General features: G+C 59.8%; 56 protein-coding genes (2 of these 56 running past the window's edge). 28 read left to right on the forward strand and 28 right to left on the reverse strand.

Translation table 11 applies throughout. From position 1 onward, the window contains the following. The 7 genes from cyoA to Q0Y02_RS15055 form a co-directional block, all read left to right on the forward strand. On the forward strand, positions 1-953 hold the 3' portion of the coding sequence (gene cyoA, locus Q0Y02_RS15025; RefSeq protein ID WP_297770215.1) for a ubiquinol oxidase subunit II. It extends 34 nt beyond the left edge of the window; the window shows 953 of its 987 coding nt (coding positions 35-987); the start codon falls outside the window, past its left edge; the stop codon is at positions 951-953. A gap of 140 nt (positions 954-1,093) precedes the next feature. Next, a complete protein-coding gene (cyoB, locus tag Q0Y02_RS15030) occupies positions 1,094-3,094 on the forward strand; it encodes a cytochrome o ubiquinol oxidase subunit I (RefSeq protein ID WP_297770218.1) in 2,001 nt (666 codons plus the stop codon). Continuing rightward, positions 3,087-3,722, forward strand: coding sequence for a cytochrome o ubiquinol oxidase subunit III (cyoC, locus tag Q0Y02_RS15035; RefSeq protein WP_297770221.1), 636 nt, complete (start codon positions 3,087-3,089; stop codon positions 3,720-3,722). Before cyoB ends, cyoC begins: the two co-directional genes overlap by 8 nt. Continuing rightward, entirely contained in the window at positions 3,719-4,075 is a 357-nt protein-coding gene (gene cyoD / locus Q0Y02_RS15040) for a cytochrome o ubiquinol oxidase subunit IV (RefSeq protein WP_297770224.1), read from the forward strand. The genes cyoC and cyoD overlap by 4 nt, the downstream gene beginning before the upstream one ends. A gap of 111 nt (positions 4,076-4,186) precedes the next feature. Further along, a complete protein-coding gene (locus Q0Y02_RS15045; RefSeq protein WP_297770226.1) occupies positions 4,187-4,897 on the forward strand; it encodes an SURF1 family protein in 711 nt (236 codons plus the stop codon). A gap of 117 nt (positions 4,898-5,014) precedes the next feature. Continuing rightward, complete coding sequence (locus tag Q0Y02_RS15050; protein ID WP_297770228.1) at positions 5,015-6,343, forward strand: ATP-binding protein; 1,329 nt, start codon at positions 5,015-5,017, stop codon at positions 6,341-6,343. Between the two features lie 3 nt (positions 6,344-6,346). Then, positions 6,347-6,898, forward strand: coding sequence for a response regulator transcription factor (locus Q0Y02_RS15055; RefSeq protein ID WP_297770230.1), 552 nt, complete (start codon positions 6,347-6,349; stop codon positions 6,896-6,898). Positions 6,899-6,982: 84 nt separating this feature from the next. Here the strand turns inward: Q0Y02_RS15055 and Q0Y02_RS15060 are convergent, their stop codons facing one another. From Q0Y02_RS15060 to Q0Y02_RS15070, 3 genes are read right to left on the reverse strand one after another with little or no spacing between them, the layout of a single operon-like run. Continuing rightward, positions 6,983-7,324: a DUF3301 domain-containing protein gene (locus Q0Y02_RS15060; RefSeq protein ID WP_297770232.1), complete on the reverse strand. Its 342-nt coding sequence runs from the start codon at positions 7,322-7,324 to the stop codon at positions 6,983-6,985. After that, the gene (locus Q0Y02_RS15065; RefSeq protein ID WP_297770235.1) at positions 7,321-7,887 is read right to left on the reverse strand and encodes a DUF1415 domain-containing protein; all 567 of its coding nucleotides are present in this window, start codon (positions 7,885-7,887) and stop codon (positions 7,321-7,323) included. The genes Q0Y02_RS15060 and Q0Y02_RS15065 overlap by 4 nt, the downstream gene beginning before the upstream one ends. Further along, positions 7,884-8,342 carry an MOSC domain-containing protein gene (locus Q0Y02_RS15070; RefSeq protein WP_297770239.1) on the reverse strand — a complete coding sequence of 153 codons (459 nt, stop codon included), beginning with the start codon at positions 8,340-8,342 and terminating at the stop codon, positions 7,884-7,886. The genes Q0Y02_RS15065 and Q0Y02_RS15070 overlap by 4 nt, the downstream gene beginning before the upstream one ends. A 354-nt stretch (positions 8,343-8,696) precedes the next feature. Between Q0Y02_RS15070 and trpE the strand changes: the two genes are divergently transcribed. The 5 genes from trpE to Q0Y02_RS15095 all read left to right on the forward strand — a co-directional run bounded on the left by trpE (position 8,697) and on the right by Q0Y02_RS15095 (position 13,068). Further along, positions 8,697-10,190 carry an anthranilate synthase component I gene (trpE, locus tag Q0Y02_RS15075; RefSeq protein WP_297770243.1) on the forward strand — a complete coding sequence of 498 codons (1,494 nt, stop codon included), beginning with the start codon at positions 8,697-8,699 and terminating at the stop codon, positions 10,188-10,190. Further along, entirely contained in the window at positions 10,190-10,792 is a 603-nt protein-coding gene (locus Q0Y02_RS15080; RefSeq protein WP_035250222.1) for an aminodeoxychorismate/anthranilate synthase component II, read from the forward strand. Before trpE ends, Q0Y02_RS15080 begins: the two co-directional genes overlap by 1 nt. Next, positions 10,789-11,832, forward strand: coding sequence for an anthranilate phosphoribosyltransferase (gene trpD, locus Q0Y02_RS15085; protein WP_297770248.1), 1,044 nt, complete (start codon positions 10,789-10,791; stop codon positions 11,830-11,832). Before Q0Y02_RS15080 ends, trpD begins: the two co-directional genes overlap by 4 nt. A 14-nt stretch (positions 11,833-11,846) precedes the next feature. Continuing rightward, on the forward strand, positions 11,847-12,641 hold the full coding sequence (trpC, locus tag Q0Y02_RS15090) for an indole-3-glycerol phosphate synthase TrpC (RefSeq protein ID WP_297770251.1): 795 nt from the start codon (positions 11,847-11,849) through the stop codon (positions 12,639-12,641). A 127-nt stretch (positions 12,642-12,768) separates the two neighbouring features. Continuing rightward, positions 12,769-13,068 carry an isochorismate lyase gene (locus tag Q0Y02_RS15095; RefSeq protein WP_297770253.1) on the forward strand — a complete coding sequence of 100 codons (300 nt, stop codon included), beginning with the start codon at positions 12,769-12,771 and terminating at the stop codon, positions 13,066-13,068. A 166-nt stretch (positions 13,069-13,234) separates the two neighbouring features. Here Q0Y02_RS15095 and crp read toward each other — a convergent pair whose 3' ends face one another. Next, the gene (gene crp / locus Q0Y02_RS15100) at positions 13,235-13,864 is read right to left on the reverse strand and encodes a cAMP-activated global transcriptional regulator CRP (RefSeq protein WP_035250214.1); all 630 of its coding nucleotides are present in this window, start codon (positions 13,862-13,864) and stop codon (positions 13,235-13,237) included. 300 nt (positions 13,865-14,164) lie between these two features. Between crp and Q0Y02_RS15105 the strand changes: the two genes are divergently transcribed. Together Q0Y02_RS15105 and speD are read left to right on the forward strand one after the other, a co-directional pair. Further along, positions 14,165-14,590, forward strand: a complete 426-nt coding sequence (locus Q0Y02_RS15105; protein WP_290539253.1) for an OsmC family protein — start codon at positions 14,165-14,167, stop codon at positions 14,588-14,590. A gap of 155 nt (positions 14,591-14,745) precedes the next feature. After that, positions 14,746-15,528, forward strand: coding sequence for an adenosylmethionine decarboxylase (gene speD / locus Q0Y02_RS15110; protein WP_198030678.1), 783 nt, complete (start codon positions 14,746-14,748; stop codon positions 15,526-15,528). A 166-nt stretch (positions 15,529-15,694) separates the two neighbouring features. On the opposite strand, the gene coq7 is transcribed toward speD, so the two are convergent. Continuing rightward, positions 15,695-16,354 carry a 2-polyprenyl-3-methyl-6-methoxy-1,4-benzoquinone monooxygenase gene (gene coq7, locus Q0Y02_RS15115; protein ID WP_297770263.1) on the reverse strand — a complete coding sequence of 220 codons (660 nt, stop codon included), beginning with the start codon at positions 16,352-16,354 and terminating at the stop codon, positions 15,695-15,697. Positions 16,355-16,506: 152 nt separating this feature from the next. Between coq7 and Q0Y02_RS15120 the strand changes: the two genes are divergently transcribed. Continuing rightward, positions 16,507-17,982 (forward strand): AAA family ATPase, encoded by a 1,476-nt coding sequence (locus Q0Y02_RS15120; protein WP_297770267.1) that lies wholly within the window; start codon positions 16,507-16,509, stop codon positions 17,980-17,982. Further along, positions 17,969-19,000, forward strand: a complete 1,032-nt coding sequence (locus Q0Y02_RS15125; protein WP_297770270.1) for an AraC family transcriptional regulator — start codon at positions 17,969-17,971, stop codon at positions 18,998-19,000. The genes Q0Y02_RS15120 and Q0Y02_RS15125 overlap by 14 nt, the downstream gene beginning before the upstream one ends. On the opposite strand, the gene Q0Y02_RS15130 is transcribed toward Q0Y02_RS15125, so the two are convergent. The 12 genes from Q0Y02_RS15130 to dsbD form a co-directional block, all read right to left on the reverse strand. After that, the gene (locus tag Q0Y02_RS15130; RefSeq protein ID WP_297770273.1) at positions 18,939-21,734 is read right to left on the reverse strand and encodes a hybrid sensor histidine kinase/response regulator; all 2,796 of its coding nucleotides are present in this window, start codon (positions 21,732-21,734) and stop codon (positions 18,939-18,941) included. The genes Q0Y02_RS15125 and Q0Y02_RS15130 overlap by 62 nt on opposite strands. Beyond that, positions 21,706-22,761: a cyclic nucleotide-binding domain-containing protein gene (locus Q0Y02_RS15135; RefSeq protein ID WP_297770276.1), complete on the reverse strand. Its 1,056-nt coding sequence runs from the start codon at positions 22,759-22,761 to the stop codon at positions 21,706-21,708. Before Q0Y02_RS15135 ends, Q0Y02_RS15130 begins: the two co-directional genes overlap by 29 nt. An 84-nt stretch (positions 22,762-22,845) precedes the next feature. Continuing rightward, entirely contained in the window at positions 22,846-24,132 is a 1,287-nt protein-coding gene (gene purD / locus Q0Y02_RS15140) for a phosphoribosylamine--glycine ligase (RefSeq protein WP_297770278.1), read from the reverse strand. 106 nt (positions 24,133-24,238) lie between these two features. Then, positions 24,239-25,807 carry a bifunctional phosphoribosylaminoimidazolecarboxamide formyltransferase/IMP cyclohydrolase gene (gene purH, locus Q0Y02_RS15145; RefSeq protein ID WP_297770281.1) on the reverse strand — a complete coding sequence of 523 codons (1,569 nt, stop codon included), beginning with the start codon at positions 25,805-25,807 and terminating at the stop codon, positions 24,239-24,241. A gap of 91 nt (positions 25,808-25,898) precedes the next feature. Beyond that, complete coding sequence (fis, locus tag Q0Y02_RS15150; RefSeq protein WP_035250194.1) at positions 25,899-26,180, reverse strand: DNA-binding transcriptional regulator Fis; 282 nt, start codon at positions 26,178-26,180, stop codon at positions 25,899-25,901. A gap of 44 nt (positions 26,181-26,224) precedes the next feature. Then, positions 26,225-27,265 carry a tRNA dihydrouridine synthase DusB gene (gene dusB, locus Q0Y02_RS15155; RefSeq protein WP_297770285.1) on the reverse strand — a complete coding sequence of 347 codons (1,041 nt, stop codon included), beginning with the start codon at positions 27,263-27,265 and terminating at the stop codon, positions 26,225-26,227. Between the two features lie 230 nt (positions 27,266-27,495). Further along, positions 27,496-28,698: a DUF3426 domain-containing protein gene (locus tag Q0Y02_RS15160; RefSeq protein WP_297770287.1), complete on the reverse strand. Its 1,203-nt coding sequence runs from the start codon at positions 28,696-28,698 to the stop codon at positions 27,496-27,498. A 179-nt stretch (positions 28,699-28,877) separates the two neighbouring features. Beyond that, positions 28,878-29,759, reverse strand: coding sequence for a 50S ribosomal protein L11 methyltransferase (gene prmA / locus Q0Y02_RS15165; protein WP_297770290.1), 882 nt, complete (start codon positions 29,757-29,759; stop codon positions 28,878-28,880). Between the two features lie 167 nt (positions 29,760-29,926). Next, entirely contained in the window at positions 29,927-31,276 is a 1,350-nt protein-coding gene (gene accC, locus Q0Y02_RS15170) for an acetyl-CoA carboxylase biotin carboxylase subunit (protein WP_297770293.1), read from the reverse strand. 12 nt (positions 31,277-31,288) lie between these two features. Next, positions 31,289-31,747, reverse strand: coding sequence for an acetyl-CoA carboxylase biotin carboxyl carrier protein (gene accB, locus Q0Y02_RS15175; protein WP_297770296.1), 459 nt, complete (start codon positions 31,745-31,747; stop codon positions 31,289-31,291). 3 nt (positions 31,748-31,750) lie between these two features. After that, positions 31,751-32,191: a type II 3-dehydroquinate dehydratase gene (gene aroQ / locus Q0Y02_RS15180; RefSeq protein ID WP_297770299.1), complete on the reverse strand. Its 441-nt coding sequence runs from the start codon at positions 32,189-32,191 to the stop codon at positions 31,751-31,753. 233 nt (positions 32,192-32,424) lie between these two features. Then, positions 32,425-34,290 carry a protein-disulfide reductase DsbD gene (dsbD, locus tag Q0Y02_RS15185; RefSeq protein WP_297770302.1) on the reverse strand — a complete coding sequence of 622 codons (1,866 nt, stop codon included), beginning with the start codon at positions 34,288-34,290 and terminating at the stop codon, positions 32,425-32,427. A 258-nt stretch (positions 34,291-34,548) separates the two neighbouring features. Between dsbD and Q0Y02_RS15190 the strand changes: the two genes are divergently transcribed. After that, complete coding sequence (locus Q0Y02_RS15190; RefSeq protein ID WP_297770305.1) at positions 34,549-35,556, forward strand: DUF2333 family protein; 1,008 nt, start codon at positions 34,549-34,551, stop codon at positions 35,554-35,556. Between the two features lie 172 nt (positions 35,557-35,728). On the opposite strand, the gene Q0Y02_RS15195 is transcribed toward Q0Y02_RS15190, so the two are convergent. Continuing rightward, a complete protein-coding gene (locus tag Q0Y02_RS15195; RefSeq protein ID WP_297770309.1) occupies positions 35,729-36,592 on the reverse strand; it encodes a metal-dependent hydrolase in 864 nt (287 codons plus the stop codon). Positions 36,593-36,688: 96 nt separating this feature from the next. Between Q0Y02_RS15195 and Q0Y02_RS15200 the strand changes: the two genes are divergently transcribed. Continuing rightward, the gene (locus Q0Y02_RS15200; protein WP_297770312.1) at positions 36,689-37,717 is read left to right on the forward strand and encodes an AraC family transcriptional regulator; all 1,029 of its coding nucleotides are present in this window, start codon (positions 36,689-36,691) and stop codon (positions 37,715-37,717) included. A 202-nt stretch (positions 37,718-37,919) separates the two neighbouring features. Here Q0Y02_RS15200 and ppa read toward each other — a convergent pair whose 3' ends face one another. The 3 genes from ppa to Q0Y02_RS15215 all read right to left on the reverse strand — a co-directional run bounded on the left by ppa (position 37,920) and on the right by Q0Y02_RS15215 (position 39,147). Beyond that, positions 37,920-38,450 carry an inorganic diphosphatase gene (gene ppa / locus Q0Y02_RS15205; RefSeq protein WP_297770315.1) on the reverse strand — a complete coding sequence of 177 codons (531 nt, stop codon included), beginning with the start codon at positions 38,448-38,450 and terminating at the stop codon, positions 37,920-37,922. A 152-nt stretch (positions 38,451-38,602) separates the two neighbouring features. Next, complete coding sequence (locus Q0Y02_RS15210) at positions 38,603-38,968, reverse strand: rhodanese-like domain-containing protein (RefSeq protein WP_297770318.1); 366 nt, start codon at positions 38,966-38,968, stop codon at positions 38,603-38,605. Next, entirely contained in the window at positions 38,965-39,147 is a 183-nt protein-coding gene (locus Q0Y02_RS15215) for a hypothetical protein (RefSeq protein WP_290509341.1), read from the reverse strand. The genes Q0Y02_RS15210 and Q0Y02_RS15215 overlap by 4 nt, the downstream gene beginning before the upstream one ends. 140 nt (positions 39,148-39,287) lie before the next feature. Between Q0Y02_RS15215 and upp the strand changes: the two genes are divergently transcribed. From upp to Q0Y02_RS15230, 3 genes are all read left to right on the forward strand, one after another. Beyond that, on the forward strand, positions 39,288-39,914 hold the full coding sequence (gene upp, locus Q0Y02_RS15220; protein ID WP_297770324.1) for a uracil phosphoribosyltransferase: 627 nt from the start codon (positions 39,288-39,290) through the stop codon (positions 39,912-39,914). Positions 39,915-39,945: 31 nt separating this feature from the next. After that, positions 39,946-41,244 carry a uracil-xanthine permease family protein gene (locus Q0Y02_RS15225; RefSeq protein WP_297770327.1) on the forward strand — a complete coding sequence of 433 codons (1,299 nt, stop codon included), beginning with the start codon at positions 39,946-39,948 and terminating at the stop codon, positions 41,242-41,244. Between the two features lie 224 nt (positions 41,245-41,468). Then, the gene (locus tag Q0Y02_RS15230; protein ID WP_297770330.1) at positions 41,469-42,539 is read left to right on the forward strand and encodes a peptidoglycan-binding domain-containing protein; all 1,071 of its coding nucleotides are present in this window, start codon (positions 41,469-41,471) and stop codon (positions 42,537-42,539) included. A 270-nt stretch (positions 42,540-42,809) separates the two neighbouring features. Here Q0Y02_RS15230 and Q0Y02_RS15235 read toward each other — a convergent pair whose 3' ends face one another. Genes Q0Y02_RS15235 through Q0Y02_RS15250 form a run of 4 tightly spaced genes read right to left on the reverse strand, consistent with a single transcriptional unit; the run spans position 42,810 to position 44,809 of the window. Continuing rightward, entirely contained in the window at positions 42,810-43,211 is a 402-nt protein-coding gene (locus Q0Y02_RS15235) for a VOC family protein (RefSeq protein ID WP_297770333.1), read from the reverse strand. Between the two features lie 38 nt (positions 43,212-43,249). Beyond that, complete coding sequence (locus Q0Y02_RS15240; RefSeq protein ID WP_297770336.1) at positions 43,250-43,780, reverse strand: SRPBCC family protein; 531 nt, start codon at positions 43,778-43,780, stop codon at positions 43,250-43,252. A gap of 25 nt (positions 43,781-43,805) precedes the next feature. Continuing rightward, on the reverse strand, positions 43,806-44,135 hold the full coding sequence (locus Q0Y02_RS15245; RefSeq protein ID WP_297770339.1) for a metalloregulator ArsR/SmtB family transcription factor: 330 nt from the start codon (positions 44,133-44,135) through the stop codon (positions 43,806-43,808). A gap of 50 nt (positions 44,136-44,185) precedes the next feature. Then, positions 44,186-44,809 (reverse strand): DUF2459 domain-containing protein, encoded by a 624-nt coding sequence (locus Q0Y02_RS15250; RefSeq protein ID WP_297770342.1) that lies wholly within the window; start codon positions 44,807-44,809, stop codon positions 44,186-44,188. A gap of 320 nt (positions 44,810-45,129) precedes the next feature. Here Q0Y02_RS15250 and Q0Y02_RS15255 point away from each other — a divergent pair, with 320 nt between their 5' ends. The 3 genes from Q0Y02_RS15255 (at position 45,130) to Q0Y02_RS15265 (ending at position 47,215) form a co-directional block, all read left to right on the forward strand. Next, complete coding sequence (locus tag Q0Y02_RS15255) at positions 45,130-45,768, forward strand: glutathione S-transferase family protein (RefSeq protein WP_297770345.1); 639 nt, start codon at positions 45,130-45,132, stop codon at positions 45,766-45,768. Between the two features lie 138 nt (positions 45,769-45,906). Beyond that, complete coding sequence (gene murI / locus Q0Y02_RS15260; RefSeq protein WP_297770348.1) at positions 45,907-46,695, forward strand: glutamate racemase; 789 nt, start codon at positions 45,907-45,909, stop codon at positions 46,693-46,695. A 115-nt stretch (positions 46,696-46,810) separates the two neighbouring features. Next, entirely contained in the window at positions 46,811-47,215 is a 405-nt protein-coding gene (locus tag Q0Y02_RS15265) for a VOC family protein (protein WP_297770351.1), read from the forward strand. 109 nt (positions 47,216-47,324) lie between these two features. On the opposite strand, the gene Q0Y02_RS15270 is transcribed toward Q0Y02_RS15265, so the two are convergent. Then, entirely contained in the window at positions 47,325-48,587 is a 1,263-nt protein-coding gene (locus Q0Y02_RS15270) for a 6-phosphofructokinase (protein ID WP_297770352.1), read from the reverse strand. A gap of 302 nt (positions 48,588-48,889) precedes the next feature. On the opposite strand from Q0Y02_RS15270, the gene Q0Y02_RS15275 reads away from it, so the two are divergent. Beyond that, on the forward strand, positions 48,890-49,414 hold the full coding sequence (locus Q0Y02_RS15275; RefSeq protein ID WP_272962911.1) for a hypothetical protein: 525 nt from the start codon (positions 48,890-48,892) through the stop codon (positions 49,412-49,414). Between the two features lie 93 nt (positions 49,415-49,507). Here Q0Y02_RS15275 and Q0Y02_RS15280 read toward each other — a convergent pair whose 3' ends face one another. Together Q0Y02_RS15280 and Q0Y02_RS15285 are read right to left on the reverse strand one after the other, a co-directional pair. Further along, positions 49,508-50,506, reverse strand: coding sequence for a lipase secretion chaperone (locus Q0Y02_RS15280; protein ID WP_297770355.1), 999 nt, complete (start codon positions 50,504-50,506; stop codon positions 49,508-49,510). Between the two features lie 54 nt (positions 50,507-50,560). Beyond that, entirely contained in the window at positions 50,561-51,517 is a 957-nt protein-coding gene (locus tag Q0Y02_RS15285; RefSeq protein WP_297770357.1) for a triacylglycerol lipase, read from the reverse strand. 209 nt (positions 51,518-51,726) lie between these two features. On the opposite strand from Q0Y02_RS15285, the gene Q0Y02_RS15290 reads away from it, so the two are divergent. The 3 genes from Q0Y02_RS15290 to Q0Y02_RS15300 form a co-directional block, all read left to right on the forward strand. Further along, positions 51,727-52,530, forward strand: a complete 804-nt coding sequence (locus tag Q0Y02_RS15290) for an AraC family transcriptional regulator (RefSeq protein WP_297770360.1) — start codon at positions 51,727-51,729, stop codon at positions 52,528-52,530. 62 nt (positions 52,531-52,592) lie between these two features. Next, on the forward strand, positions 52,593-53,945 hold the full coding sequence (mpl, locus tag Q0Y02_RS15295) for a UDP-N-acetylmuramate:L-alanyl-gamma-D-glutamyl-meso-diaminopimelate ligase (RefSeq protein WP_297770364.1): 1,353 nt from the start codon (positions 52,593-52,595) through the stop codon (positions 53,943-53,945). Between the two features lie 35 nt (positions 53,946-53,980). Beyond that, positions 53,981-54,401, forward strand: the 5' portion of a protein-coding gene (locus tag Q0Y02_RS15300) for a DUF2214 family protein (protein ID WP_297770366.1). 38 nt of this gene lie beyond the right edge of the window; the window shows 421 of its 459 coding nt (coding positions 1-421); its start codon is at positions 53,981-53,983; the stop codon falls past the right edge of the window.

The raw sequence follows: 54,401 nt of genomic DNA on the forward strand, positions 1-54,401 counted from the left end.
TGACGTTGCTTGTCGCTGCCCTGCTGTCGGGTTGCGATGCAGTCGTGATGTCCCCCTCTGGTGATGTGGCAGTGCAACAGCGGGACCTGCTTGTCTGGTCCACCATCCTGATGCTGCTGGTCATCGTTCCTGTCATCGTGCTGACCTTGTGGTTTGCCTGGCGTTACCGCGCGTCAAACACCGAGGCCACCTACAAACCGGACTGGACCCATTCCACCGTGCTGGAACTGGTGATCTGGGCGGTGCCGCTGCTGATCATCATTGCCCTGGGGGCGATGACCTGGGTGTATACCCACAAGCTGGATCCCTACCGGCCGCTGGATCGCATCGACGCCAACACCCCGATCCCGGCGGATCTGGAGCCGCTCACCGTGGAAGTGGTGGCGCTGGACTGGAAGTGGCTGTTCATTTACCCGGAGCAGGGCATCGCCACGGTGAATGAGCTGGCGGCGCCGGTGGATCAGCCGATCCGCTTCAAGATCACCGCCTCCACCATGATGAATTCCTTCTTCATCCCCGCCATGGCCGGGCAGATCTACGCCATGGCCGGCATGGAGACCAAGCTGCACGGCGTGATCAACGAGCCGGGCGTCTACCAGGGCTTCTCCGCCAACTACAGTGGCGCCGGCTACTCGCACATGAAGTTCCAGTTCCATGGCCTCAGCGAGGCGGACTTCCAGGCCTGGGTGGACAAGAACAAGGCCAGCGGCAACACCCTCAGCCGTGAGGTCTACAAGGCGCTGGAAGTGCCCAGCATCAAGGACCCGGTGAAGCGCTATGCCAGCGTCGACCCGACCCTGTACCACGCCATTCTCAACCGCTGCGTGGACCCGGGCACCGTGTGCATGGAAGACATGATGTATCACAGCGGCCATGGCAAGCAGGAGGCGGATGCCGCTGAAGGGCACGACGCCCACGCCGGCCATGACGCGCATGGAGGCCACCATGAATAAATCCTTGCGGATTTTCCCTCTCCCCCGGCCCCTTTATTCGCTTCGCTCACCCTTCGGGCCAGCCTGCGGCTGTTCTGCGCTGCGCTGGTCCCCCAAAGGGAGAGGGGAGCAAACAAAAATTGTCGTAGCAGGTGTCGCCCATGTTTGAAAACCTGGACCTGACCAAACTCATTTTCGGACGTCTCACCTGGGACGCGATTCCGTTCCATGATCCGATCATTCTGGCTACCTTCGCCGTGGTGGCAGTGGGTGGCGTGGCCATGCTGGTGGCGCTGACTCGCTACAAGCTGTGGGGGTATCTGTGGACCGAGTGGTTCACCTCCATCGACCACAAGAAGATCGGCATCATGTACATCATCCTGGGGTTGGTGATGCTGCTGCGCGGTTTCGCCGATGCCATCATGATGCGCCTGCAGCAGGCCTTCGCCTTCGGCGACAACATGGGCTATCTGCCACCGGATCACTACGACCAGATCTTCACCGCCCACGGCGTGATCATGATTTTCTTCGTGGCCATGCCGCTGGTGACCGGGATCATGAACTACCTGATCCCGTTGCAGATCGGCACCCGTGATGTGGCCTTCCCGTTCCTGAACAACTTCAGCTTCTGGATGACCGCCGGTGGCGCCGCGCTGATGATGGTGTCCCTGTTCGTGGGCGAGTTCGCCAAGACCGGCTGGCTGGCCTATCCGCCACTATCGGGGATATTGCAGAGTCCCGGGGTGGGGGTGGATTACTACATCTGGTCGTTGCAGATCGCCGGGGTGGGTACGCTGCTATCGGGGATCAACCTGCTGGTGACCATCGTCAAGATGCGTGCCCCGGGCATGAGCCTGATGAAGATGCCGGTGTTCACCTGGACCTCCCTGTGCACCAACGTGTTGATCGTGGCGGCCTTCCCGGTGCTGACCGCCGTGCTGGGCATGCTGACCCTGGATCGTTATCTGGGCACCGCCTTCTTCACCAACGACATGGGCGGCAACGCCATGATGTACGTGAACCTGATCTGGATCTGGGGTCACCCGGAGGTGTACATCCTGATCCTGCCGGTGTTCGGTATCTTCTCCGAGATCGTGGCCACCTACAGCCGCAAGCCGCTGTTCGGGTACACCTCCATGGTCTACGCCACCGTGGTGATTACCGTGCTGTCCTACCTGGTATGGCTGCACCACTTCTTCACCATGGGCTCGGGGGCCAGCGTGAACTCGTTCTTCGGGATCACCACCATGATTATCTCGATACCGACAGGGGCGAAGATCTTCAACTGGCTGTTCACCATGTTCCGTGGCCGCATCAAGTTCGATGTGCCCATGCTGTGGACCCTGGGCTTCATGGTCACCTTCGTGATCGGTGGCATGACCGGGGTGTTGCTGGCGGTACCGCCGGTGGACTTCGTGCTGCATAACAGCCTGTTCCTGATCGCCCACTTCCATAACGTGATCATCGGTGGCGTGCTGTTCGGTCTGTTTGCCGGTATCACTTACTGGTTCCCGAAAGCCACCGGTTACAAGCTGGATGAGTTCTGGGGCAAGCTGTCGTTCTGGTTCTGGCTGATCGGTTTCTACTTCGCCTTCATGCCGCTGTACGTGCTCGGCCTGATGGGCGTGACCCGTCGTGTCAGCCACTTCGAGGATCAGTCCCTGCAGATCTGGTTCCAGATTGCCGCCTTCGGTGCGGTGCTGATTGCGGTGGGTATTGCGGCCTTCCTGATCCAGTTGATCGTCAGCTTCCGTCGCCGCGAAGCGCTGGCCGATGAGACCGGTGACCCGTGGGATGGCCGTACCCTGGAGTGGTCTACTTCCTCGCCGCCGCCGCCTTACAACTTTGCCTTCACTCCGCGTGTGCACGATCTGGACGCCTGGTGGCAGATGAAACAGCACGGCTTCAAGCGCCCGGAATCCGGCTTTATCCCGATTCACATGCCCAAGGGCACCTGGGCAGGCATCGTGCTGTCGGCGATCAGCGTGGCCTGTGGCTTCGCCCTGATCTGGCACATGTGGCTGGCGGCAGCGGTGACCTTCGTGGCACTGATCGGCACCGCCATCTACCACACCTTCAATTACGACCGTGACTACTACATCCCCGCTGAGGAAGTAGAACGGATTGAAGCCGAACGAACCAAGGTGCTTGCCAATGTCTGAAGCAACCATGACCGCTGACGTGAAAACGCAGGATGGCCAGCTGGAGTTTCTGGTGAAGGGGGATCACCACCCCCAGAACGGTACCCTGCTGGGCTTCTGGCTCTACCTGATGAGCGACTGCCTGATCTTCGCTGCCCTGTTCGCCACCTACGGTGTGTTGGCGCGCAGCTATGCGGGCGGGCCCACCGGCATGGAAGTGTTCGATCTGTCCCTGGTGGCGATCAACACCTCGTTCCTGCTGTTGTCCTCCATCACTTATGGCTTTGCCATGCTGCAGATGCAGGCCAACCGCCTGAAGGGCACCCTGTTCTGGCTGGCGATCACCGCCCTGCTGGGCGCGGCCTTCCTGGGGCTGGAGCTGTACGAGTTCTATCACCTGATCCACATCGGTGCGACGCCGCAGACCAGCGGCTTCCTCACCGCCTTCTTCGCCCTGGTGGGCACCCACGGCCTGCACGTGCTGTTTGGCATCGTCTGGCTGGTGACCCTGTTGTTCCAGCTGAAGAAGCACGGCCTGATCCCTGCCAACAAGCGTCGGGTGTTCTGTCTGTCCATGTTCTGGCACTTCCTGGACGTGGTCTGGGTGGGTGTCTTTACCTATGTCTATCTGATGGGAGTGCTGCCATGAGTGAGCATACACACGACCACGATCACCACGAGGCGGAAGGCCCCCACGTTAGCCTGAAGGAATACGTGATCGGCTTTGTGCTGGCGGTGATTCTTACCGTGATCCCGTTCTGGCTGGTGATGGGCAATGTCTTCGAAAGCTCCACCACCACAGCGCTGCTGATCCTGCCCTTCATGGTGGTGCAGATCGTTGTCCACATGGTGTTTTTCCTGCACATGAACTTCCATTCGGAAGGGGGCTGGAACATGCTGGCACTGATCTTCACCCTGGTGCTGGTGTTTATCACCCTGGCCGGTTCCCTGTGGGTGATGATCAGCCTGAACAACAACATGATGCCGGGCATGATGGGGTAACACCTCAGTCTCCCTGCAGGAGCTTGCCTGCCAGCGAATTCGACCTCGAAAAGAGGCTGGGTTTGCTGGCAGACGCCTCCTGCTCTCTCCTTCGTTTGAAGAGGCATAGCAATGGCTCGTCGGCGTCTTCTTTCATTCCTGTTTCTGCTGTTTTGTCTGGCGGCCTTTGCCGGCTTTATTGCCCTGGGCGTCTGGCAGGTGCAGCGCCTGGCCTGGAAAGAGGATCTCATCGCCCGGGTGGATGCCCGCGTCCATGCGCTACCGGTAGACGCGCCCGGGCAGGGTGACTGGTCCGCCGTCAATAAAGCCTCCCATGAATATCTGCGTGTTCAGCTAACGGGGGAGTATCTGCCCGAAGGAATCTCCCTGGTGACCGCAGCCACGGAGGAGGGCCAGGGCTACTGGGTGATGACGCCGTTGCAGCGGACGGATGGCAGCTGGGTCTACATCAACCGGGGGTTCGTGCCCCAGGCCGAGCGGGTGCAAGCCAGTCGGGGAGATTTTACCCCGCACGGTGAGGTCTCGGTGGCCGGCTTGCTGCGCCTCAACGAACCGGGCGGTGGCCTGTTGCGGGACAATGTGCCCGCTGAACACCGCTGGTATTCTCGGGATGTACTGGCCATGGGAGAACGGCACGGGCTGGTACCGGTGGCACCCTTCTTTATCGATGCGGAGGCCAGCGACCAACCCGGACCGATTGGTGGGCTGACCGTAATCCGTTTCCCCAATAATCACTTGGTTTACGCCATCACCTGGTTTGCCCTGGCGCTGGGTGTGATGCTGGCGGCCTGGCTGGTGATACGCGAACAGCGCAAGCGCTGAAGCCGTTTTTTGTAGGAGCTGTGCTTGCATGGCGAACCCGCCCTCGCCCAGGCGGCCATCATGCCCGGTCCATAACCTCCTCACACCTTCACGCCGAAGTCGGTAAACTGACTCGCCATGGAAAAACTGACAATGACAGCTCCCGCCGGCACCCCGCCCCTGGCGGCCATCCGCCGTTCCAGTGAAGATGTGGCCGGCCGCAAGAACCTGCAGCTGCTGATTCAGCTGCGCTGGATCGCCATGGGCGGTCAGCTGGCCACCATCCTTCTGGTGCACTTTGGTTTCGGCATCACCCTGCCCCTGGGGCAGATGCTGGTGGTGCTGTTTGGTTTGCTGTTGCTCAACGCGGTCAGTCTGCTGCGCCTCAAGCTGCCGAAAAGCATCGGCAATACCGAGCTGTTTCTGTCGCTGCTGATTGATGTGGCGACGCTGACCATCCTGCTGTATCTCAGTGGCGGGGCCACCAACCCCTTTGTGTTTCTTTACCTGTTGCAGGTGATTCTTGGTGCCGTGCTGCTCAAGGTGTGGTCCACCTGGGTGATCCTGATTACCACCACCCTGTGTTTTGCCTGGTTGGCCTGGTCGGGCAAGCCGCTGCCGCTGCCGCTGGATCATTCAAAAGGGCTGTTCAGTCTCTATATCGAAGGGATGATCATCTGCTTTGTGCTCAACGGGGTGCTGCTGGTGATCTTTATCAACCGTATTACCCGCAATCGCCGCCAGCGCGACGAGCATCTGGCGGAGTTGCGCCAGCGCGCCGCTGAGGAAGAGCACATTGTGCGTATGGGGCTGCTGGCCTCCGGTGCCGCCCACGAGCTGGGCACACCGCTGGCGACCCTGTCGGTGATTCTCGGTGACTGGCGGCACATGGAACCGTTCAAATCCGACCGGGACATGGCCCAGGAAATTGGCGAAATGCAGACTCAGGTGCTGCGCTGTAAATCCATTGTCAGTGGCATTCTGTTGTCCGCCGGTGAGGCCCGTGGAGAATCCTCCGAGGAAACCACCGCCCGGGAATTCCTGGATGACCTGGTCACCGAATGGCGAGAAACCCGGCCAGTAAAAGACTTTATCTACCGCAATGACTTCGGTCAGGACCTGAGCATCGTTTCCGATTCGGCCCTGAAGCAAAGTATTCATAACGTGCTGGACAATGCCCTGGAGGCATCCCCGCAATGGCTGCGTCTGGATGTGCACCGTGACGACGACACCCTGGTGATCTCGGTGACCGACCGAGGTCCTGGCTTCCCGCCGGCCATGCTGGAAAGCCTGGGGCGGCCCTACCAATCCAGTAAGGGACGATCGGGCAGTGGGCTGGGCCTGTTCCTGGTGATGAATGTGCTGCGCACCCTGGGCGGCAACCTGCGCGCCCGCAATCTGGTCCAGGGCGGTGCCGTGGTAATGCTGTCGTTGCCCCTGTCCGCAGTCATCCTGGAAGAGGAATAAGTTGTGAGTGATGTTGATCAACAGACAGAGCGGTTGCTGCTGATCGTGGAAGATGACGAGGCATTCGCCCGTACCCTCAGCCGTTCCTTTGAGCGACGAGGCTATACGGTGATCCATGCTGCCGGCATGGAAGAAATGGATGCCCTGCTGGCAAACCATGATCCGGGTTACGCGGTGGTCGACCTGAAGCTGAAAGGAGAGGCCTCCGGTTTGGCCTGTGTCCAGAGTCTGCACGAGCACAATGAAGATATGCTGATCGTGGTGCTCACCGGCTACGCCAGTATTGCCACGGCGGTGGAAGCGGTGAAGCTGGGGGCCTGTCATTACCTGGCCAAACCCTCCAACACCGATGACATTGAAGCCGCCTTCCTGCGTGCCGAGGGCGACGTGGATGTGGCCCTCACCGCCCGGGAAACCGATCTGAAAACCCTGGAGTGGGAACGCATTCACGAAACCCTGGCAGAGACCGGCTTCAATATCTCCGAAACCGCCAGACGTCTTGGCATGCACCGCCGCACCCTGGCCAGGAAGCTGGGCAAGCAGCGCGTTAAATAACCTCGAAGTTCTCAACAACGCCGCGTAGGAGCGACGCTGGCGGCGCGATAGCCACCATATGGAATCGCGCCGCTACAGTACGGCTCAGTGCAGCTGTTCCGGGTCCGGGGTGTAGCGGTGGGGCGGCAGCTCGACCCGCTGCACGTGGCCGCCCTGCACATAGGTGTGGCCGGGGTAGCGCTCGCCGCCGGTGACGGTGAATTCGAAGCGGTAGATGCGTGTTATGCGCCGTTTGCCGTGGCGGTCTTTCATCAGCGCCAGTTTTTCCAGCCCTACGGTATCATCCAGAAACTCCACCTCTTCCCGTTGGCAAAATCGCCGGGTGTAGATCAGTGCTCGTTCGCGGATGCCGTGGGAGCGCCAGAACAGGGCGGCAATCACCACCACTGCTGTGACCAGGCCGATGTCGGTCAGATCCAGATTCATGGAGTTTTCCCTGTCAGATTGCTGAACAGGCTGCGCCACTGGTCGTCACTGAGGCCGTTGAGAGTGGCGATGTTGCGCTCGGGGATCTGTTCCGGGTCCGGGTAGCTGGCCAGGCCCCGGTCCAGGCTGGCTTCACGGAGGATATGCAGGATCGGGTAGGGGGCCCGGTTGGTGAAGTTCTCGCGGTCGTCCACCTGCGTATCGGCAAACTGATAGGCCGGATGGAAACTGGCAATCTGATAGGTGCCTTCCCAGCCTTGCTGTTCCAGCAAGCCATCGGCCAGATCGAGCATGTCGTTATAGTCGAGAAAATCCTCCAGCTGATCGGGAATGATCAGCAGGGTGGTGTCGATTTGCTCGGCAGGGGTGTTATCCAGCCGCACCAGCTCGTCATACAAATCCACCAGCAGGGTTTCCACATTGCGGCTGTCGCTGACGGCAAAGTGAACCTGACCGGCACCGAGAGGCTTGCGGGCAAAGGGGCACAGGTTGAGGCCGACGACGACCTGCTCCAGCCACTGGCGGGTGGTGCTGATAACGGTTTGCGGTGTAGTGGTATTCATGGGGTCTCAGTCTTGATGCTGTCGCCCACGCGAACCACGCCGCTGGACAGGATTTCACAACGCAGGCCGCCCCGGCCCAGCAGGGCCTTGACCACCTGAGGGGGTGTCAGGTCGCCGGCCAGCAATTTGCCCACCACGGAGCAGGGCTCGCACAATTCGATGCCGCGCAGGCGGATGTTGCCGAGCAGAAATTCCCGGCCCTCCAGGGCATTCAGGTCGACTCCCTCGGTGAGGACATTGCGGCGCAGGGTGTGTGATTCAACCTGCTGCTGATAATCCCGGTTGAAGGCGGCGATGGCTTCGGATTCGATCAGGGTAATCTGTTCGGCGGGTTTTGCATTGCGTTTGTAATGACGGTCGCCAACGATGCCGCACCCGGCACGTAGCTGCACAGCGGGCTGGCTTTCCACAGGGCCGCGGGATTCGCTGGCAGTGTAAAGGGCGAGGATTTTCATGGGGCTCCTGGATTGACGCCGGACGCTGGATGCCAAGTATAGATCGAGGCGCCAGTTTAGCAGTTTCCTCCGGGTTTTCAGCGTCTGGGGTAGCGCGTCTGGCGTCCGGCGTTCTCATTAGCTAGAATTCCCCCAATCTTCACGTTTGAGAAAGGACGTCCCCCTTGGACCGTGCCCTGATCAACAGCTTTGCCTTCCTCTCCGCACCCGCCAGCTGGCGATGGTGACGCTCCCTCTGTGCCGGTGTTGAACGCTTGCACGGACACGCCCTTTTTGCCTTGTTTTTCCTCTACAATTGTTGCACTTGTCGGCCTGTGCGTTTGAATGGCCGAGCGAAGACCAATAGGGACAACCATGTCACAACAGCAACTGGATCGTTATGCCCGAGAGGGCTATACCCGGGTGCCGCTGGTACGCGAGGTGCTGGCGGATCTGGATACGCCGCTGACCGCCTACCGCAAGCTTGCCCAGGGGCCTTACAGCTACCTGTTTGAATCCGTTCAGGGCGGCGAGCGCTGGGGCCGTTATTCCATTCTCGGGCTGCCGGCCACGGAAGTGATCCGCATCACTGGCCAGGCCGTTACTGTCAGTAATGAACAGGGCGAAACCACCACCGAGGTGGCTGACCCGATCCAGTGGATTGAAGACTACCGTCAGCAGTACCGCTCCCCGGAAATCCCCGGGCTGCCCCGTTTTAACGGCGGCCTGGTGGGCTACTTCGGTTACGACAGCGTACGTTATTTCGAGCCCCGGCTGGGCCCGGCGCCCGGCGAGGATGTGCTCGGCGTGCCGGATATTCTGCTGATGCGCTCCGAAGAAGTGGTGGTGTTCGATAACCTGCGTGGAGCTTTGTTCCTGGTGGTGCATGTGGACCCCCGTGAAACCGATGCCGGCGAGCAGGCGGCGCAGCGCCTGGATGAGCTGCAGGCGCTGCTGCGTGCGCCCCTGCCGGAGCCGGAGCATACCGTTTACGGCGAGCCGGTGGACGAGAGCGATTTCCGCAGCGAGTTTCCGGAGGAGCAATTCAAGGCCGGGGTGGAAAAGGTGCGCGAGTACATTCTCGCCGGGGATGTGATGCAGGTGGTGCCGGCCCAGCGCATGAGCTGCCCCTTCAAGGCGCCGGCGCTGGATCTGTACCGGGCGCTGCGTTACCTGAACCCGTCGCCTTACATGTTTTATCTGGATCTGGGGGACTTCCATATCGCTGGCTCCTCCCCGGAAATTCTCACCCGGGCAGAGCAGGGCGCCGTCACCGTGCGACCCATCGCCGGTACCCGCAAGCGCGGTGCCAATGCCGAGGAAGACCAGGCCCTGGAAGCAGACCTGCTGGCCGACCCCAAGGAAATCGCCGAGCACCTGATGCTCATCGACCTGGGCCGCAACGATGTGGGCCGGGTGGCCAAGCCCGGCAAGGTCACGCTCACCGACAAGATGGTGGTGGAGCGTTACTCCCACGTCATGCATATCGTCTCCAATGTGGAAGGCGAATTGCGCGACGGCCTGGGGCCATTGGACGTGCTGCGCGCTACCTTCCCGGCGGGCACCTTGAGCGGCGCGCCGAAAATTCGTGCCATGGAAATCATCGACGAACTGGAGCCCACCAAGCGGGGCGTCTACGGCGGTGCTGTGGGCTATATCGGTTTCAACGGTGACATGGATACCGCCATCGCCATCCGTACCGCCGTGGTCAAGGATCAGCGCCTTTACGTGCAGGCCGGTGCCGGCATTGTTGCCGACTCTGTGCCCCAGTCCGAGTGGGACGAGACCATGAACAAGGCCCGGGCCGTGTTCCGGGCGGTGAATCTGGCACTGGGTGGTCTCAACCTGGCAGACGGAGGGCAGCGGTAATGCGTGTGCTGATGATCGACAACTACGACAGCTTTACCTACAACCTGGTGCAGTACCTGCAGGAGCTGGGCGCCGAGGTGCTGGTGCACCGCAATGACCAGATCTCCATCGACGAGATTGAAGCGCTGAATCCGGACCGGCTGATGATTTCTCCGGGCCCCTGTACGCCCAACGAGGCGGGCATCTCCATTGCTGCCATTCAGCACTTTGCCGGCAAGCTGCCGATTCTCGGGGTCTGTCTGGGCCATCAGAGTATCGGCCAGGCCTTCGGTGGCAAGGTGGTGCGCGCCCGCCAGGTGATGCACGGCAAGACCTCACCGATCTACCACAGTGGCGTGGGTATTTTCCGCAACCTGCCGTCTCCCTACACGGCCACCCGTTACCACTCCCTGGTGGTGGAAAAGGACAGTCTGCCGGACTGCCTGGAAATGACCGCCTGGACCTGCAACGAGGACGGCAGTGTGGACGAGGTGATGGGCATGCGGCACAAAACCCTGCCCATCGAAGGGGTGCAATATCACCCCGAGTCCATTTTGAGTGAGCACGGCCACGCCCTGCTCGAGAACTTTCTGAACAACGAACAACAAGGGGACGCCGCATGAATATCCAGCAGGCCCTGGCCAAGGTGGTCGAGCAGATCGACCTGAGCATCGAGGAAATGCAGGACGTGATGCGTCAGATCATGACCGGCGGCGCTACTGACGCCCAGATCGGCGGCTTCCTGGTAGCCCTGCGCATGAAGAGCGAATCCCTGGACGAGATCACCGGTGGCGTGCAGGTGATGCGCGAGCTGGTTACCGCCGTGCCGGTGCAGAACCGCCAGTATCTGGTGGATATCGTCGGCACCGGTGGCGACGGCGCCAACCTGTTCAATGTGTCCTCTGCCAGCGCCTTTGTGGCGGCGGCGGCCGGGGCCCGGGTTGCCAAGCATGGTGGCCGGTCGGTGAGCTCCAAAAGCGGCTCGGCGGATCTGCTGGAAACCGCTGGCATCGCCCTGGACCTGACCCCGGAACAGATCGGCAGCTGCGTGGATAACGTGGGAGTGGGCTTCATGTTTGCCCCCAACCACCACAAGGCCATGAAATACGCGGTGGGCCCGCGCAAGGAACTGGGTATGCGCACCCTGTTCAATATTCTCGGCCCCATGACCAACCCGGCCGGCGTGCAGCGTCTGGTCGTGGGGGTCTTCTCCGAGAAGCTGTGCCGCCCCATGGCGGAGGTGATGGGCCGACTGGGCGCCGAGCACGTGATGGTGGTGCATAGCCGGGATGGCCTGGACGAGATCAGCCTGGCCACCCGTACCCATGTGGCGGAATGCCGTAACGGGGAAATCAGCGAATACGAGGTGACGCCGGAAGACCTGGGGCTGGACTCCGATTCACTGGTCGGCCTGGATGTGACCGACTCCGACGCCTCCCTGGCCCTGATTCGCGATGCCTTCGGCAAACGCAGCAGTGACGCGGCCCGCAAGGCAGCGGACATGATTGCCCTGAACGCGGGGGCGGCTATCTATGTGAGCGGTATTACCCGGACTCACAAAGAAGGGGTACGAATGGCCGAAGACCTGATACACAATGGAGAGGCAGCAGAGCGCATGCGTGAGCTGGCTCAATACAGCACGGCCCTCACCGCTGCGGACTGATAAGGAGAGCGGTTATGAGCACAGGCACCATTCTCGACAAGATCATTGCGCGCAAGCAGGAAGAAATTGCGGTCGGCAAGAACAACTACACCCTGGGTGAGCTGGAGGCCATGGCCGCCAACGAGCGCAAGGCCAGAGGGTTCATTTCCAGCCTGTTCGACCGGGTGCGTGACCACCAACCGGCAGTGATCGCCGAAATCAAGAAAGCCTCTCCCAGCAAGGGCGTGATCCGGGACGATTTCGACCCGGTGGAGATTGCCCGCAGCTACGAGAAAAACGGCGCGGCCTGTCTGTCGGTACTCACCGACAAGGACTTCTTTCAGGGTGACGAGCATTACCTGCGTGCGGCGCGCAACGCGGTCAATCTGCCGGTGCTGCGCAAGGACTTCATGATCGACCCCTGGCAGATCTTCGAGTCCCGGGCCATGGGTGCCGACGCCATTCTGCTGATCGCGGCGGCCTTGTCGGATGAGCAGATGAACGAACTCTACCACGCCGCCCAGCAGGCTGGCTGCGATGTGCTGGTGGAAGTGCATACCGAGGAAGAGCTGGAGCGGGCGGTGAATCTCAACGCCGAGCTGATCGGCATCAACAACCGCAACCTGCATACCTTCGAGACCAGCCTGAACACCACCCTGACGCTGGCGGAAAAGGTCCCCGGCGACCGTATGATTGTCACCGAAAGCGGTATCCACACCTCGGAAGACGTGAAGCTGATGCGCAAGAACGGCATCAATGCGTTCCTGGTGGGCGAGGCCTTTATGCGGGCGGAGGATCCGGGGGCGGCGCTGAAGGCGCTGTTTTTTTAGTTAACAGTTAATAGTGAATAGTTAATAGCTGCGCGGGGAAGGTTGGTGCCGCGCAGAGAATGTTTGAGGCCGCGCCCATGAAGTGGGGGCGGCTTCGTTCGTTTTAATGCGAAAACAGGGAGTTTGAATGACAGGAAAGTCACCAGAGGAATGTCTTGGCATGGAGGACATCCGTGCCGAAATCGACTGTCGCGACAGGCAAATCATTGCACTTCTGGGCGAAAGGGCCGGGTATGTCCATGCTGCCGCAGCGTTCAAAACCAGCGAAGACGGTGTGCGTGCGCCGGCGCGTTTCAAAGCCATGCTAGAAACACGGCGCGACTGGGCGGAGCAGGAAGGGCTGGATGCGGATATGGTCGAGAAGCTTTACCGTGATCTGGTGGAGCACTTTATCCAGCGGGAGATGGCAGCGTTCAAGAGTAGTTAACAGTTAATAGTGAACAGTTAACAGCGCCGCGGACCAGGTTGTTCTGTCGTTAAACGCAAGAGGCCGCGCCCATCATCTGGGCGCGGCCTCTTTGCTTTCAGTCACTCATGCGCTGAACGCGCAGCTGTTAACTGTTCACTATTAACTATTAACTATTAACTGCTTTTTACCGCGTTCCGTAAACCACCATCGTCTTACCCTTAACAGACACCAGCCCCTGTTCTTCCAGGTTCTTCAGTACCCGGCCGACCATTTCCCGGGAGCAGCCGACGATGCGGCCGATTTCCTGGCGGGTTACCTTGATCTGCATACCGTCCGGGTGGGTCATGGCGTCGGGCTGCTTGCACAGGTCCAGCAGGGTGCCGGCCACGCGGCCAGTCACATCCAGGAAGGCCAGATCCCCTACCTTGCGAGTAGTGGCGCGCAGGCGACCGGCGATCTGGGCGGAGACGGCGAACAGGATGTCGGCGTCTTCCCGGGCCAGTTGCTTGAATTTGCCGTAGCTGACTTCGGCGACTTCGCACTCAGTCTTTGCCTTTACCCAGGCGGAGCGTGACGGGTCGTTCTCGAACAACCCCATTTCACCGAAGAAATCCCCTTCATTCAGGTACGCCATGATCATTTCGCGACCATCGTCGTCTTCGATCATGACTGTCACGGAGCCCTTCAAAATATAGTAAAGCGCATCCGATTCATCACCCGCATAAATGATGGTGCTCTTCGCCGGGTACTTGCGGCGATGGCAGTGGGCCAGAAACTGGTCCAGATTTGGAATAATTTTGTTGCCGTCAGTCATGGGTGCTCAATATTAAGCCAGAAAAATGTCTTAGCTGGTAAGCGTAAGGATATTGCCTGTTTTTATCATTGATGCCAAGGGAACTGGCTCTCACTCTCAATTTTCACAGGCTAAACGGTGCCTTACGGCTGACCGGCACCGGCTCGGGAGAGCCCTGGAAGGCCTGCCCGGTGGCAAAATTATCTGCCATCCGGGGCTGTCAGGGGGGTGGCGGCGCCCCCGCGCTATGGTACTCTGCGCCCCCTTTCGGGGCTGGATAGAAGCAGCCTGGAGCGGTGACTGGAACCTGGGAGATCCCCCATGAAAGCAGTGGTTAAATGGCAGGGCGAAGCCTGCTATGAAGCGCAGACAGAAAGCGGCCATACGGTGCTCATGGATGGTCCGCCGGATCACGGTGGTCAGAACCGGGGACCGCGTCCCATGGAGACCCTGTTGCTGGGTGTCGGCGGTTGCTCCTCCTTTGATGTGGTGCATATCCTCAAGAAGTCCCGCCAAGACGTGACGGACTGTCGCTGTGAGCTGACCGCGGAGCGTGCCGATGAGGTGCCGGCGGTATTCAGCAAGATTCATCTGCACTTCATCGTCAGCGGTAATAACCTGAAAGAAACCCAGGTGAAGCGGGCGGTGGAGCTGTCGGCGGAGAAATATTGCTCGGCCAGCATTATGCTGACCCGAGGTGGTGTTGAGATCACCCATAGTTATACCATTGAGGGTCAGGAAGCTTGATTCCTGCCCGGTCAACGGTCCGGCGCAAGCCGGAGGCAAGCTGAGGCCCTGAGGTCTCGCAAACAGGTAGCCGCAGAGTCTGCGGTGGTGTGTTGGTTTTATTGTGGCGATGACGCCTACGGGGTACAGCTGTGGTGAAAGATCCCAATCCCAAGATTACGGTTCATGGTTTCAACAACCTGACCAAATCCTTGAGCTTCAATATTTTCGATATCGCCTATGCGAAGACGGAACAGCATCGCAAGGAGTACATCGAGTATATTGACGAGCTGTATAATGCCGAGCGTCTCACCGAGATTCTCACCAACGTGACCAAGATCATCGGCGCCAACGTGCTCAACGTGGCTCGCCAGGATTACGATCCCCAGGGCGCCAGCGTGACCATGCTGATTGCCGAGCATGAGAGTCCGCCGGATGGCACTGACTGGGATGAAGAAGCGCCTGGCCCGCTGCCGGACTCCGTGGTGGCGCATCTGGACAAGAGCCATGTAACGGTGCACACCTACCCGGAATCCCACCCGGATAACGGTATCTCCACCTTCCGGGTGGACGTGGATGTGTCCACCTGTGGGGTGATTTCACCGCTGCGGGCGCTGAATTACCTGATCCACAGCTTCGATTCCGATATCGTCACTGTCGACTACCGGGTGCGGGGCATGACCCGGGATCTGGATGGCACCAAGCACTACATTGATCACGACATCAATTCGATCCAGAACTTCCTCACCGAAGACACCCAGAACGCCTATCAGATGATCGACGTGAATGTGTTCCAGGAGAACATCTTCCACACCAAGATGCTGCTCAAGGACTTCGACATCGACAACTATCTGTTCGGCGCTGGCAGCGACGAATTCGAGAAGGAAGAACTGGAGCAGATCGAGGAGCGCCTGCGCACCGAGATGCTGGAGATCTTCTACAGCCGGAATATGGGCTGAAGGGCAGTTGACAGTTGATAGTGGACAGTTGAAAGCTGCGCGTTAGAGCTTATCGCTATCCGGAAACGTAAGAGGCCGCGCCCAACACTTGGGCGCGGCCTCTTTGCTTTAATCAACTACCAACTTTTTCCGTGACGCTGTCAACTGTCCACTATCAACTGTCAACTCAGATCCTGTAGGTCGTAAACGTCATCACCTTGCTCATCAGTGTCATGGCGTGGCGCACTGGCGGGGGCAGGTCTGCGCCGCCGGCGTCTTTGGCGGTGACGGCGTGTTTGAGTTCGTCACTTTTCATCTGTTCCAGAATGGCGCGGGTACGCAGGTCGCTTTCCGGGACCTGGAACAGGTGGGCTTCCAGATGTTTGACCACCTGATTCTCCGTTTCCGATACAAAGCCCAGGCTCCAGCGGTCGCCGACCAGGCCGGCCGTGGCGCCGACCGCATAGCTCATGGCATAGAACAGCGGGTTAAGCTTGCTGGGTACACCGCCGAGCTCCTGAATGCGCTCCTCGCACCAGGCCAGGTGATCCTCTTCCTCACGGGCGGCTTCCTCCATGGCATGGCGCACATGGGGCAGGCTGGCGGTGCTGGCCTGGCCCTGATACAGCGCCTGGGCGCACACTTCACCGGTATGATTGATACGCATCAACCCCAGCACATGGCGGCGCTTATCGGTGGGCAGATTCCCGGCTTCCGGGCTATCCGGCGCCGCAGACGCATGGGCAGGTGCTCGCTCCGCCTGGATGGTGCCCGGCGTCAGTGTACGCAGGGCGTTATCGGCCCGGGCCAGCAGTTTGTCCAGCGGTGACAGTCGACGTTCGCTCATGGGGATCTTCCAAAACGGTTTGCTACGGCGCACATGGGGTGCAGGAAAACAGAGTGCTCCCGGTGAGCAGGCAGTCTTCCGCGGCGCTACAAAACAGTGTCAGGCTTCATGCTAGCATAGCGCTGACAGTGACCTGTGAAGAATGATAACAAATGAGTGACTTGAACGACCTGAAAATGCTGCTGGAATCCCGCTATCCCATCGTGGTCATCGAGACCTGGGAGGAATTGCGGGCGCTGGATCTGATTCGCCGGTTGGGGATGCGTGAGGGCCGGCCGGTGTTCGCCTGGAACGGGGTGGATGGCCTGCGCCGGCTGGAATTCGAGGACGCCCCCAGCCAGAAGCACACGGTGGAGCCTGACGCGGTGCTCGGGCAGATTCGTGGCACCAATGAACCGGGCATCTACGCCCTGTGTGATCTGCATCCTTATCTGGAGGGTGAGCCCAAACAGGTGCGCCTGCTCAAGGAAATCGCCCTCCATCATGAGCGCCTGCACCACACCCTGGTGTTGATCAGCCACCAGTTTTCCATTCCCCCGGAAATCCGCCGTTACTGCACCCGCTTTTCCCTGTCCATGCCGGACGAGAAGCAGCTGGAGCATATCGTTCAGGACGAGGCTCGTCGTTTCAAACAGGAGAAAGGGGAACGGGTGCGCGCGGATCGGAACTCACTCGATCGACTGGTGCGCAACCTGCGCGGCCTGAGCGTGGAAGATGCCCGCAAGCTGGCTCGGGGTGCCATTATCCACGACGGCGCTATTACCGAGGCGGACCTGCCGGAGATCAACAAGGCCAAGTTTGCCCTGATGGAAATGGACGGCGTGCTCAGCTATGAGTACGACACGGAAAGCTTTGCCGACGTGGGCGGTCTGCAGGGGCTGAAAGACTGGTTGGGCAAACGCGAGAAAGCCTTTCACGGGCAAAGCGATATCGACAGCCCCCGCGGCATCATGATGGTAGGGGTGCAGGGTGGCGGCAAGAGCCTGGCCGCCAAGGCGGTGGCCGGGTTGTGGGGGCTGCCGCTGCTGCGCATGGACATGGGCGCCATCTATAACAAGTTCTTCGGTGAATCCGAACGCAACGTGCGCGAGGCGCTGGAGTTGGCCGAGACCATGTCTCCCTGTGTGCTGTGGATCGATGAAATCGAAAAGGGCATCGCCGTGGGCGACAACGATGGCGGCACCTCCCGGCGCGTACTCGGAACCCTGCTTACCTGGATGGCGGAGAACCAGAGCCAGGTGTTCCTGGTGGCCACGGCCAACGACATCGAGCGCCTGCCACCGGAGCTGATCCGCAAGGGACGCCTGGACGAAATCTTCTTTGTGGATCTGCCATCGCCGGCGGTGCGCGAGGTGATTTTCCGTATCCACCTGGAAAAACGCGGCCAGGCAAGCGAGCGGTTCGATCTGCCCACCCTGTCGGCGCACAGCGACGGGTTTACCGGGGCGGAAATCGAACAGGCCGTGGTGGCCGGACTCTACAGCGCCGGCGCCGCCGATGGCGTGCTGGACCAGGCGCTGCTGGAAGCGGAGTTGGCGGCCACCGTGCCGCTGTCGGTGACCATGGCGGAATCCCTGGCGCGGCTGCGCCAGTGGTGCCAGGGCAGGGCGGTTCATGCCGGTACTTGATCCCGGCCTGGCAGGCTCTGATCGCAGCCTCACGGCTGCCTATGTAGATGCGGTGCTGCCGCCGTTACTGGCGCATTACGGTCTGTCCCGGGAGGCGGTGCTGCAGCAAGCCGGGCTCAGTGAGACACCGTTTGCCGAACCGGGCCAGTTGCTGCCGTTGGTGGATGTATTAAGGCTGTTTCTGGTGATTCTGCAAGCCAGCGGCGATTCCGGCCTGGGTTTCGAAATCGGCAAGCGGGTTAAGCCCCGCTCTTATCAAGTGCTGGGTTATGTGATTCTGGCCAGCCGCGATCTGGGCCAGGCCATGGATCGCCTGATCCGCTTTGAAAGCCTGTCCGGCAAGCTGGGCGAGACGCAACTTTCGCACCAGGGTGACACGGTACGTCTGAGCTGGCAGTGTCCGCTGGCCGGCGAGCCGGGCCGTTATCTCACCGAGGCGGCGGTGACCGGATGGGTGGCGTTCATGCGCCCGCTGATGGCCCGGCAGCTGAGCCCTGCCAGGGTGTGTTTCCGCCACCCGGCGCCGGATGACGAACAACGCTATCAGGCGTTTTTTGATGCGCCGGTGCAGTTCGCGGCGGATTTCGACGGGGTGGAGTTGCCGGCTGAGTATCTGTCGTTGCCGCTGGAATCGGCAGATCCGGGGCTCTCGGTAATGATGGAGCGCGAGGCCCGTGACCTGCTGGCCGACTTTGACGCCAATACCAATCTGGTCAGCGCCGTGCGCGCTCGCATCTATCAGCAGCTGGCAGATGGCGAGCCATCTCTGGAATCCGTGGCGGATAGCCTGGGCATGCCTGCCCGCACGCTCAGTGCACGGCTGGCGCGCCGTTCATTGCGATTTGCGGAAATTCTTGATGGCCTGCGTCAGAGTCTGGCGGAGCTGTATCTGCAGGATCCGGCCCTGTCTTTGACAGAGATAGCCCTGCTGCTGGGCTTCGCCGAATCCAGTTCTTTCAGTCGGGCATTTCGTCGTTGGCGAGGAACAAGTCCGAATCAGTGGCGTCGGGGCGGGTAAAGCGCACCAGGGTATCGCGTAGCACATTCAACTCCACCGGCTTGGGCAGGTGGGCATTCATGCCCGCTGCCAGGCTGCGTTCCTTGTGCTCGCGCAGGATATGGGCGGTGAGGGCGACAATGGGCACCGCCGGCAGACCCTGTTTCTGCTCGTACTGACGAATCCGTCGAGTGGCTTCGAAGCCATCCATCTCCGGCATTTCGCAATCCATCAGGATCAGGTCATAGCGGTGCTTCTCGGCCAGGGTCAGGGCTTCCTGGCCGTTGGAGGCGATGTCGGCCTTGAGGCCCAGTTTGGCGAGCATGCCACGAATCACTTTCTGGCTCAGATAATGATCCTCTGCCACCAGGATGTTCAGTTGCGGGTCGGGCTTGTGCTCGGTCTTGCTGGGCATGGGGCGGTGGCCCAGCCCCAGCTCTTCGGCCAGTACCTGGCGAAGGCGGGGAGACGAAACGGGTTTCGACAGCACCCGGTGGATGCCCACATTGCGTGCCTGGGTGGCAGTGGGAGCAAGGCTGATACCGGTGAGCATCACCAGCACGGTGGGGTGCATGATCACCGGGTCCTCGTGGATCCGGGCGGCCAGTTGCATGCCGTCCATGCCGGGCATGTTGTGGTCCAGCACCACCACGTCGTAGGGCTCGTTGATGTTGGCCTGGGTTCGCAGGGAGGCCAGCGCCTCACGGGGGTCGTGGCAGGCGGTGACGCGCATCCCCCAGGACAGGGCGTGATGGCGCAGTACCCGGGTCACGGTGCTGGAATCATCAACCACCAGCAGACTGCGTCCTTCCAGCGCCGAGGTGTCCACCATTAGCGGCGGTGGCGCATCGGTGATTTCCGGTGGCAGGGGAACCACAAACCAGTAATGGGCGCCGCGCTGATCCTGCAGGGTGCCCATGCGGCCGTGCAGGGCTTCCACCAGCTGTTCGGCGATGGCCAGGCTCAGATGGCTGCTTTCCGGCTGTTTGGTGGTGCTGCGAAGGCGCTTGAGGATGTCGTCGCTGATGGCGCTGCCGGAGAACCCGAAGCGAACCCGGTCCGCCTGGCCGGTTGGCTCCATGGACACATCTACCACCAGTTCCCCGTGGCTGCCATGGCGTACCAGGGCGCCCATCAGGTTGGTGAGGATCTGGCGCAGTCGTCCGGCGTCGCCGATTACCCTTGTGGGTACATTGGTATGTACGTGGGTGATCAGTTCGATCTGTTTTTCTTCGGCCTTTTCCTTGAACAGGTCGATGGCTTCCATGATCAGGTCATGGATGTCCAGGGCGCTGTGATTGATGTCGGCGCCCTGGGTGGATAGCTGCGAGTGCTCCAGTACGTCATTGATGATGCGCAGCAGGCTGTCGCCGGCATTCTGGATGGCGCAGACGCATTCACGTTGGTTGGGGGTAAGCGGGGTGTCGCCAAGAATTTCCGCCATCCCCAGGATGCCGCTCAGCGGGGTGCGAATATCATGGCCGATCCGTGAAAGGGTTTCCCGGCGGGTGCTGTCTACGGTTTCGGCAACCGCCTCGGAGCGTTTCTTCTCGATCTGCATACGGGCCTGTTGGGCATGTTGCAGCCGCAGGCCGATGCCCAGAGTCATTGCTTCCAGCACGGTAGCGCCAAGTAGCCATTGGGGGAGTTCCGCGCCGGTTTGCACGATTCCCAGGCAGGCCAGGCATACCAGCAACGCCGGAAAACTGATCAACAGGGACGTGAGGAAAAACAGTCCGCCGCCAGTGATTTCACGGTGCCAGGCGGTGTAGCCCATGGTGAGCAGAAACAGGGTGGCCATGGTGACCAGAGCGAAACTGATGTAGCCGGCGGCGGCCAGCGGCAGAATGATGGTGAAAGGCAGATTGGCCAGGGCCAGCATCTGCAGCAGACGGGTGCAGTAATGCAGCCAGCCGGTCTGGTCAGACAGGTTGAAAAAGCTGCGTGACAGGCCGGTGGCCGACCACATGGCCAGCATCATGCCGGCAAACAGCAGTCGTGGATGCAGCAGGTTATTTTGACTCAGAGCCCAGGGCAGCAAGTCCGCCAGGGTCAGCCCGATCAACAGGATGCTGAGGATAAAGCCGCAGTGGTAGTAGTAGGTGGCTCCTCCGCGCAGAGCGCCGACAATCAGGTTATACATTGCCAGTATCAACAGGGCGCCGGCCAGCAACATGTAGATGGCATGTTGTTGCTGCTGATGCTGGAGCAAGCCGTTAACGGTGGTCAGGGTGAGTCCGTAAGTGAGATAGGCCCGAGGCGGCAATTGCAGATAGGCGAGCTGGGTTTCACCGGTAGGCAGCTGCACCCGGAAGCTGCTGCCACGGCCTGGGATACGTTCTTGTGGACTGAGTTGCCGGTAGCCGCCGTTCCCGTCAGGTAGATAGAGCTGTGCCGCCGGGTTGCCGCGCAGATGCAGGGCAAAATCATGCTGGTTACCCAGCTCGTTTTTGATGGCAACGCGCACCCACCAGTGCCCGTTGCGGATGCCCAGGCGCTCGATGTAGCGGGTGGCCGGCTGGAAGTGATCCATGGCCGGTAGCTGGCTGGCGGTATGGATGTCGAGCTCGCCGGAGGGGTCACGCAGGTATTCGGAGTAGATGGTAATCCGCGCCTGGTCAGGCAGGCTGTGAATCACAAAGGGCGGAGGTGGTTCCGGATTGGCCCGGCAGAGGCTGCCCGCCAGACTCAGCAGGAGTATCAGGGCGCCTCTGAACAGAAAAGAGTCAGGCCACTTCCGTTGGTTTTTTTGCATCCGTCGCTTTTCCCCGGTCCAGCACATAGGCATTCAGGCCTGCTTCCGAGAGGATATAGGCTCCCAGCTCGCTGCGTCGACCATCTCCGCACACCACATAGAAAAAATCCTTTTCCAGGTTGTGCACTTCGCGGCGTAGTTCGTTGAGGGGAAGGTTGCGGGCACCCGGGGTACGGTCGTGACGGAACTCCATGGGCAGGCGCACATCCACCAGGATGCAGGCGGTCTCCGCCTCCAGCACCATGGTATCCAGCTCGTCTTCGCTGAGATGGCGGATCACCGAGTCCTGCAGGATGGACTGGAAGTCCTGTTTGCCCAGGCACATTAATGTGCCGTCGCTGGTCATGGTGATGGTGGCATTGCGGGGGCTGTCGCTGATCAGGGCGTCTTCGCCGAAGAAGCGCCCGGCGGACAGGGCCGCCAGGGTTTCCTGCTTGGCCCCCTTGGAGCGGGTGACCATGGCCTTGCCCTGCTTGATCACGAAGAAGGTGTCGCCATCATCCCCTTCGTTAACCACGGTTTCGCCCAGCTGCACCTCCCGTTCCTCGAATTTCACGAACAGGCTGTGAATCATGGCCGGCGGTATGGCAGAAAACAGTTCCGAGGACAGCAGCGCATCCATCCAGTCGCGTTCGCTTTCGTCATCGTCTTCATCAAGCATGGATTCGGCGGCCTGGGTCCAGGTCATCAGTAGATCCAGCTTGTTGCGGTCGATGGCGTAAAGGGTAGTGGCTTCCGCGCTGATGGCGTTGATGGTGTGTTCCGGGTAGTTGTCCAGCGCCAGGTAGTTCTCGTCGTCATCGGCGGCGAAGTGGCGTACCTGGAAACTGGCGTCGGTGAGATCAACCGAGCCTTCCACCAGAAAATAGGCCTTGTCGCTGGTCTGGCCGCGTTTGAACAGCAGCCGTCCGGGGCCTATCTTGATGACTTCGATCTGGCCCTGAATTTCCTTCAGGTGCGATTCGCCCAGGCAGTCAAAGGGAATGAAATTCTCGAGACGAGACATGTCGGCTACGACATCGCTCATTGCTAACCCCCAGCGGTCGATAAACGTGCAGCGTTGGTGGGTGAGCCCTGCCGGGCTCACCCTTACTTCTTAGTTGCTACTACTTTATGACTTTTCGCGGGCCACTGCACGGTAACCGATGTCGGTGCGGTGATAGGCACCGCGCCATGTGACCTGCTTCACACCGGCGTAGGCGTTGGTCTGGGCTTCGCTGACGGTATCGCCAACTCCGGTGACGCAGAGAACGCGGCCGCCGCTGGTCACTACCTGGCCGTCTTTCTGCGCGGTACCGGCATGGAATACCTTAACGGTGTCGGAATCGGCCTGATCCAGGCCCTCAATGACGTCACCCTTGTCGTAGCTGTCCGGGTAGCCGCCGGCGGCCATCACCACGCCCAGGGTGGGGCGCGGGTCCCACTGGATTGAGGTCTGGTCCAGCTTGCCGTCCAGGGCCGCCAGGCACAGGGCAGCTAGATCGGATTGCAGGCGCATCATGATCGGCTGGGTTTCCGGGTCGCCGAAGCGGCAGTTGTACTCGATGACCTTGGGGGCGCCATCCGGGTTGATCATTAGCCCGGCGTAAAGGAAGCCGGTGTAGGGCATACCCTCGGCGGCCATGCCTTCCACGGTGGGGGTGATCACCTCGTCCATGATGCGCTGGTAGACTGCATCGGTGACCACCGGCGCCGGGGAGTAGGCACCCATGCCGCCGGTGTTGGGGCCGGTATCGCCGTCGCCCACGCGTTTGTGGTCCTGGCTGGTGGCCATGGGCAGCACGTTCTTGCCGTCCACCATGACGATAAAGCTGGCTTCCTCGCCTTCCAGGAATTCCTCCACCACCACGCGGTGGCCGGCGTCGCCGAATTTATTGCCGTCCAGCATGTCGCGCACGGCGTCTTCTGCGTCCTGCAGGGTCATGGCGACAATTACGCCTTTGCCCGCCGCCAGGCCGTCGGCCTTGATGACGATGGGGGCGCCCTGTTCACGGACATAGGCCAGGGCCTCGTCCATATCGGTGAAGTTGCCGTAGGCGCCGGTAGGAATGTTCTGGCGGGCCAGGAAATCCTTGGTGAAGGCTTTTGAGCCTTCCAGCTGGGCGGCGGCCTTGCTGGGGCCGAAACACTTCAGGCCATTGGCCTGGAAGTTGTCCACCAGCCCTTCCACCAGCGGCGCTTCCGGGCCGACGATGGTCAGGTCGATGCCGTTGTCCTTGGCAAAGGCCAGCAGAGCGGGCTGGTCCAGTACATCGATGGCCACGTTTTCCAGCTTGGCTTCCCGGGCGGTACCGGCATTGCCGGGGGCCACGAACACTTTCTCAACCTGTTCCGCCTGTGCCACTTTCCAGGCCAGTGCATGCTCGCGGCCACCGCCGCCAATGATCAGAACTTTCATGTCTACCTCAACCCTTTCAGGTTCGCCGTAGGAGTGGCGCTTGAGCCGCGAATCGTTGTCGCAAGCAGCTTCGCGGCTCGAGCGCCGCTCCTACAGAGAGATGCTGTTAGTGACGGAAATGGCGCATGCCGGTGAAGACCATGGCCATGCCGGCTTCGTCGGCAGCGGCAATCACTTCTTCGTCGCGGATCGAACCGCCCGGCTGGATCACGCAGCTGATGCCGACCTTGGCGGCATTGTCGATGCCGTCGCGGAACGGGAAGAAGGCGTCGGATGCCATGACGGAGCCTTCTACCTGCAGGCCGGCATGCTCGGCCTTGATGGCGGCAATGCGGGCGGAGTTGACGCGGCTCATCTGGCCGGCGCCCACGCCCACGGTCTGGCGGTTCTTGGCATAGACGATGGCGTTGGATTTGACGAACTTGGCCACTTTCCAGGCGAAGATCAGGTCGTGCATCTCCGCTTCGGTGGGGGCGCGCTTGGTGACCACTTTCAGCTCGCCTTCGGTGATCATGCCGATGTCACGGTCCTGCACCAGCAGGCCGCCATTCACGCGCTTGTAGTCCAGGCCTTGCGCTGCCGCTCCCTTGATCTCGCCACATACCAGCACACGCACGTTCTTCTTGGCGGCGGTGATGGCCAGGGCTTCGTCAGTGGCAGACGGCGCGATGATCACTTCCACAAACTGGCGATCGACGATAGCCTGGGCAGTGGCCGCATCCAGCTCGCGATTGAAGGCGATGATGCCGCCGAAGGCGGATTCGGTATCGGTTTCGAAGGCCAGGTCATAGGCCTTGCCGATGCCGTCCAGGCTCACTGCCACGCCGCACGGGTTGGCATGTTTGACGATCACGCAGGCGGGCTTGGTGAAGCCTTTGACGCATTCCAGCGCCGCGTCGGTGTCGGCAATGTTGTTGTAGCTCAGTTCTTTGCCCTGCAGCTGTTTGGCGGTGGCGATGGAGGCCGCGGCCGGGGTGCGCTCGGTGTAGAAGGCCGCTTTCTGGTGCGGGTTCTCGCCGTAGCGCATGTTCTGGGTTTTCTCGAAATTCAGGTTGATGGTGCGGGGGAAGTCCTGATTGTTCTCTCCGACTTTCTTGCCAAAGTAGTTGGCAATGGCGCTGTCATAGGCGGCGGTGTGTTCGAACGCCTTGATAGCCAGGTCGAAACGCAGGGTGTCGGACAGGGCGCCGTTGTGGGCGGCCATGTCGTCGAGAACACGCTGGTAGTCGCTGGCATTGGTGACAATGCCCACGCTGGCGTTGTTCTTGGCGGCAGAACGCACCATGGTCGGACCGCCGATATCGATGTTCTCGATGGCGTCTTCCAGTGAGCAATCCGGGTTGGCCACGGTGGCTTCGAACGGGTAGAGATTGACTACCACCAGATCAATGCGGCTGATGTCGTTGTCGGCCATGACCTGTTCGTCCTGGCCGCGACGGCCAAGGATGCCACCGTGCACTTTCGGGTGCAGGGTTTTCACCCGGCCGGCCATCATTTCCGGGAAACCGGTGTAGTCGGAGACTTCGCGCACGGCGATGCCTTCGTCCTGCAGTTTCTTGTAGGTGCCGCCGGTGGAAAGAATTTCCACGCCTTGCTCGGCCAGGGCCTTTGCAAATTCGACGATACCTGTCTTGTCGGAAACACTGATCAGTGCACGTTCAACCGCGTTGCTCATGGGATTTCACCAAGTTGCGTTCTGGGATAAGTGGTTCATTTAAAAACAAAAAAAGGGCAGTAAGGACTGCCCTTTATCGCTGTGGTCGTGCTTAGAGCAGACCGTACTGCTTGAGCTTCTTGCGCAGGGTGCCGCGGTTCAGGCCCAGCAGCTCGGCGGCCTTGGTCTGGTTGCCGCGGGTGTACTCGAGCACTTTCTCAAGCAGCGGGATTTCCATTTCCGCCAGTACCATCGGGTAGAGTTCGCTTACGGCCTCACCGTCCAGCTGGTTGAAATAATCGTTTAACGAACGTCGCACACAATTGCGCAGAGTGTCGTGGGTTTCGCTGCGCGCAATGGTCAGGTGCGGCTTTCGTGCTTCTGCGGTGTTCATTTCAGTAAGTGTCCGTGCAGCGGCTGTGTTAACTGAAGAAAGGGTCATGCGGCCAAGGCTCCGTTTTTCTTCCGGGCAGACACCTCGCCATAACAACCGAATCGTACCCGGTCGGTCGTGGCGTTTATCTGTTGGAAAAACTGCTCGATTGCCAGCCGTTGATCGGCGGCATTTTCCAGTGTGTTAAATCCGCGCCGGAAGTCTTCCCCTCCGGGCAGGTTTTGCGTATACCAGCCCAGATGCTTGCGTGCGATACGCACTCCCATGAACTCTCCGTAGAACTGGTGGAGTTCGGCGAGGTGCTGTTGCACACAATCGTGGACTTCCGTTACGAACGGCGCTGCGGGTAGCGAGCCGTGCTCGAGGTAATGCAGGGTATCCCGGAAGATCCACGGGTTCCCCTGTGCAGCGCGGCCGATCATGATACCACCCGCGCCGGTGGATTCCAGTACCCGTTTAGCTTTTTCCGGGCTATCCACGTCACCGTTAGCCATAACCGGAATATTCACCGCGGCCACCACCTGGGCGATGGAGGCGTACTCGGCGTCACCGTTGAACTTGTCGGCACGGGTGCGGCCATGGATGGCCAGGGCCTGAATGCCCGCCGCTTCCGCGATACGGGCGATCTCCAACGCATTGCGATGGTCGCGATCGGGCCCGGTTCGAATCTTCAGGGTCACCGGGACGTCCACGGCAGCGACGACGGCATCCAGGATGCGGGCCACCAGGTCCGGGTCAGCCAGCAGGGCAGAGCCTGCGGCGCGTTTGCACACTTTCTTTGCCGGGCAGCCCATATTGATATCAATGATCTGGGCGCCATGATCCACATTGGCGCGGGCCGCATCGGCCAGCATTGTCGGCTCGCCGCCGGCAATCTGTACCGACACCGGGCCGGGTTCACCACTGTGATCAAGCCGTTGGCGTGACTTTCGAGAGTTCCACAGACGGGTGTCCGAGGTCACCATTTCCGATACCAGCAGACCTGCGCCCAGATCCCGGCACAAACGCCGGAAAGGGCGATCCGTGACGCCGGCCATGGGGGCCAGAATCAGCGAATTGGGCAAGGTATATGGGCCGATCTGCATAGGGTCGGGATGGCATGTGTCAAAGGGGGGCTAATGATAGTGAGCGGAACGCGGGGATGAAAGGGCGCAGGGTAAAAAATGCGCGATTCCACCCAGGATTACATGCGGTGCTGCTATTTCGATGGTTGCTGGCTACTGAGCAGTGAGGCACGGGTGCCGAAAAGTCACCCTGGCCTTTCGCCACCCGTACCTTGTTACACGCTGTTCCTGCGGCAGACGGCACAGGGGCGTTAGCGCTGGCTCACCCGTTCCTGAGTCTCCACCGCCGGCAGCAGACGCAGGTTATAGTTTACCGCCTGCTCGCCAGGATCGACGATTTCCAGGGAGATGTGCAGCGGGGTGTTCACCGGCATGGCCTCCAGGTTGGTCAGGTCGCCACGCAGGTATTCCGCCGGGCTGAAGCGACGGCTGGCTACCGGATTGCCGTTGAGGGCACTGAAGCTCAGTTCCAGCTCCGGAAAGGGTTGCGGGTAGCGGGCTTCATTGAACAGGATGGCATCCACGATCAGGGCGTTGGCGTAATCCGGGTGGCTACGCACTACCAGGTTGGCGCCGCGCAGCTTGCTGATGTCGGTGCGGTTGGGTAGCCGACAGCCAAGCACGCCGCAGGCCTGTTGGTAGAGCGGCCGCCATTGCGGGCTGCGGGCCAGGTCGTCGAAATTGAAGTAGGCGTATTGCCCTACCAATACCACCAGGGCCAGCACGGACAGGCCGCTCCACTTGAGCAGGCCGCCCCAGTCGCGCTGTTGGCGGAAGGGGGCGTCGCGTTCGCGTACCGGCCGGGACAGCGGCACCGGCTCCTCGGTCAGGTCGTCACCAAACAGGTCCAGGCCGCCGAAGAAATCGTCTTCGTCGTCATCCTTGGGTGGTTTGGGGGCCGGTTTCTTTTTGGTCTCTGGCGGCGGTGAAGGCGCTTTGCGTTTGTCTGCCTGGCTTTCCCGGGGGCCAAAGCTGGCGGGCTGACGGGCTTCCTGCTTTGCTGGCTGGTCCTCGTCGTCTTCCAGTTCCTTGAGCAGGGCTTCGGCCCAGGCCTCGTCGGCATTCTCGTTGTGGCTGGCGCGACCGGCGCCCTGCATATCGGAGAAGTCTTCGCCGAGACCGGAGTCGGCGGCATCTTCATCCAGATTGATGAAAGAGTCGCTCAGCTCCATGCCCTCGATGCTGGAGCCCGAGGAGGCGCCGTCATCGTCATCGCCGAAGGTTTGTTCGTCACTATCCGGCACGCTGGCGCTTTCGCTTTCCAGGGCTCCGGCCCAGCGGTCGCCGGCGGGTTCTTCCTGGGCGGGGGGCGGATCAATCAGGTAGTCACTGGCCTGAAAAATCTGCAGGCATGAGCCGCAGCGAACCGCGCCGCGGGCCTGCTTCAGGTGTTCTTCGGTAATCTTGAACTGGGCTGCACAGTGCGGGCAGCGGGTCTTGTATTGGGCGGCCATGGCTTTCGCCTGATTGTTATTGGACGAGACGCAACACGCTACACGCACCGGGCTTTCACGGAACACTTTACGCAGCCCTGGAATCCAGAAAACGCGTGCAGATGAGTCAGGTATGTTTTACAGAAAAAGCAGGACAGGCCGCAAGGACCTGTCACTCAGTTTTACCTGAATCAATGAATTCAGGTGTTACGGCGCACCCCGTCAATTCGCACCCAGTCGCCCTGTTGGGTGGTGGGGTTCAGGTCGAACCAGGGGGCATAGGCGCTGCGTACCGATTCTGCCTGCTCGGCAAGAATGCCGGACAGGGCAAGGCTGGCCCCGGCGCGACAATAACCGGCAAGCTGGTCGGCCAGTTCCACCAGGGGGCCGGCCAGGATATTGGCGACCAGTACATCACAGCGGTAATCCGCCGGCAGATTTTCCGGCAGGTAGAGGCTGAGCCCGTCGGCCACACCGTTATTGCGGGCATTATCCTCGCTGGCGGTGAGTGCCTGGGGGTCGATGTCGGTGCCGGTGGCATTGCCGGCGCCCAGCAGCAGGGCAGCAATGGCCAGCACCCCGGAGCCACAGCCGAAATCCAGCACCGTCTTGCCGTGCAGGTCGGCCCGATCCAGCCATTCCAGGCACAATGCCGTGGTTTCGTGGGTGCCGGTGCCGAAGGCCAGCCCCGGGTCCAACTTCAGGTTCACTGCCTGCGGATCCGGTGACTCGCTCCAGCTGGGGACGATCCACAGCCGTTCGCCAAAGCGCATGGGGGCGAAGTCATCCATCCAGGCCCGTTCCCAGACCTGGTCATCCAGTGTTTCGTGGTGGTGTGCCTGGGCGTCCAGCCCCTGTTGTTGCAGGGCGGCGAGGATCAATGCCGGGTCACGGTCCGCATCGAACAGGGCGCTGACCACGATGTTTTGCCACAGCGGGCGGGCACCGGGAGGCGGTTCAAACACCGGCTGATCGGCGCCATCAGTCAGGGTGACCGCACAAGCTCCCATATCTTCCAGTGCGGACTGAAAGGCATCGGCGTGGGCTTCGGTGGTGGCAAGGTGTAGCTGGAGCCAGGCCATGTTGTCGCTTCGCTCTAGTTAATAGTGAACAGTTAACAGTGAATAGCTGCGCGAGAGATGCGGTCGTTATTCAGAACGCATGAGGCCGCGCACAGGGTATGGGCGCGGCCTCAGGGGGTAATATAACAGCTAACGGTGAACGCGAGCTATTCACTGTTCATTGTTAACTATTCACTGCTTCCCAGTTTTTTCTCCAGGTGGTGGATATCCACCCCGCCGGCAATAAAGGCCTTGTCCTTGAAGATCTTGTTGCGGTGCAGCTCCACATTGGTCTTGATGCCTTCCACCACGATTTCGTCCAGCGCATTTTTCATGCGGGCGAAGGCGATCTCGCGATTTTCGCCCCAGGTGATCAGCTTGCCGATCAGGGAGTCGTAATAGGGGGGCACGGTGTAGCCGCTGTAGATATGGGAATCTACCCGCACGCCATTACCGCCAGGGGCATGGAAATAGGTGATCTTGCCGGGGCAGGGTGTGAAGCGCACCGGGTCTTCGGCGTTGATACGCACCTCGATGGCATGGCCCAGGAACGTTACGTCGGACTGCTGCAATTGCAGGCCTTCGTCGCTGGCGATACGCAGCTGTTCCTTGACGATGTCCACACCGGTGATCATTTCGGTGACCGGGTGTTCCACCTGCACGCGGGTGTTCATCTCAATGAAGTAGAAACCTTCATTTTCGTAGAGGAACTCGAAGGTGCCGGCACCCCGATAATTGATTTCCTTGCAGGCGTTGACGCAACGCTCGGCCACTTCGTCTTTCAGGTGCTGGGGAATGCCAGGCGCCGGTGCTTCTTCCACCACTTTCTGGTGACGACGTTGCAGGGAGCAGTCCCGGTCGCCCAGATGAATGGCGTGGCCGGCGCCGTCTGCCAGTACCTGCACTTCCACGTGACGGGGCTTCTGCAGGAATTTTTCCATGTAGACAGTGGCGTCGCCGAAGGCGTTCTTGGCTTCGGAGCGGGTCAGGGTGATGGCGTTGAGCAGGTGCTTGGCTTCTTCCACTACGCGCATGCCACGGCCACCGCCGCCGGCGGCGGCCTTGATGATCACCGGGTAGCCGATCTTCTCGGCCATGGCCAGTGACGCATCGCCGTCGTCACCCAGGGGGCCGTCGGAGCCGGGTACGGTGGGAACGCCGGCCTTTTTCATGGCCTCAATGGCGGCCACCTTGTTGCCCATCAGGCGAATGGTGTCCGCCTTGGGGCCGATAAAGGTGAAGCCGGAGCGTTCCACGCTTTCGGCAAAATCCGCGTTTTCGGCGAGGAAGCCGTAACCGGGGTGAATGCCATCGGCGTCGGTCACTTCCGCCGCACTGATGATCGCCGGGATGTTCAGGTAGGACTCGGTGGACGAGGCCGGGCCGATGCAGACCGCTTCGTCGGCCAGTCGCACGTGCATCAGATCCCGGTCCGCCTTGGAATAAACCGCCACGGTGCGAATGCCCAGCTCCTTGCAAGCGCGCAGGATGCGCAGGGCGATTTCGCCGCGGTTGGCAATGACAACCTTTTCCAGCATGAGATGCCTCCGTTAAACGATGGAGAACAGAGGCTGATCGAACTCAACCGGTTCGCCGTCTTCCACAAGGATGGCATCAATGGTGCCGGATTTGTCCGCTTCGATCTGGTTCATCATCTTCATGGCTTCGACGATGCACAGTACGTCACCAGCCTGGACTTTCTTGCCTACCTCGACAAAGGACGAGGCTCCCGGTGACGGTGAGCGATAGAAAGTGCCAACCATGGGCGAGCGCACCAGATGACCGCTGGGGGTGTTGTCAGCCGGTGCCGGTGTTTCAGCAGCGGCAGCAGGGGCAGGAGCCGGAGCGGGCGCGGCGGCCTGTGGGGCGGCATAGTAATGGGCCGGCGCTGCAGGGTGACGCGAGCCGCGACTGATGCGCACGGACTCTTCTCCCTCACAGATCTCCAGCTCTTCAATGCCGGATTCCTCCAGCAGCTCAATCAGTTTCTTTACCTTGCGAATATCCATGTATTAACCATCCAGTTGTTCAAGGGCGGCGGTCAGCGCCAGCGGGTAGCCAGTTGCGCCGAGCCCGCAGATCACGCCCCGGGCAATATCGGAAAAATAGGAATGATGGCGGAAACTTTCCCGGGCATGCACGTTCGACAAGTGCACCTCGATAAAGGGGATGTCCACCGCCAGCAGGGCGTCACGCAGGGCCACGCTGGTATGGGTGAATGCCGCCGGATTGATGATGATGAAGTCGATGCCTTCGGTGCGGGCATCGTGGATCCGTTCAACCAGCTCGTATTCCGCGTTGCTTTGCAGATGCTGCAGGTGGTGGCCTGCATCGCCGGCCTGGGCCTGCAATTGCTGGTTGATATCGGCCAGGGTGGTATGGCCGTACTTGTCCGGCTCGCGGGTGCCGAGCAGGTTCAGGTTTGGGCCGTGTAAGACCAGAATGGAAGCCAAAACAGGTCCCCCTGGGGAATTTGTCGTTATTTGCCGTGAACGTGCAGGAAAAGCACCGGTTATCCCGGCGTTTCTGGCACTTGTGCAATATTAGGGGGAAATCATGACAGAAAAAAGGGTTTTACAACATTCGTTACAAGTTACCGGAAGATGCCGTGCAATCGGTACTGTTTCACGATTTTTGTTCGGGCGGGAGAGCGCCGCTCCTACAGCGGCTACGTAGAGCGATCCTGTTACAGCCCCGGCATGACACGCTTGTTCAGGTGCTCCAGAAACCGTTCCGGTTTCATTTCCCCCAGTACCCGCGATTCAGGCAGCTCCGTGCCTGCGGGGGTAAAGAACACCAGCGCCGGCAGGCCGAGGATGTTGTATTGCTCCATGATCGCCTGGCTGTCCGCACTGATCTCGGTAATATCCACCCGATAAAGATCGAAGTCTTTCATGGCGGCGAGTACCTGCGGGTCGCTGAGGGTGGTTTCCTCCAGTACCTTGCAGGCCACGCACCACTCGGCAAAGAAATCCACCAGCACCGGGTTGCCTGCCTGGCGGGAATCGGCCAGGGCGGCGTTGAGATTGTCGCGGCCCAGGATGGTTTGCCAGGGGCCATGATCCCCCGGGGTGTTGGCAGTGGCAGCTGCCGGTGCCGATTGCGTCATCGGGGCCAGGGGTTGCAGTGGATCGTCACCGCCACTGAGCGCGCCGACAATCATCACCGAGCCATACAGGGCCAGCACCAGGGCAATGCCGCGCTTGAGCCGGGCGAGCCCCTCGCCGGCGGCTTCCAGGGCGCCGAGCTGCACGCCGTAGACCGCCAGAAGCAAGCCGTAAAGGCCCAGGGTAATGGTGCCGCTGATGATGCGATCCAGCAGCCAGATGGCCACCCCGAGCATGACCACGCCGAAGAAGCGTTTGATTTCTTCCATCCACATTCCGGCCCGGGGCAGCAGGCTGCCGCCGCCGGTGCCAAAGATGATCAGTGGCAGGCCCATACCCATGGACAGGGCGAACAGGGACGCCGCTCCGGTGAGGGCATCACCGCTGGCGGCTACATAGATCAGTGCGCCGGCCAGAATCGGGGTGACACAGGGAGACACCACCAGGGCGGAGATGGTGCCCATGATAGCGGCACCGAACAGGCTGCCGCGCTTGCTGTCGCCGGGCTGGTGCAGCTTGTTACGCAGAAAGGCGGGCAGTTGCAGCTCGTAGAGACCAAACATGGACAGCGCCAGCAACACGAAGATCACCGTGGAGGTAATGATGGCCGCCGGTTGTTGCAGCAGGACCTGAAGGTTCAAGCCGGCCCCAAATACCGCCACCAGCAGCCCGGCCAGGGTATAGGGCACCGCCATGCCCAGCACATAACTGGTGCTAAGCACAAAGCCGCGACTGGCACTGGGCTCCTTTTCGCCGGCGATGATCCCGGAGAGGATCGGCACCATGGGGAAGACACAAGGCGTGAACGCCAGCAGCAGGCCGCCCACGAAGAACAGGCCGATAATCAGGCCCAGAGAGCGGTCGGTCATCCACCGGTTAAAGGCATTGGCGTCTTCGGATTGCAGGGTGCTGAGAAAGCCGCCGTCATCATCGCGGGGGCTGGCGGACTCAGGGGGAGTGGCCGCGGTCGCGGCCGGAGACTTTTTTGCTGGTGACGGGTTGGCCAGCGGGATGACTTTTTTGGTGGGCGGGTAGCACAGGGTGTCCTCGATACAGCCCTGATAGCGCACCTCCAGCTCGGTCGCCACCAGCGGCACGCTGTTAACCGGCAAGGTCAGGGAGAGACGGTCGTAATACACCTCCACATCCCCGAAAATCTCGTCGGTCTTGTCCTTGCCGGGGGGCAGGGCATAGTCAGCGAAATCCTCCAGCACGTTGCCGTTCTGGTCACGCAGGCTGAAGCCGAAACGGTGCTGATAGAGGTAAACGTCATCGATCAGCTCGAAATCCAGCAGCAGTTGCTGGTTGTCCCAGTCTGCATCAGTGACAAGCTGGATGGCTTCGTCCACGGTGGGTAAAGGGGCGTCCCCGAACAGATCACTGGCACCCGCCCACACCGGGAAAAGCGCAATAATGAAAAGTAGCGGTTGCCAAGCTGATCGCATGCCTGTCTCCTATGATGGCCACTGCTTCGATGCACAAAAGGGCGGGAAGTTTCATTGGCTGTAACCCGCAAAGCCCGGCAGCGCAGTGGCGTCGGGCCGCTATTCTCGCCAGTGGGCGGGCAGAAGGCAAAGGGTGTCGACCCGGGCGGTGCATATTTCTGGCCGGGCGTAGCAGGCTTTTCAACAGCCTGCTGGAGATTTGAGTTTTCACCGTCGGCCTATTGTATAGTGATTCGCAGATGGATCTTGGGAGTGATCATGAGTAACGAAAAATTCAGCGAAAAAATGGGTGACGCCATGCTCGACCCCCGCCATAACCGGATTTGGAAAGGGATTCTGTGGTTGCTGGGGCTACTACTGCTGGTGGATGTTCTGCTGAGCTGGTACTGGAGCCAGGAGCCTGATCTGCGTGAATTGCCCAGTCGAGAGAACGCGGTCGCCGGGGAAACCATTGCCCGTGAACTTATCTTCGTTTCCGACACCTTGCTGTCCAAGCCGGGAGGCTATCTCAGTAACGATATCCTGCCCCACCGTCTGTGGATGGATAACATGCCAGCCTGGGAATACGGCGTACTGGTGCAGGTGCGTGATTTTACCCGGGTGCTGCGTCGGGATATGAGCCGCTCCCAGTCCCAGAGTCAGGAAGACCGCGATCTGGCCATTGCCGAGCCTCAATTCAACTTTGATGCGCAAAGCTGGGCCATGCCGGCCACGGAAAGTGAATACCGCCGGGGTATCAAGGCGCTGCAGAGCTACCTGGATCGCCTTACCGATGCCAACGAAGGCGACGGCAAATTCTATGCCCGGGCGGATAACCTCAATTACTGGCTCAACGAAGTGCAGAGCCGGCTGGGTTCCCTGAGCCTGAAACTGAGCCAGAGTGTGGGGCGCAGTGAGCTGAACATGGATGTGGGCAGTGCCGAGTCCGTTGCCAAGCCAGGTAATAAGGAAGACTTTGTGAAAACGCCCTGGTTGAAGATCGACGATGCGTTTTACGAAGCACGGGGCGCAACCTGGGCGCTGACCCAGTTGATGCGAGCCGCCGAGGTGGATTTCGCCGAGGTGTTACGGAAAAAGAACGCCACCGTCAGCTTCCGCCAGATGGTGCGCGAACTGGAAGCCACCCAGGAAACCCTGTGGAGTCCGCTGATTCTCAACGGCGATGGTTTTGGCATGCTGGCCAACCATTCCCTGGTGATGGCCAACTATGTGTCGCGGGCCAATGCGGCACTGGTGGATCTGCGGAAACTGTTGCAGGAAGGGTGAGGAAGGCAGTTAACAGTTAATAGTGAATAGTTAACAGCGGCGCGGAAAGCGTTAGCGGTTATCCAAAGCAAAGAGGCCGCGCCCAACCTGTGGGCGCGGCCTCTTGCGTTTCAGACACAACAAATATTGTTCGCGTAGCTGTTAACTATTCACTATTAACTGTTAACTTAAATCACGCCGCGTTCTTTTCCTTGGGCTGTGGCAGGCTTGCTCGCCATTTTTCAATGAGTGCGCTGTTGTCATCATCCCAGGGATGAAAGCCGGGTTTCAGGTAGCTGAACCAGGCAGGTATGATGCTGCTGATCACGCCTTTGTAGCCGAACCCTTTCCACAGTCCTTTGGCCAGGGTGAGGGGCTTGCGGTGGGCATTGTCGCGCTTGAGCATCTGCCAGGTGAAGTAGCTGGAGAAGCCGATCAGGTAGGCGGTGCTGGAGAGGAACAGTCGCTGGCGCTCCAGGTAGTTGCCGCTGACATCCATGTACAAGTCGTAGGCGACGGCCTTGTGTTCGGTTTCTTCGATGGCGTGCCACACCCACAGGTCACGCACTGCCGGGTCCATCTTTTCCAGCAACTCCGGGCGGCGCAGGATGGCGTCGGCAAGAATGGCGGTAAAGTGCTCCAGGCCTGCGGTAGCTGCCAGCTGCTGACGTTTGCTCATGTACTTGCGGGCACCGGCCAACAGCTTGTTGGTGACGCCAAGGGCATGGGCAACGATGTCGTCATACTTGCCGTCAGCAATCAGGTCGTTGAATGCCTGATGCTCCAGGGAGTGCATGGCTTCCTGGCCAATAAAGCCGGAAATATCTTTCTGGCGATCCTTATCCTCTACTTGGTCACGCAGGGCCCGAACAGAATCCACGAAGAAACGCTCGCCCTCAGGAAAGGTCAGTGACAGGATGTTCAGCAGATGGGTCAGTACCGGATCGTTATCGAACCAGTAATCATCGTGCTGTATGCCGTCGAAGGAAAACCCCATGCGACGGGGGATAATGGGCACAGAAGGGCGCTGCTTTTTTTTCACCAGCTTCAGATTCATCAGTGTCTCCTGGTACAAATGCCATTGATGACATCGTTCAATGACAACTACTATGCTCAGTCTTGCAGTCAAGGTCTTGTCGTGGAGGGCCAACAAATGGTGAGTTCGGGCCGTCCCTGGGGAAGTGCCGGGATACCGGGTATTTACGTGGTATTGCTCTATGACGTGCTGGCGGGCATGGGGCTGGATGCCCCGTCTCTGCTGGCGGGGCAGGGGGTGAGCCGCGACGAGTTACTGGCTCCGGACCGGCGGGTATCCATGTCCCTGGCCCAGACCGTGGCCGAGCGGGGTGTGGCCATGGTCGGCGAGCAGGGGCTGGGGTTCCGTTATGCCCGGGCCATGAGCATCACCCTGCATGGCCCGGTTGGCCTGCTGGCCTTGTCCAGCGCCAGCGCCCAGGATGCCCTGGATGCGGCTTGCCGCTTCCTCGGTCTGCGGGCGCCTTTCCTGGTGATTGATCAGTGTCGTCTTGGCGAGTTGGCCCATCTGCGACTTCGCAGTACGGCTTCGCTGGGTGTGGCCCATGATTTTGTTATCGAAGCCATGCTGGTGGGATTGGTGTTCATGATCGAACAGTTATTGGATGCACCGCCGGAAGGGCTGGAGATTCGCCGCCGGGGCAGTGCGCCGGCCTATCTGTCGACGCTCAAAAAAGAGGTGGGGGTGCCGGTTCTGTTCGATCAGGATGAGGACGCTCTGGTATTTCCGCTGACAGCACTGGCTGCCCGCCCCCGTCTGGCTGATCCGCAGGTGGCGGCGCTGGCAAGGGAGCAGTGTGAGCTGGAGTTCCGTCAGTGGCGTACCGACGAAGACGGCGTTATGGCAGAGCGTATCCGTAGTGCCCTGCAGGATCGGCCGGCGCCGTTGTTGTCTCTGGAAGCCATGGCGGAAAAGCTGTCGGTGTCACCCCGTACCCTCAAGCGCCATCTGCAACAATCCGGGCTCAGCTACCGGCAACTCCAGGATCAGGAGCGTTATCGTCAGGCGCAGCGTCTGCTGGCGAAGCCGGATAACAGCATCAGCGAGGTGGCTTATTCCTTGGGGTATAGCGATGTGGCCAACTTCTCCAAGGCGTTCAAGCGCTGGAGTGGGGTGACGCCGCGAGCCTACCGGGAGCAGAGATAACAACAAGCTTCAAGCTACAAGCTAAGAGCTAGAAGCCACGGGAAGGGCTGGAGAGGAGTGCTCCGCTGTGCCCGCGCACGGAGCCTGCCAGGGGTTATCAAGGCAGCTGAAAAAAAGGCCGCGCCCATTATCTGGGCGCGGCCTCTTTGCTTGCTGCTCCACGACACTATCTCGCGTTGCAGCTTGAAGCTTGTGGCTTGCCTTACCCTTTTTCGTAGGCTTCCACAGACTTCAGGATCTCGGCCTTGGCGGCTTCGGCGCCGTCCCAGCCATCGACCTTCACCCACTTGCCAGCTTCCAGCTCTTTGTAGTGCTCGAAGAAGTGCTTGATCTGGGCCAGCAGCAGCTCGGGCAGATCGTTGATCTCTTTCACGTTGTCGTAGATCTTGGTCAGCTTGGTATGCGGCACGGCAACCAGCTTGGCATCTTTACCGGCTTCGTCGGTCATGTTCAGGATGCCGACGGGACGGCAGCGGATCACGGAGCCGGGAACCACCGGGTAGGGGGTCACAACCAGCACGTCCAGCGGGTCGCCATCTTCGGACAGGGTGTTGGGGATGTAGCCATAGTTGGCCGGATAGAACATGGGGGTTGCCATGAAGCGGTCCACGAATACGGCGTTGCTGTCTTTGTCGATCTCGTACTTGATCGGGTCAGCGTTGGCCGGGATCTCGATGACCACGTAGATGTCTTCCGGAATCTCTTTCCCGGCGGGAACCTTAGCAAAATCCATGATCTATCCTTCTCAAACAGGGTTGGTGGTGGGCGCGGATTATAGCAATGCGAGGCGGTCCCGGCTAATGGCGGAAAGTCGTAGCCGAAGGCGTAAGGATAATGGCTTTATGGTCAATGAGTTAGGGAGCCCGTGGTGGGCTCCCGGGCGGGTTATTGGGCTTCGCTCCAGCCGGGATAGTTGCCCTCCAGCAGCCGCACCTTCTTGAAACCGGCGTCCTCCAGCACGGTGGCAGCGGCGCTGGCGCGGCGTCCGGATACGCAGTACAGCACGATTTCCTGCTTGCGGTATTGCTTGAGCATATCCAGGTGCTGCTCCATCTGCTTGGCCGGCACCATGATGGCGCCGGGAATGTGGCCGGCCAGGTACTCATCCTCGTCACGGACATCAATGATGATGGGGGCCCGGTCGGCCTGCATGGCCTGTTTGAGCTCGTTGATGCTGATACTGTCGGCCGCCCAAAGTGGGGTGGCGAGAATGCTCAGCAGCATTAGTAGGCCCAGGCTGATACGTTTCATGACTCTGACTCCTGTCGGGTTTGCCATTCCTGCAACTCGTCCCACAGCTTCTCCGCATCCCGCACCATGCTGGCAACAGAAGGCTTGGCTGCAGGGTTGGAAAAACTGGCCGCGAGGGCGCGGCTGGCACATTCATATACGAACGCCTGTTTTGACAACTCGTCGAGGGTTTTGCTCACGGGTTCTCCTTTTTACTTTCTGACGCTACCACCGCTGTGGTCCCGAGAACAGTGACAGGTGCACGGCAGTGACTTTTGCCGCGTAAACGGCACAATATTGGCCATCTGTATTTCGCCACCCGGTGCCAAGGAGCGTGTCCATGTCCGTCCACGAAATCACCCACCCTCTGGTCAAACACAAGCTGGGCCTGTTGCGCCAACAAAGCCTGTCCACTCGCAGTTTTCGCCAGCTCACCGCAGAAGTGGGCAGCCTGCTGACCTATGAAGCCACTAGCGATCTGGAGCTGGAGGATTATCAGGTGGACACCTGGATGGGCCCGGCGCCGGCCCAGCGCATCAAAGGCAAGAAAGTCACGGTGGTGCCGATCCTGCGTGCCGGCATCGGCATGCTCGACGGAGTGTTGGAGCTCATCCCCAGCGCCAAGGTCAGCGTAGTAGGGGTCTACCGCAACGAGGAAACTCTGGAGCCGGTGGCCTACTTTGAAAAGCTGGCCCACGATATTGATGAACGCCTGGCACTAGTGGTGGACCCCATGCTGGCCACCGGTGGCTCCCTGGTCGCCTGCATCGACATGCTGAAAAAGGCGGGTTGCCAACAGATCCGTGCCCTGGTGCTGGTGGCGGCGCCGGAAGGCATTGAAAAGGTAAAGGCTGCCCACCCGGATGTGGCGATTTACACCGCCTCGGTGGACCAGGGGCTCAATGAAGATGGCTATATCATCCCCGGCCTGGGCGACGCCGGGGACAAGATTTTCGGCACCCGCTAATCCTCTTTCTGCCAAAACAGGAGCCTCCGGCATGCAACAGCCCGGATTCTGGAACTGGAAAATTATCCTTATCGGTGCGCAGATGCTGTTCGTGGCCTTCGGCGCCATGGTGCTGATGCCGCTGATCACCGGGCTGGACCCCAGTGTCGCCCTGTTTACCGCCGGTCTTGGCACGCTGCTGTTCCAGTGGATTACCCGCCGTTCGGTACCGGTGTTCCTGGCCTCATCCTTTGTGTTTGTGGCGCCTATTGCTCACGGTGTCGAACAGTGGGGCGTCTCTGCCACCATGGGGGCGCTGTTGTGTACCGCCGTGGTCTATGTGGTGCTGGGAGCACTGGTGAAATGGCGTGGACCCGGCTTCCTGCACCGGCTGATGCCGCCAGTGGTCACCGGCCCCATCATTATGGTGATCGGGTTGAGTCTGGCGCCCACAGCGGTGAACTTCGCCATGGGCATGACCGGCAATGGTGCCGAGCGGCTTTTCCCCTACGGCGAGGCGCTGCTGGTGTCCATGGTGGCCCTGTTGGCCACCATGCTGGTGGCAACCTTGGGGCATGGCCTGTTCCGCTTGTTGCCGATTCTTTGCGGTGTGGTTAGTGGTTACCTGGCAGCCTTGCTGATGGGGATGGTGGATTTTACTGCGGTAGAACAGGCTGGCTGGTTGGCTATGCCGGACTTCGTGGCGCCCAGCTTCCAGTGGCAGGCGATCCTGTTCATGGTACCTGTGGCTCTGGCACCGGCCATCGAGCATGTGGGTGACGTACTGGCGATCAGCAGCGTCACCGGCAAGGATTACCTCCGCAAACCCGGCCTGCATCGCACCCTCACCGGCGACGGTATCGCCAGCATGGCGGCCGCCTTGTTCGGTGGCCCGCCTAATACCACTTACTCGGAAGTCACCGGAGCGGTGATGCTGACGAAAGTGTTCAACCCGGTGGTGATGACCTGGACTGCGTTATTTGCCATCAGCCTGGCGTTTATCGGCAAATTCGGTTTGTTGCTGCAGAGCATTCCTACCCCGGTCATGGGTGGCATTCTGATTCTCATGTTTGGTTCCATCGCCAGTGTAGGCATGAGCACATTGATCAAGGCGCAGGTGGATCTCAATGCTCAGCGCAATCTGGTTATCGTCGCGGTGACGCTGATTTTCGGTATCGGCGGTATGGTGATGGGCAATGGCGATTTCACTTTGCAGGGGGTCAGCCTGTGTGGACTGGTAGCGGTGATTCTGAATCAGGTTCTGCCGGCTGCGCCGGTGGTCAGTGATGACCTGAATGAAGAGCGTGCCTACGTGGAAGATGTTCTGGAGCACGGTGGCGGTAGAAAATAGTTGGCACACCCGTGCATGGCTGTTGTGTTTTTTTACTGCCAGTAAGCAAAAAGTTTTTTAAAGATAAAAAGTTTTTTGCTTACTATTTTACAAATGAAATCCGCAAAAATAATTTTCAAAAAGGTTTTTTGTAAAATTACATCTTTGTAACTGTTTCTGTCATTTTAATTGCGCATTGTTTGTCCCTGATGAAATCAAGGAAGCCTGTCAAAAGGGAACAGACTATGAAACTTAATCGTCTCATGTTGCCGGCTATTATTGCCGCTCTTGCCACCGGTTGTGCCAGCAACCAGACCGTTCAGGAAAGTGCCGAATATCAGTCGCTGCAAAGTCAGCAGCAGCAACTGGAACAGGAAAACCAGCAGCTGCGTGCTGCGCTGAGTTCCAGTGAGCAGCAGCCTGCGCCGGCGCCCGCGAGCTCCGGGAATCAGCTCCTTCCGCCTAACGCCAAGCCTGGCCATTGTTATGCGCGAGTTGTCATTCCGGAAACCTACAAGACCGAGATGCAGCGGGTCATGGTGTCCCAGGAAGACAGCAAGATCACAACGACTCCTGCCAGCTATGAAACCGTCCAGGAGCAGGTGCTGGTCAGCGAAGCCTATGACAAGCTGAAAGTGATTCCGGCCACCTACAAGACCGTGACCGAGAAAGTGCTGGTGAAAGAAGCCACCACCAAGCTGATCACCAAGCCGGCGGAATATAAAACCGTTACCGAGCAAGTGCTGGTCAAGCCTGCCTATACCACCTGGAAAAAAGGTCGTGGGCCCATCGAGAAAATCGACGACTCTACCGGGGAAATCATGTGTCTGGTAGAAGTGCCTGCGGAGTACAGGACGGTTAGCCGCAAGGAACTGGTACAACCCGAGCGTACCGAAGAAGTAAAAATTCCTGCGGTGTACAAGACCGTTACCAAGAAAGTGGTTGATCAGCCCGCGCGCACCGAAACAGTCACCGTGCCGGCAGTCTACAGCACGGTTGATGTGGTCAAGCAGGTAGAGCCGCCGAAAGAGCAGAAAACCGTTATCCCCGCCGTGTACAAGGACGTGCCCAAGCAGGTCAAGGTCACCGATGCCGATATGGAATGGCGCGAAATCCTCTGTGAAACCAACACCACCCAGGATGTGGTCCGCCGCCTCCAGAAAGCCCTGGAAGATAAAGGCTATGATCCGGTGTGGATTGATGGTGTCTACGGCTCCAAGACCCGCGCCGCTGTGGTCGCTTACCAGAAGGACAATGATTTGGCCTCCGGTCAGCTGACCATGCAGACGCTGGACCACCTGGGCGTGAAACTCTAACGTCCTGCTCCTTTCCTAGTATTTAAGGCCGGCTTTTGCCGGCCTTTTTTTATCTGCGAAAATTTGATCATCTCATCATGCAGCATATCGCTGGGATTTCAGCTGAATACGACTGGCTGGAATTGAAATCCAGAATGTCTGAACACCTGCGGGTAAGTCTTCAATGTCATCGCGGCGATGAAGATCTGGCTCCCTGAAAGACGTTGATGACTGGTCCATATTTCAGCCTTGCTCGTACTCTGTGGAGTGTTATGGCAGAAGCGCCTGGCATTACACTGATTTCACTGCGATCTGCCAGGACACACCGAAACGATCTTGCAGCCAGCCAAAGCAGGGGTTGAATCCATAGTCATCCAGCGGCATTAGCGGCTTGCCGTTTTCTGCCAGGGCGCTGAAAACATGCTCGACGGCTGTTCTGTCATCCAGGGTCAAACACAGCGACGTGGATGGCGTAAAAGCAAATGCATGATCCACCGGGCTGTCGATGCAGTGCACTGTGGTATCACCAATGGCAAACACGGCTTCATGAACACTGCCTTCCTTGCCGGGTCCATGGGGCCCGTAGAGGTCTTTGCGTATCAGGGTAAAACCGGGAATTACTTTGGCGTACAAGGTGAGAGCCTGGTTAGCCTGGCCCTGGAACATTAGCTGCAGGGTGAGTTGCGCGCTCATAATATTGCCTCCTTCCCTTTGCCGGAGCGCCCGCAGGATTACCCTGCGAGCTGTTTGCGGTAGTGGGCTTGCAGCTCCGTATGGCGCGGCCAGAAGGCGCTGCGGGCCAAGCCGTTCAGGTCCTCGACCAGGATGCCCAGATGAGTATGCCAGCCACCTGCCACGCTGGTGCGGGTTTCCATATCCTCCGGTAGCCGACGATGGGTAAGCAGCAGGTGTACCTGGTCTCCTTTTTCCGTCAGCTCAAAGGTCACTTCTCCCTCATTGTCGCCCCAGGTATGGGCCAGCACATGGGGCGGCTCGAAGCGGGTGATGGTGCCTGATAATGCGGCCTGATTTTCGATGTGTTTGTACTGGGGCGGAGCAGGCTGTTTGTCCTCTGACAGATCCCGGTTATGGAAATGGATTTCCACCGCGCCACCCACAAACTGTCCGAGCGCACCGCCGCCCAGCCAGCGAGCTCGCTTGTCCGGTTCGGTAAGGTAGGCCCAGACACGCTCGATGGGGCCGGGCAGGGTGCGTTCCACCGTCAGAGTGGTGGGGTTGGTGAACTGCACATCGGATTCCATGACAGATCTCCTTGTCGTGTGAATGTCAGTCTCCGTCTTTTATCGCCTGCTCCAGAGCATCCAGCTTGTCGTTCCAGAACACCCGGTAGCGTTGCAGCCAGGCATCTGCCTCGGCCATAGGCGTGGCGTTCAGGTGGCAGTGATGGATACGCCCCTGCACCTCACGGGTTACCAGTCCGGCCTTCTCCAGCACCTTCACATGCTTGGAGGCGCCAGCGAAGGACATGTCGAAAGGCCCTGCCAGTTCCCCCACACTGCAGGGGCCATGCTCCAGATGTTGCAACATGGCCCGGCGTGTCGGGTCCGCCAGGGCGGCAAAGACGGCATCAAGATGTTGATCATTAAGTTTAACCATATGGTTTAATTTAGGAGTGAATGATCCAACATTCAACCATTTTGTTTAATTTAATCGACGGGCGGACAAGCGCCGGTGAAGTCACTGTCCCGCAACTGGCTTAACACCTGGCCGGCAGTCACAGTAAAAAGGGGTCGTAGCGGTAGCCCAGCATCCCGCAATCGTTTGTCTGTCCAGGTATTGCAGGTGTTGCCGAACCAGAAGGTGCCTTCGGCGGGGAAGAAACGGCTGTCCCCGTACAGTCCGGGGTCACCGGCAGGCAGCTGGCCTTGTGAATCCAGCCGGAAATAACCGGCCAGGCTTTCCTGTAGCTGGCGGAGCTGTTCCCCGCGCAGACACAGCGCCTGCAGGTCTGTATGCGGCAACTCAGCGGGATGTCGCTCCAGCCCCACCACATGAAGTGCTGATCGGGTTGGCCACAGCATGGCCCGAACCCGCAGCCACCAGCTGTCATCCTGTCGGTAAAAGGCATCATCCCCCCAACCGAACTCGTAGAACGTGGGATCACTGAAGTGCGGTTCAAGAAACGCCAGGGCAGGGGATAGCCGATCCGCCGGAAAGGCAATACCGGTATGCCAGCGATGGCGTACCACCAGCACTGTTACATTATCGCCTTCGCCTTCGCCTTCGGCCATAACCGGCAGCGACAGCAACATCGCAAGCAAACTCGCCAAGAAACGCATCATGCTGCCAGTGTAGCAAGACCATGACACGAAATACTGAGGGCGTCTCTCAGCTATATTAGCGTTGTAGGTAATTGAGGCTTCTGGCTAATTTACGGATATAAAAATTTCACGCCGCGAGTCCGGGTTGCTGCGCGTGACTATCGTCAATAACGACGTGTTGGGGAGCCACCAGAAAGACGTAATTGCGCACGTGTTCAAATAACACGGTTTTAATGGTGCATGCCGAATCGTTCGGCATCTATATTAATCGCCTACTGGAAATTTGAATAACGCCAGATAGCTGATAGTGCAGGGAGCAGGAGTAACCAATGACCCACATGATCCTCACCACATTCGATTGGGTGCCCGAGGTTCCTCGCGGCTATGTCCGTGATCTGCGCATTCGCTGGGCGCTGGAAGAAGCTGGTTTGCCTTACCGTGTAGAGAGCGTGCCGTTCCGAGACCGGACTGCCGAGCATTTTTCCCATCAACCCTTCGGGCAGGTGCCCTGGCTGGCTGATGGGAATCTTTCTATTTTCGAAAGCGGTGCCATTCTTTTGCATCTGGCTGAGCGTAGTGAGGCGTTGATGCCAGCCGATCCGCAAGGCAGAAGTGAAGTGACCCAGTGGCTATTTGCGGGCCTCAACTCGGTAGAAGCAGCGAGTTTGCCCTGGTCGCTTTTTCAGTTCTCCAGTGACACGGTCGACACACCTGGGCGGCAGCATATTGAGGCGTTCCTCCAGGCTCGCCTGCAGCGTATGGAGGCTGTGTTGACGGAGTGCCAGTGGCTGGTCAGTACCTTTTCTGTCGCCGATATCCTGATGGCGGATGTTCTGCGGTTGGTGGACCGCTTTGACGGCCTGGCCGACTATCCCGTCTGTCGAGACTATGTGGTCCGGGCCAAGGCTCGGCCGGCCTTTGTGAAGGCCCATGCCGACCAGATGGCGCATTTTGCGGCCGCAGACTGAAGTTTCTCTTCATATAAACCGCGGCCTCCTGGATCATTGCTTGCGGTAGAGAGCCAGGACTAACCCATATCTTTCCCGGTTCCTGCCCCGGTCGAGTACACTATCCAGCCAAGATCAATCCGACCCCCAGATTCTGCCATGTCCCATTCCCGTCCCATTGGTATCTTCGACTCCGGCATCGGTGGCCTTTCCGTGGCCGCGAAGGTCCGTGAGCTACTGCCTGCCGACGATATCCTCTATGTGGCCGATTCCCGTCATGCGCCCTATGGCGACAAATCCGATGGCTTTATTCTGGAGCGAATGAACACGGTGACGGACTTCCTGCTTGGGCAGGGGGCCAAAGCCGTGGTGGTGGCTTGCAATACCGCGACCACCTCTGCCATTGCGCAGCTACGGGCCACCTGGTCGGTGCCGATTATCGGTGTGGAGCCGGGTGTGAAGCCGGCCGTGCTGGCGACTCGTAGCGGGGTGGTGGGAGTGCTGGCCACGCCCAGAACCCTGCAGACCCATTCCTTCAGCGCCCTGGCGGCGCGGTTTTCCAGTACGGTGAGTATTGCGGTACAGCCCTGTCCGGATCTGGTTGGCCAGATTGAGGCGTTGCGCTTTGATGACGAGGAGACCGCAGTGTTGTTGAACCGCTATATTGCCCCGTTGCTGGATAAGGGCGCGGACACCATTGTGCTGGGCTGCACCCACTATAACTATCTGGCCGAGCGGATTGCCCAGGTGGCTGGGCCCGGGGTGCAGATTGTCAGTACCGAGTCGGCGGTGGCTCGTGAAGTGGTGCGGCGGTTAACGTGCGAGGGGTTGCTGGCAGAGGCCGGTAAAAGTGGGGATGAAACGTTTTACACCAGTGGCGAACTGGCGGTATTTGGCCGGCAGATTGACCGCTTGTGGGGTCCGGAGAAGGCGGTTTATTCGTTATAGGCGCGAAGCGTCTTGCTAAAAAATGTGATGGCTGTGTCGAAAGCGCCGAGGGCAGTTCGATAAGGTGATGACAGCTCGCAAGGTTGTTGTGAACCCGCCCTTAGGAGACAGCATCATGACCAGAATGATCTTTGTAAACCTGCCCGTAACTGACCTGCAAGCGTCCATGGCGTTTTACAGTGCCCTGGGTTTCGAGAACAACCCGCAATTCACCGACGAGACGGCCGCCTGCATGGTGTGGAGTGAAGCCATCCATGTAATGCTGCTGACCCACGGCAAGTGGCGGACCTTCACAGATCGACCGATTCCGCCTTCCTCTGCCAGTGAAGTGATGTTGGCACTGTCCTTTGACAGTCGTGATGCGGTGGATGCCGTGAACAGGGCTGCTGCGGACAATGGCGGCACGGCAGATATCAACCCGGTTCAGGATCTGGGGTTCATGTATAACCGTAACCTGGCGGATCCGGATGGGCATGTGTGGGAAATGATGTGGATGGACATGGCGGCGATGGAGGGCTAGTGCAGGCTCCCCGATCCCTTTCCGAGCTACAGGGGGGCTCCATAGTGGGGTTGGAAGGCTAAAACAAAAACGCCCCGCGATGCGGGGCGTTTGTCGTATCGGGGTGCGCTTACACCTCGAACGCGTCGTTCAGCTTCTTGGCCACCGGGGCCAGTTTCAGCTTGGCGAATTGCGGCAGACCATCCTTGTACGGCGGGTAGGACTCGCCGCCGATCAGCGGGGCCAGATACTCACGGGCGCTGGGGGTGATGCCGAAGCCATCCTTGGTGATGAACTTGCGCGGCATTTTCTTTTCCACGTTGGCCACTTTTTTCAGTGGCGCTTCACCAATGGTCCAGCTGTATTTCTTGGTTTTCTTGCGCTCGATGGTGGGCATCACCGCGTTTTTGCCGGCTACGGCAAATTCCACGGCGGCGCGGCCTACGGCGTAGGCCTGTTCCACATCGGTGGCGGAGGCAATGTGACGGGCAGCCCGTTGCAGGTAGTCGCTCACAGCCCAGTGGTATTTGTAGCCGAATTCGTCTTTGACCATCTGCGCGATCACCGGGGCTACGCCACCGAGCTGCTTGTGGCCGAAGGCGTCGGTGTTGCCGGCGTCAGCCAGGAAGGTGCCGTCTTCATAGCGGGCGCCTTCGGAAACCACGATCACGCAGTAGCCGACCTTCTCCACGGTGGCCTGCACCTTCTTCATGAAGGCGGCCTTGTCGAAGGCAATTTCCGGGAACAGGATCAGGTGCGGGGCGTCGTCATTGTCTTCCTTTGCCAGGCCGGCAGCGGCGGCGATCCAGCCGGCGTGGCGGCCCATCACTTCCATGACGAACACCTTGGTGGAGGTGGCGCACATGCTGGCCACGTCGAGAGCCGCCTCACGGCAGCTTACCGCAGTGTATTTGGCCACGGAGCCGAAGCCCGGGCTGACATCAGTGAAGGGCAGATCGTTGTCCACGGTCTTGGGGACGTGGATCGCCTGGATCGGGTAGCCCATCTTTTCGGACAGTTGGGACACCTTGAGGCAGGTGTCAGCGGAGTCGCCACCACCGTTGTAGAAGAAGTAGCCGATGTTGTGGGCCTTGAACACTTCGATCAGGCGCTCGTACTCGCGCTGCGAGGTCTTCAGGTCTTTCAGCTTGTAGCGGCAGGAGCCGAAGGCGCCGCCAGGGGTGTGCTTGAGCGCGTCGATGGCGCTTTTGCTTTCTTTGCTGGTGTCGATCAGCTCCTCGGTGAGGGCGCCGATAATGCCATTACGGCCGGCGTAGACCTTGCCGATGACATCCTTGTTTTCGCGGGCGGCTTCGATCACGCCGGCGGCGGAAGCATTGATGACAGCGGTAACACCGCCGGACTGAGCATAGAAAGCGTTTTTACGCGCCATGAGAGACCCCTTGATTCAATTTGCGTGCATTCTAGCGAAGGAGCCCATGAAACACACCCGGTGTTGTCGGACGATGACAGGGAAAAGGCAGCGACAAGCTTCAAGCTGCAAGTGACAAGGCGCGGGGTGGATTCGGTGGCACCGACAATGCCCTGCCCGCGATGCGATGCTAAGTGTGATGCTAGCGGGGAAGGAGTGCGTCGTATGGCTACACTGGTTTTCGCGTTGCAGCTTGAGGCTTGTAGCTTGTTGCTGCTTACTATTTCGCCCCGGCTCTGGAACAATAGCCCGCCGGAGGATCCATGACTGCATTGATGACTTTGTTCTGGCGGCTGGCGATATTTCGTGCCGGCCCCGAAAACGCCCCCTACTCGCCCAGCCTGCTGGGCCTGGTGTTGCTGGGCTGGTGTGCCCTGCAACTGCTGGTTGGCAGCTTGCAGACGGCGCTGCCGGTACTGGTGTTGCTGAGCAGCCAGCTCACCTCGATGACGGTGATTCTGGCCGGCATCTTTGTGCTGTTGGGGTTCAAGGGGCTGCAGAGCCGTTGGTTGCAGACAGCCCTGTCGCTGGTGGGCATCGATGTGGTGCTGACCCTGGTGACCCTGCCACTGCTGGCGATCAATGCGGGTGCGGAGCAGTCCCTGGGCTGGATCGAGGGGCTGTATCTGGTGCTGGTAAGTTGGCAACTGGCTGCGCAGAGCTTCGTTTACCACCGGGCCATGAATGTGGGGCCGTTCCTGGGCCTGGGTATTGCCCTGACCCTGCTGGTGGCCGGCTATGCGGCGGTAGTGATGCTGGTGCCGGAAGTGGTGACGGTGACTCGCTGATCCGCCTTCAGCGCATCAATGCTCTGAGGCCAGTCTGTTTGTCGTGACTTTCAGCACGGCCCACATCGCCATTGCCCTTGTCTCCAGGCCCAGTTATTCGCCGGCCGGCTCCTCAAGCCGGTCCAGGGCTGCCACCCGCTGTTGTTCGCTTTCCGCAAACAATCTGGCCCGCAATTGCTCCAGCTGTTGCTGTTTATCGCTGTCAGCCAAGCCGGATGCCAGAATGTGATCCCGCTGTGTCGCATAGTCCTGATAGCGCTGTTGCCATTGCTGCCGCTTCCTGGCCAGAGACTGCAAGCGCAGCGCGGCTTCATCGCCGAACGTTTGCTGATGGTAGGCAAACCGGTCTGTTTGGTTCTTTCCTGTGTCCTCGATGGCTTGCTCTGTTTCTTGCAGATGCTGAAGGGCCTGTTGTTGCCGGTACTGATCTGCCAGATGTGCCGGCAGTGATGCATGCAGAGTCTGCATGGCCCGCTCCTTTTCCGCATCGCTCATATCACCGGTGAGGATGGCATGCCGCTGCAGGCTGAAATTGTCATAGCGATCCTCGTCAGCGAACAGGGCTGCGGCATCGGCGCCGAATATCGCTTCACGCAATTGTCGGCGCTGGTTCAGCTTGTCGGTGATGTCGCTTGCGCTGCTGGCGGCAAAGTCGCCGCTGGCAAATCGCTGGCGGTAATCGTTGTAGCGATCCAGTAATGCGAGCAGGTCACTGGCCGCACGGGGGGAGGCATTCTCTTCCGCCCATTGCCGGATCAGATGGCGGATCTGCGTATCCGGCAGCTCCCCGCTCAGTGACAGGAAGTATTCGATAATGGCACGGGTGCCGCTGTTCATGATCAGTTGCCCCTCGCCGTCCATGAGCAGATCGGCAGGGACTTTGGTGCCGGCCAGAGAGGTGTTGGCCAGAGCCTGGGCAACCGGGTGCGAAGGCTGGGAGGTAGTGGGGCTGTCAGCGCGGGCAGTCTGCGGGAGGGGGGCAGCCGCCGGGCGGGTTTCCCCATGCGCGGAGGCAGGCATCTGTCGCAGTCCCCACAAGCCAGCAGCGGCCAAAAACCCGACAGTGGTCAGCAGGGCGAGATGGCGTTTCATAACGGCTCTCCTGTTCCTGTTGGCCCGCAGGGCACCAGGCCCTGCGGGTCGGTTTTACAGGCCCGCGTTTCGGAGCCGGTTGGCGTGGTTGCGGTAGAGCGTCTTGGGGTCGGTTTCCCAACCCATCAGACCAAACAGGTGACGAATGGCATCCGCATGGTTGTGGCGGTAGTCATGGCGGATGGGTTTGCCCAGGTACATACCGCACAGGGGCAGGATACCGTCATGTTTGACGCCTGATGGGAAGGCGAACCGGGTGACGGTGACCATAATGCTATCGAACGGGTCGAGCAGGTTGGTGTGCACACCGGTGCCGCCCCAGGACCAGTAGCGTACGCCGTTGACACTATGCTGGCCGCTGGTGCTACAGGCATCGGCGGGCAGCGCTTGCGGGTAACGCTGGTTGAATTTGGTCATGCCTGCGGTGGTGGAGGCGGCCAGCACGGTACTGGCGGACTGGTTATCCGGGTTGGGGCCGCCGGAGGCGAATTCCCACAGCGCGCCGAAAGCGCCGGCGATGCTGTCGGCCAGGCCTTCACCAATGCCGCCTTCTGGTGCAAGGCCGCGAATCACATCGGCCAGGGCGGTGCCACGGTTTTCACCGTGCACAGAGGTGACTGATGCCACCAGATCCGGCCGTACCGCCGCCACGTAGCGAGAGGTGGGCGCGCCCTGGGAGTGGGCAATCAGGTTCACCTTGTCGGCGCCGGTGACTGCCAGGTAGTTCTCTATCTGGACGATCAGTTCCTCGCCGCGGTATTCGTTGCTTTGCAGCGCGCTGACATTGCTTTCGTACACCTGGGCGCCATAGTCACGCAGGTTGTCGGCAATGCCGTAGAAGTAGTCCACGCCGGCGATATCATCGAAGGCGATAATGCCGCCGACCAGCACGATGGGGTAACGGGTGTCGGCGTAGCTGGTGTCCTTGCCAAATGGCCACCAGGCGTGAGCCTGAGTGGTGGTAACGAGCAGAGTCAGGGCTGCCAGCAGCCCAGGGAGTCGGATCGACATGGGTTTTCTCCTGTCTTGTTATTTTTAGGCCTCTCCCGGCCTTCATGAACAGCCGGCGCCAGGGCTGTGTTTTTTGTCGACGATTGGACTATAAGCAGGTTGGGTGGTAGTAACTTGTAGGAATTGGTGCCTCGTTTTGTCATAAACAGAAAAACTGTGATCCCGCTCGCGATTCTGCCGCGTGCTTGACGACTCGGAAAAAAACAACAATGACCTTGTCAGCGAAAACCGGTTTGCCTGCGTCTACGCTGTATCTGTGGCGGCAGCGAACGCTTTATCTGGGGCGGATTGAACGCCTGTCATCACACTCTCAGGGAGCGCATACCCTGCTGTTCGGGCTGGATGATGTGATTCCACTGACGGTAGAGGGGCAGACGTTTTCTGCGCGTTCCTACCTGATTCCGGCCGGAGCACTGTTCTCGGCGGAGTCGCTGGGTAAGCGTATCGCCTGCTGTTTTCTGGACCCGTTGGGCAAGGACTTGTTGTTTCATGCGCCGACGATGACCGCAGAGGGATGTGGCGTCTATCGGGATTCCGGTCGGGAAGCCGATCAACTGGAAATGTTGCGGACCCTCCATGATGGTGCCACAGAGGCCGCCGAGGCCTATGCCCGGTTGCGGGGCCTGGTCTTCCCCGGTGATAGCGAGCCGGTGGCCGGTTTTGAACCGGATGCCAGGATTGCGCGAGTGGTTGAATTGATCCGTGCTGACCCGGCGGACAATCTGTCCAATGAGGCGCTGGCGGAACAGGTGGGGCTGTCCGGGGATCGTTTGCAGCGGCTGTTCAAGCAAACCACCGGTATCCCGATCCGCCGCTATCGTCTCTGGCACCGGCTGTTTGTCACCTCATCAATGATGGCCATGGGCAGCACGCTGACCGATGCGGCGCTGGCCGCAGGGTTTTCCGACTCCTCCCATCTGACCCATGTATTCAAGAGTATGCTCGGCATGAGTCCCTCGGCGGTGCTGCGCCGCTCCCGACAGGTACGGATTCTGGTGGGAGGGGATCACTGATCTCTTCACCTGACGGGCCCTTGCCGTTAAGGTGCAGGGATTCTTTTGATCGGTTTATTCCCATGCATATCCATATCCTCGGCATCTGCGGCACCTTCATGGGGTCATTGGCACAACTGGCCAAGGCTCAGGGCCATCGTGTTACCGGTAGTGACCAGAACGTCTATCCGCCCATGAGCGACCAACTGCAAGCGGCGGGCATCGAACTGACCCAGGGCTATGATCCGGGGCAACTGGAACCAGCGCCGGATCTGGTGGTGGTTGGCAATGCCCTGAGCCGGGGAAATCCAGCAGTGGAAGCCGTGCTGGATCGGGGCCTGCCCTATACCTCTGGTGCCCAGTTGCTGGAGGATGTGATTCTGCCTGGGCGTTGGGTGCTGGCGGTGGCCGGCACCCACGGCAAGACCACCACCAGCTCCATGCTGGCGTGGATTCTGGAACACGCCGGGCTCAGCCCCAGTTATCTGATTGGCGGTGTGCCGGGCAATTTTGGTGTGTCTGCTCGACTCGGTGAGACGCCGTTTTTTGTGGTGGAAGCGGACGAATACGACACCGCCTTCTTCGACAAGCGAAGCAAGTTTGTTCACTACCGCCCGCGCACCGTCATTCTCAATAACCTGGAATTCGACCACGCGGACATCTTTGCCGACCTGGCTGCCATCCAGACCCAGTTCCATCACCTGATTCGTACTGTGCCCGCCACCGGGCGGCTGATTCTCCCCCACGGTGAAACCGCCCTGGAAGAGACACTGGAAAAAGGCTGCTGGAGCGAAATTGAACGCTTCGGCGAAAACGAGCAGCTGGGCTATCGGCTGGATAACGCGGATGGGTCTGCCTTTACCGTTCTGGAAAATGGCGAACCGGTGGCCCAGGTACGCTGGGACCAGACCGGTCAGCATAGTGTCAACAATGGCATGGCCGCGTTGCTGGCGGCCCGCCATGTGGGTGTCACTCTGGCGGATGGTGCCGCTGCCCTGTGCGAGTTTCTGGGCGTGAAACGGCGTATGGAATTGCGTGGGGAAGTGGATGGTGTGCGCGTGTACGACGACTTTGCCCATCACCCCACGGCCATTGCCACCACCCTGGATGGCCTGCGTCGCAAGGTGGGCGATGGGAAAATTCTCGCGGTGATCGAACCCCGTTCCAACACCATGCGTATGGGTAGCCATAAGGAGGCGCTGGCGGCCAGCACCGGGGCGGCGGATGAGGTAGTCTGGTATCAGCCGCCGGGGCTGGACTGGTCGCTAGAGCCGGTGGTCAGCGAATCGCCGGTACCGGCATCGGTGAGCAATGACATTGACGACATCATTGCCCGGGTGGTGGCACGCAAAGGCGAACCACTGAGCGTGGTGGTGATGAGTAACGGCGGCTTTGGCGGCATTCATCAGAAGCTGCTGGATGCGCTGGCGGATTAACCGCGATTTCTGCGGGTTTTTGCGAGGAGACTGTCATGTTCTGGTCCGTGTTCTGGGCATCGGTGCATTACCTCAGCATGCTGATGCTGTTTGGTTTTCTCTACGGGGAGCTGTTGCTGTGGCGGACCGGTATTTCCGAACGCAATGTGCGCACTCTGCTATGGCTGGATATCGGTTATGGCCTGTCCGCATTGATGGTTCTGGTAAGCGGTATTGCGCGGGCTGGCTGGACGGAAAAAGGCTGGGATTTTTATCTGTCCAGCCCCTGGTTTCATGGCAAGGTGACCCTGTTTATTCTGATCGCGCTGTTGAGTCTGTATCCCACCAAGGTCCTGTTGGGCTGGCGAAAAACCGTGAAGGCCGGACATGTCCCCGAGATTGATGCCACGCTGCAACGTAATCTGCGCGGTGTGTTGGTAGCCGAACTCCACCTGGTGGTACTGATGCCAATTCTCG

Origin of the sequence: uncultured Alcanivorax sp., from assembly GCF_947258575.1 — a bacterium.
Classification (GTDB): Bacteria; Pseudomonadota; Gammaproteobacteria; order Pseudomonadales; family Alcanivoracaceae; genus Alcanivorax.

Excerpts from the sequence above, each read along its gene's own strand:
- Q0Y02_RS15070 (WP_297770239.1), bottom strand. The coding sequence starts at position 8,342 with ATGAAAATCCTCGCCCTTTACACTGCCAGCGAATCCCGCGGCCCTGTG.
- Q0Y02_RS15195 (WP_297770309.1), bottom strand. The coding sequence starts at position 36,592 with ATGAATCTGAAGCTGGTGAAAAAAAAGCAGCGCCCTTCTGTGCCCATT.
- purH (WP_297770281.1), bottom strand. The coding sequence starts at position 25,807 with ATGAGCAACGCGGTTGAACGTGCACTGATCAGTGTTTCCGACAAGACA.
- dsbD (WP_297770302.1), bottom strand. The coding sequence starts at position 34,290 with ATGCGATCAGCTTGGCAACCGCTACTTTTCATTATTGCGCTTTTCCCG.
- prmA (WP_297770290.1), bottom strand. The coding sequence starts at position 29,759 with ATGGCCTGGCTCCAGCTACACCTTGCCACCACCGAAGCCCACGCCGAT.
- Q0Y02_RS15050 (WP_297770228.1), top strand. The coding sequence starts at position 5,015 with ATGGAAAAACTGACAATGACAGCTCCCGCCGGCACCCCGCCCCTGGCG.
- Q0Y02_RS15255 (WP_297770345.1), top strand. The coding sequence starts at position 45,130 with ATGACCCACATGATCCTCACCACATTCGATTGGGTGCCCGAGGTTCCT.
- Q0Y02_RS15240 (WP_297770336.1), bottom strand. The coding sequence starts at position 43,780 with ATGGAATCCGATGTGCAGTTCACCAACCCCACCACTCTGACGGTGGAA.
- Q0Y02_RS15065 (WP_297770235.1), bottom strand. The coding sequence starts at position 7,887 with ATGAATACCACTACACCGCAAACCGTTATCAGCACCACCCGCCAGTGG.
- Q0Y02_RS15080 (WP_035250222.1), top strand. The coding sequence starts at position 10,190 with ATGCGTGTGCTGATGATCGACAACTACGACAGCTTTACCTACAACCTG.
- Q0Y02_RS15160 (WP_297770287.1), bottom strand. The coding sequence starts at position 28,698 with ATGGCCGCCCAATACAAGACCCGCTGCCCGCACTGTGCAGCCCAGTTC.
- ppa (WP_297770315.1), bottom strand. The coding sequence starts at position 38,450 with ATGGATTTTGCTAAGGTTCCCGCCGGGAAAGAGATTCCGGAAGACATC.
- Q0Y02_RS15270 (WP_297770352.1), bottom strand. The coding sequence starts at position 48,587 with ATGGCGCGTAAAAACGCTTTCTATGCTCAGTCCGGCGGTGTTACCGCT.
- Q0Y02_RS15280 (WP_297770355.1), bottom strand. The coding sequence starts at position 50,506 with ATGAAACGCCATCTCGCCCTGCTGACCACTGTCGGGTTTTTGGCCGCT.
- mpl (WP_297770364.1), top strand. The coding sequence starts at position 52,593 with ATGCATATCCATATCCTCGGCATCTGCGGCACCTTCATGGGGTCATTG.
- trpD (WP_297770248.1), top strand. The coding sequence starts at position 10,789 with ATGAATATCCAGCAGGCCCTGGCCAAGGTGGTCGAGCAGATCGACCTG.
- cyoC (WP_297770221.1), top strand. The coding sequence starts at position 3,087 with ATGTCTGAAGCAACCATGACCGCTGACGTGAAAACGCAGGATGGCCAG.
- cyoB (WP_297770218.1), top strand. The coding sequence starts at position 1,094 with ATGTTTGAAAACCTGGACCTGACCAAACTCATTTTCGGACGTCTCACC.
- Q0Y02_RS15190 (WP_297770305.1), top strand. The coding sequence starts at position 34,549 with ATGAGTAACGAAAAATTCAGCGAAAAAATGGGTGACGCCATGCTCGAC.
- Q0Y02_RS15265 (WP_297770351.1), top strand. The coding sequence starts at position 46,811 with ATGACCAGAATGATCTTTGTAAACCTGCCCGTAACTGACCTGCAAGCG.
- murI (WP_297770348.1), top strand. The coding sequence starts at position 45,907 with ATGTCCCATTCCCGTCCCATTGGTATCTTCGACTCCGGCATCGGTGGC.
- accC (WP_297770293.1), bottom strand. The coding sequence starts at position 31,276 with ATGCTGGAAAAGGTTGTCATTGCCAACCGCGGCGAAATCGCCCTGCGC.
- Q0Y02_RS15285 (WP_297770357.1), bottom strand. The coding sequence starts at position 51,517 with ATGTCGATCCGACTCCCTGGGCTGCTGGCAGCCCTGACTCTGCTCGTT.
- trpC (WP_297770251.1), top strand. The coding sequence starts at position 11,847 with ATGAGCACAGGCACCATTCTCGACAAGATCATTGCGCGCAAGCAGGAA.
- Q0Y02_RS15225 (WP_297770327.1), top strand. The coding sequence starts at position 39,946 with ATGCAACAGCCCGGATTCTGGAACTGGAAAATTATCCTTATCGGTGCG.
- Q0Y02_RS15135 (WP_297770276.1), bottom strand. The coding sequence starts at position 22,761 with ATGAGCGATGTCGTAGCCGACATGTCTCGTCTCGAGAATTTCATTCCC.
- Q0Y02_RS15095 (WP_297770253.1), top strand. The coding sequence starts at position 12,769 with ATGACAGGAAAGTCACCAGAGGAATGTCTTGGCATGGAGGACATCCGT.
- Q0Y02_RS15210 (WP_297770318.1), bottom strand. The coding sequence starts at position 38,968 with ATGAAACGTATCAGCCTGGGCCTACTAATGCTGCTGAGCATTCTCGCC.
- Q0Y02_RS15275 (WP_272962911.1), top strand. The coding sequence starts at position 48,890 with ATGACTGCATTGATGACTTTGTTCTGGCGGCTGGCGATATTTCGTGCC.
- upp (WP_297770324.1), top strand. The coding sequence starts at position 39,288 with ATGTCCGTCCACGAAATCACCCACCCTCTGGTCAAACACAAGCTGGGC.
- Q0Y02_RS15060 (WP_297770232.1), bottom strand. The coding sequence starts at position 7,324 with ATGAATCTGGATCTGACCGACATCGGCCTGGTCACAGCAGTGGTGGTG.
- Q0Y02_RS15105 (WP_290539253.1), top strand. The coding sequence starts at position 14,165 with ATGAAAGCAGTGGTTAAATGGCAGGGCGAAGCCTGCTATGAAGCGCAG.
- Q0Y02_RS15230 (WP_297770330.1), top strand. The coding sequence starts at position 41,469 with ATGAAACTTAATCGTCTCATGTTGCCGGCTATTATTGCCGCTCTTGCC.
- Q0Y02_RS15200 (WP_297770312.1), top strand. The coding sequence starts at position 36,689 with ATGGTGAGTTCGGGCCGTCCCTGGGGAAGTGCCGGGATACCGGGTATT.
- Q0Y02_RS15245 (WP_297770339.1), bottom strand. The coding sequence starts at position 44,135 with ATGGTTAAACTTAATGATCAACATCTTGATGCCGTCTTTGCCGCCCTG.
- Q0Y02_RS15290 (WP_297770360.1), top strand. The coding sequence starts at position 51,727 with ATGACCTTGTCAGCGAAAACCGGTTTGCCTGCGTCTACGCTGTATCTG.
- crp (WP_035250214.1), bottom strand. The coding sequence starts at position 13,864 with ATGACTGACGGCAACAAAATTATTCCAAATCTGGACCAGTTTCTGGCC.
- Q0Y02_RS15125 (WP_297770270.1), top strand. The coding sequence starts at position 17,969 with ATGCCGGTACTTGATCCCGGCCTGGCAGGCTCTGATCGCAGCCTCACG.
- cyoD (WP_297770224.1), top strand. The coding sequence starts at position 3,719 with ATGAGTGAGCATACACACGACCACGATCACCACGAGGCGGAAGGCCCC.
- Q0Y02_RS15235 (WP_297770333.1), bottom strand. The coding sequence starts at position 43,211 with ATGAGCGCGCAACTCACCCTGCAGCTAATGTTCCAGGGCCAGGCTAAC.
- trpE (WP_297770243.1), top strand. The coding sequence starts at position 8,697 with ATGTCACAACAGCAACTGGATCGTTATGCCCGAGAGGGCTATACCCGG.
- Q0Y02_RS15120 (WP_297770267.1), top strand. The coding sequence starts at position 16,507 with ATGAGTGACTTGAACGACCTGAAAATGCTGCTGGAATCCCGCTATCCC.
- fis (WP_035250194.1), bottom strand. The coding sequence starts at position 26,180 with ATGAACACCGCAGAAGCACGAAAGCCGCACCTGACCATTGCGCGCAGC.
- accB (WP_297770296.1), bottom strand. The coding sequence starts at position 31,747 with ATGGATATTCGCAAGGTAAAGAAACTGATTGAGCTGCTGGAGGAATCC.
- dusB (WP_297770285.1), bottom strand. The coding sequence starts at position 27,265 with ATGCAGATCGGCCCATATACCTTGCCCAATTCGCTGATTCTGGCCCCC.
- coq7 (WP_297770263.1), bottom strand. The coding sequence starts at position 16,354 with ATGAGCGAACGTCGACTGTCACCGCTGGACAAACTGCTGGCCCGGGCC.
- Q0Y02_RS15130 (WP_297770273.1), bottom strand. The coding sequence starts at position 21,734 with ATGCAAAAAAACCAACGGAAGTGGCCTGACTCTTTTCTGTTCAGAGGC.
- purD (WP_297770278.1), bottom strand. The coding sequence starts at position 24,132 with ATGAAAGTTCTGATCATTGGCGGCGGTGGCCGCGAGCATGCACTGGCC.
- Q0Y02_RS15045 (WP_297770226.1), top strand. The coding sequence starts at position 4,187 with ATGGCTCGTCGGCGTCTTCTTTCATTCCTGTTTCTGCTGTTTTGTCTG.